Annotated in this window: 46 protein-coding genes and 3 rRNA genes (2 of these 49 cut by a window edge); 7 read left to right on the top strand and 42 right to left on the bottom strand. The window is 71.7% G+C overall.

The annotated features are described in order from the left end of the window. Window positions 1–208, top strand: the 3' portion of a protein-coding gene (locus KGD83_RS10405) for a GNAT family N-acetyltransferase (protein WP_212643584.1). The gene continues 728 nt to the left of window position 1, outside the view; only the last 208 of its 936 coding nucleotides appear in the window; its start codon lies beyond the left edge, outside the window; the stop codon is at window positions 206–208. On the opposite strand, the gene KGD83_RS10400 is transcribed toward KGD83_RS10405, so the two are convergent. After that, window positions 198–620 (bottom strand): NUDIX hydrolase, encoded by a 423-nt coding sequence (locus KGD83_RS10400; protein WP_212643583.1) that lies wholly within the window; start codon window positions 618–620, stop codon window positions 198–200. The two genes, KGD83_RS10405 and KGD83_RS10400, sit on opposite strands and share 11 nt — an antisense overlap. A gap of 65 nt (window positions 621–685) precedes the next feature. Continuing rightward, window positions 686–1369 (bottom strand): hypothetical protein, encoded by a 684-nt coding sequence (locus KGD83_RS10395; RefSeq protein ID WP_249352264.1) that lies wholly within the window; start codon window positions 1367–1369, stop codon window positions 686–688. 15 nt (window positions 1370–1384) lie between these two features. Between KGD83_RS10395 and KGD83_RS10390 the strand changes: the two genes are divergently transcribed. Then, on the top strand, window positions 1385–2275 hold the full coding sequence (locus KGD83_RS10390) for a hypothetical protein (protein ID WP_212644650.1): 891 nt from the start codon (window positions 1385–1387) through the stop codon (window positions 2273–2275). Between the two features lie 292 nt (window positions 2276–2567). Here KGD83_RS10390 and rrf read toward each other — a convergent pair. The 4 genes from rrf to tyrS all read right to left on the bottom strand — a co-directional run bounded on the left by rrf (window position 2568) and on the right by tyrS (window position 9803). After that, window positions 2568–2683, bottom strand: a 5S ribosomal RNA gene (gene rrf / locus KGD83_RS10385). A 94-nt stretch (window positions 2684–2777) separates the two neighbouring features. Continuing rightward, a 23S ribosomal RNA gene (locus KGD83_RS10380) occupies window positions 2778–5872 on the bottom strand. Between the two features lie 332 nt (window positions 5873–6204). Further along, window positions 6205–7737, bottom strand: a 16S ribosomal RNA gene (locus KGD83_RS10375). The 16S, 23S and 5S rRNA genes sit together here, the layout of an rRNA operon. Before the next feature lie 767 nt (window positions 7738–8504). Then, window positions 8505–9803, bottom strand: coding sequence for a tyrosine--tRNA ligase (tyrS, locus tag KGD83_RS10370; RefSeq protein WP_212643582.1), 1299 nt, complete (start codon window positions 9801–9803; stop codon window positions 8505–8507). Between the two features lie 289 nt (window positions 9804–10092). On the opposite strand from tyrS, the gene KGD83_RS10365 reads away from it, so the two are divergent. The 3 genes from KGD83_RS10365 to KGD83_RS10355 all read left to right on the top strand — a co-directional run bounded on the left by KGD83_RS10365 (window position 10093) and on the right by KGD83_RS10355 (window position 12325). Further along, on the top strand, window positions 10093–10653 hold the full coding sequence (locus KGD83_RS10365; RefSeq protein WP_212643581.1) for an alpha/beta fold hydrolase: 561 nt from the start codon (window positions 10093–10095) through the stop codon (window positions 10651–10653). Next, window positions 10646–11254 (top strand): TetR/AcrR family transcriptional regulator, encoded by a 609-nt coding sequence (locus KGD83_RS10360; protein WP_212643580.1) that lies wholly within the window; start codon window positions 10646–10648, stop codon window positions 11252–11254. The genes KGD83_RS10365 and KGD83_RS10360 overlap by 8 nt, the downstream gene beginning before the upstream one ends. A gap of 363 nt (window positions 11255–11617) precedes the next feature. Next, a complete protein-coding gene (locus KGD83_RS10355) occupies window positions 11618–12325 on the top strand; it encodes an HNH endonuclease family protein (RefSeq protein WP_212643579.1) in 708 nt (235 codons plus the stop codon). A 7-nt stretch (window positions 12326–12332) separates the two neighbouring features. Here the strand turns inward: KGD83_RS10355 and KGD83_RS10350 are convergent, their stop codons facing one another. From KGD83_RS10350 to ruvX, 30 genes are all read right to left on the bottom strand, one after another. Continuing rightward, window positions 12333–12740: a hypothetical protein gene (locus KGD83_RS10350; RefSeq protein WP_212644362.1), complete on the bottom strand. Its 408-nt coding sequence runs from the start codon at window positions 12738–12740 to the stop codon at window positions 12333–12335. A 243-nt stretch (window positions 12741–12983) separates the two neighbouring features. After that, on the bottom strand, window positions 12984–14195 hold the full coding sequence (gene lhgO / locus KGD83_RS10345; protein WP_212643578.1) for an L-2-hydroxyglutarate oxidase: 1212 nt from the start codon (window positions 14193–14195) through the stop codon (window positions 12984–12986). Between the two features lie 48 nt (window positions 14196–14243). After that, window positions 14244–14699 (bottom strand): DUF742 domain-containing protein, encoded by a 456-nt coding sequence (locus KGD83_RS10340; protein ID WP_212643577.1) that lies wholly within the window; start codon window positions 14697–14699, stop codon window positions 14244–14246. Beyond that, window positions 14689–17409, bottom strand: a complete 2721-nt coding sequence (locus tag KGD83_RS10335) for a sensor histidine kinase (protein ID WP_212643576.1) — start codon at window positions 17407–17409, stop codon at window positions 14689–14691. The genes KGD83_RS10340 and KGD83_RS10335 overlap by 11 nt, the downstream gene beginning before the upstream one ends. Window positions 17410–17731: 322 nt before the next feature. Further along, window positions 17732–18649, bottom strand: coding sequence for a sirohydrochlorin chelatase (locus KGD83_RS10330; protein WP_212643575.1), 918 nt, complete (start codon window positions 18647–18649; stop codon window positions 17732–17734). A gap of 156 nt (window positions 18650–18805) precedes the next feature. Next, window positions 18806–19402: a GTP-binding protein gene (locus KGD83_RS10325; protein ID WP_212643574.1), complete on the bottom strand. Its 597-nt coding sequence runs from the start codon at window positions 19400–19402 to the stop codon at window positions 18806–18808. Continuing rightward, complete coding sequence (locus KGD83_RS10320; RefSeq protein ID WP_212643573.1) at window positions 19383–19877, bottom strand: DUF742 domain-containing protein; 495 nt, start codon at window positions 19875–19877, stop codon at window positions 19383–19385. Before KGD83_RS10320 ends, KGD83_RS10325 begins: the two co-directional genes overlap by 20 nt. Further along, the gene (locus KGD83_RS10315) at window positions 19874–20308 is read right to left on the bottom strand and encodes a roadblock/LC7 domain-containing protein (protein WP_212643572.1); all 435 of its coding nucleotides are present in this window, start codon (window positions 20306–20308) and stop codon (window positions 19874–19876) included. The genes KGD83_RS10320 and KGD83_RS10315 overlap by 4 nt, the downstream gene beginning before the upstream one ends. A 1-nt stretch (window position 20309) precedes the next feature. After that, a complete protein-coding gene (locus tag KGD83_RS10310; protein WP_212643571.1) occupies window positions 20310–22799 on the bottom strand; it encodes a sensor histidine kinase in 2490 nt (829 codons plus the stop codon). Window positions 22800–23103: 304 nt separating this feature from the next. Next, a complete protein-coding gene (gene argH, locus KGD83_RS10305; RefSeq protein WP_212643570.1) occupies window positions 23104–24522 on the bottom strand; it encodes an argininosuccinate lyase in 1419 nt (472 codons plus the stop codon). A gap of 131 nt (window positions 24523–24653) precedes the next feature. Then, on the bottom strand, window positions 24654–25187 hold the full coding sequence (locus KGD83_RS10300; RefSeq protein ID WP_212643569.1) for an arginine repressor: 534 nt from the start codon (window positions 25185–25187) through the stop codon (window positions 24654–24656). Further along, complete coding sequence (argF, locus tag KGD83_RS10295) at window positions 25184–26131, bottom strand: ornithine carbamoyltransferase (protein ID WP_212643568.1); 948 nt, start codon at window positions 26129–26131, stop codon at window positions 25184–25186. Before argF ends, KGD83_RS10300 begins: the two co-directional genes overlap by 4 nt. Window positions 26132–26133: 2 nt before the next feature. Beyond that, the gene (locus KGD83_RS10290) at window positions 26134–27342 is read right to left on the bottom strand and encodes an acetylornithine transaminase (RefSeq protein WP_212643567.1); all 1209 of its coding nucleotides are present in this window, start codon (window positions 27340–27342) and stop codon (window positions 26134–26136) included. Beyond that, a complete protein-coding gene (argB, locus tag KGD83_RS10285) occupies window positions 27339–28340 on the bottom strand; it encodes an acetylglutamate kinase (RefSeq protein WP_212643566.1) in 1002 nt (333 codons plus the stop codon). Before argB ends, KGD83_RS10290 begins: the two co-directional genes overlap by 4 nt. Beyond that, complete coding sequence (locus KGD83_RS10280; RefSeq protein WP_212643565.1) at window positions 28337–29107, bottom strand: bifunctional ornithine acetyltransferase/N-acetylglutamate synthase; 771 nt, start codon at window positions 29105–29107, stop codon at window positions 28337–28339. The genes argB and KGD83_RS10280 overlap by 4 nt, the downstream gene beginning before the upstream one ends. Next, complete coding sequence (argC, locus tag KGD83_RS10275) at window positions 29104–30132, bottom strand: N-acetyl-gamma-glutamyl-phosphate reductase (protein ID WP_212643564.1); 1029 nt, start codon at window positions 30130–30132, stop codon at window positions 29104–29106. The genes KGD83_RS10280 and argC overlap by 4 nt, the downstream gene beginning before the upstream one ends. Before the next feature lie 393 nt (window positions 30133–30525). Further along, window positions 30526–30861 (bottom strand): hypothetical protein, encoded by a 336-nt coding sequence (locus KGD83_RS10270; protein WP_212643563.1) that lies wholly within the window; start codon window positions 30859–30861, stop codon window positions 30526–30528. Between the two features lie 181 nt (window positions 30862–31042). Beyond that, window positions 31043–32464 carry an NAD(P)/FAD-dependent oxidoreductase gene (locus tag KGD83_RS10265; RefSeq protein ID WP_212643562.1) on the bottom strand — a complete coding sequence of 474 codons (1422 nt, stop codon included), beginning with the start codon at window positions 32462–32464 and terminating at the stop codon, window positions 31043–31045. A 196-nt stretch (window positions 32465–32660) separates the two neighbouring features. Next, a complete protein-coding gene (locus tag KGD83_RS10260; protein ID WP_212643561.1) occupies window positions 32661–33158 on the bottom strand; it encodes a MarR family winged helix-turn-helix transcriptional regulator in 498 nt (165 codons plus the stop codon). 246 nt (window positions 33159–33404) lie between these two features. After that, the gene (locus tag KGD83_RS10255) at window positions 33405–34631 is read right to left on the bottom strand and encodes an aminotransferase family protein (RefSeq protein ID WP_212643560.1); all 1227 of its coding nucleotides are present in this window, start codon (window positions 34629–34631) and stop codon (window positions 33405–33407) included. Window positions 34632–35142: 511 nt separating this feature from the next. Next, window positions 35143–37629 (bottom strand): phenylalanine--tRNA ligase subunit beta, encoded by a 2487-nt coding sequence (gene pheT, locus KGD83_RS10250; RefSeq protein ID WP_212643559.1) that lies wholly within the window; start codon window positions 37627–37629, stop codon window positions 35143–35145. Beyond that, window positions 37629–38747, bottom strand: coding sequence for a phenylalanine--tRNA ligase subunit alpha (gene pheS, locus KGD83_RS10245; RefSeq protein ID WP_071622441.1), 1119 nt, complete (start codon window positions 38745–38747; stop codon window positions 37629–37631). The genes pheT and pheS overlap by 1 nt, the downstream gene beginning before the upstream one ends. Before the next feature lie 186 nt (window positions 38748–38933). Continuing rightward, on the bottom strand, window positions 38934–40157 hold the full coding sequence (locus KGD83_RS10240; protein WP_212643558.1) for a sensor histidine kinase: 1224 nt from the start codon (window positions 40155–40157) through the stop codon (window positions 38934–38936). A 536-nt stretch (window positions 40158–40693) separates the two neighbouring features. Beyond that, window positions 40694–41545 carry a TrmH family RNA methyltransferase gene (locus tag KGD83_RS10235; protein ID WP_212643557.1) on the bottom strand — a complete coding sequence of 284 codons (852 nt, stop codon included), beginning with the start codon at window positions 41543–41545 and terminating at the stop codon, window positions 40694–40696. Window positions 41546–41555: 10 nt separating this feature from the next. Then, window positions 41556–41927: a 50S ribosomal protein L20 gene (gene rplT / locus KGD83_RS10230; protein WP_212643556.1), complete on the bottom strand. Its 372-nt coding sequence runs from the start codon at window positions 41925–41927 to the stop codon at window positions 41556–41558. A gap of 162 nt (window positions 41928–42089) precedes the next feature. Next, window positions 42090–42284 carry a 50S ribosomal protein L35 gene (gene rpmI, locus KGD83_RS10225; RefSeq protein ID WP_013154086.1) on the bottom strand — a complete coding sequence of 65 codons (195 nt, stop codon included), beginning with the start codon at window positions 42282–42284 and terminating at the stop codon, window positions 42090–42092. Window positions 42285–42464: 180 nt separating this feature from the next. Further along, a complete protein-coding gene (infC, locus tag KGD83_RS10220; RefSeq protein WP_256448866.1) occupies window positions 42465–43031 on the bottom strand; it encodes a translation initiation factor IF-3 in 567 nt (188 codons plus the stop codon). A 417-nt stretch (window positions 43032–43448) separates the two neighbouring features. Continuing rightward, window positions 43449–44285 (bottom strand): shikimate dehydrogenase, encoded by an 837-nt coding sequence (locus tag KGD83_RS10215; protein ID WP_212643555.1) that lies wholly within the window; start codon window positions 44283–44285, stop codon window positions 43449–43451. A 12-nt stretch (window positions 44286–44297) separates the two neighbouring features. After that, the gene (gene mltG, locus KGD83_RS10210; protein ID WP_249352260.1) at window positions 44298–46088 is read right to left on the bottom strand and encodes an endolytic transglycosylase MltG; all 1791 of its coding nucleotides are present in this window, start codon (window positions 46086–46088) and stop codon (window positions 44298–44300) included. A 730-nt stretch (window positions 46089–46818) separates the two neighbouring features. After that, window positions 46819–47304 carry a Holliday junction resolvase RuvX gene (ruvX, locus tag KGD83_RS10205; protein WP_047869664.1) on the bottom strand — a complete coding sequence of 162 codons (486 nt, stop codon included), beginning with the start codon at window positions 47302–47304 and terminating at the stop codon, window positions 46819–46821. On the opposite strand from ruvX, the gene KGD83_RS10200 reads away from it, so the two are divergent. Continuing rightward, complete coding sequence (locus KGD83_RS10200; RefSeq protein WP_212643554.1) at window positions 47296–47445, top strand: hypothetical protein; 150 nt, start codon at window positions 47296–47298, stop codon at window positions 47443–47445. The two genes, ruvX and KGD83_RS10200, sit on opposite strands and share 9 nt — an antisense overlap. 449 nt (window positions 47446–47894) lie before the next feature. Here KGD83_RS10200 and alaS read toward each other — a convergent pair whose 3' ends face one another. The 3 genes from alaS to KGD83_RS10185 form a co-directional block, all read right to left on the bottom strand. Then, a complete protein-coding gene (alaS, locus tag KGD83_RS10195; protein WP_212643553.1) occupies window positions 47895–50561 on the bottom strand; it encodes an alanine--tRNA ligase in 2667 nt (888 codons plus the stop codon). Between the two features lie 262 nt (window positions 50562–50823). Beyond that, the gene (locus tag KGD83_RS10190) at window positions 50824–51102 is read right to left on the bottom strand and encodes a hypothetical protein (RefSeq protein WP_212643552.1); all 279 of its coding nucleotides are present in this window, start codon (window positions 51100–51102) and stop codon (window positions 50824–50826) included. Beyond that, window positions 51099–51491: a DUF948 domain-containing protein gene (locus KGD83_RS10185; RefSeq protein ID WP_013154102.1), complete on the bottom strand. Its 393-nt coding sequence runs from the start codon at window positions 51489–51491 to the stop codon at window positions 51099–51101. The genes KGD83_RS10190 and KGD83_RS10185 overlap by 4 nt, the downstream gene beginning before the upstream one ends. A 390-nt stretch (window positions 51492–51881) precedes the next feature. Between KGD83_RS10185 and KGD83_RS10180 the strand changes: the two genes are divergently transcribed. After that, the gene (locus tag KGD83_RS10180; RefSeq protein ID WP_212643551.1) at window positions 51882–53465 is read left to right on the top strand and encodes a serine/threonine protein kinase; all 1584 of its coding nucleotides are present in this window, start codon (window positions 51882–51884) and stop codon (window positions 53463–53465) included. Between the two features lie 106 nt (window positions 53466–53571). Here the strand turns inward: KGD83_RS10180 and KGD83_RS10175 are convergent, their stop codons facing one another. From KGD83_RS10175 to aspS, 3 genes are all read right to left on the bottom strand, one after another. Next, the gene (locus KGD83_RS10175) at window positions 53572–54915 is read right to left on the bottom strand and encodes a replication-associated recombination protein A (RefSeq protein WP_212643550.1); all 1344 of its coding nucleotides are present in this window, start codon (window positions 54913–54915) and stop codon (window positions 53572–53574) included. A gap of 30 nt (window positions 54916–54945) precedes the next feature. Next, entirely contained in the window at window positions 54946–56976 is a 2031-nt protein-coding gene (locus tag KGD83_RS10170; protein WP_212643549.1) for a SpoIIE family protein phosphatase, read from the bottom strand. A gap of 682 nt (window positions 56977–57658) precedes the next feature. Next, window positions 57659–57671, bottom strand: partial view of an aspartate--tRNA ligase gene (aspS, locus tag KGD83_RS10165; protein WP_212643548.1) — the 3' end only. The gene runs 1742 nt beyond the window's last position; the window shows 13 of its 1755 coding nt (coding positions 1743–1755); its start codon lies beyond the right edge, outside the window; its stop codon occupies window positions 57659–57661.

The raw sequence follows: 57671 nt of genomic DNA, 5'->3' as shown, positions 1-57671 counted from the left end.
CATGACCGGCACCCTGCGCGAGTTCCGGGGACGCGGTCTGGCCGGGTACGCGAAGGCCGCGGCACTGCACCGGGCGCGTGAACGGGGCATGCGCTACGCCTACACCGGCAACCACGAGGACAACGCGCCGATGCTGGCCGCGAACCGGCGGCTCGGCTACGCCCCGGTCGGTTCCGAGACCGTCTACGTCCGGCGGCTCAGGGGTTAGCGGACGGCCCCGCCGGCGCCCCTGGCAGCCCCAGCTCCCGGAGCAGGTGGGCGTAGAGCCCGTCCGCCCAGGAGAGTTCGTCGTCGGAGGGCAGGACGTCGAAGGCCCGCACCTCCACGGTCTCGAACTCCCCGGTCAGCGGGGCCAGCGCGGTCACCCGCGCGTGGGTGACCACCGTGACGTGACCGCCGGAGAGCACGTAGTGGCCGACGGGTCGGATGTCGCCGAGGGTGGCGCCGGCCTCCTCCAGGGCCTCACGGCGCGCGGTGTCCTGGATGGTCTCGCCCGGTTCGGCGTGCCCGCCGGGGAACTCCCAGGCACGGCGCCGGTTGCGCACCAGCAGGGGCCGGTCACCGGTGTAGGTCAGGCACACCACGGAGTCGTGGGCCTCGGGGAGGGCCCCCAGGCGCACGACCGCACCGCCGAGCGGAGCGTCCCCGCCCGGCGGTGCGGTACCGCCGGTTCCGTGGAAGGGGCTCAGCCCCGGTCCTCACGGCCGCGGTACCGTTCGCCGCGCTCGCGGTCGCGCGGGGACGCGTCCTCCTCCGGCTCCTCCAGGAGTTCCTGCTCCTCGGCGTCGGTCCAGACGATGCCGTCCTCGGCGTCGTAGTCGACCAGCTCCATACCCTCCAGGGCGGCCAGCCGCTCGTCGGCGTCGGTGACGCCGTCACTGTCCACGGCCGAGGCGCGCGAGAAGTACTCGCGGGCGTCGTCCTCGCGGCCCAGTTCCTGCAGGACGTCGGCGTAGGCGTAGAAGAGGCGGGCGACCCACGGACGGGCGCGCCGCTCCTTGAGCTCGGGCACCTGCAGTTCTGCCAGGGCGGCCTTGGCGTCGCCCATGTCCCGGCGGGCCCCGGAGGCCACGATGCGCAGCTCGATGCGGTCGGCTGCGTCCAGGTTCTTGGCGGCCGGGTCGTTGGTGATCTCCAGCGCCCGCTCGGGACGGCCCAGACCGCGCTCGCTGTCGGCCATGATCGCGAGGAAGTTGTCGCGTCCGCTCATCCGGCGTGCGGCGCGCAGGTCGGACAGGGCCTCCTGCCACTTGCCCACGGTGTAGGCCGCCACGCCGGAGGCCTCGCGGACGCCGGGGACTCGCGACGCCTTGCGGCGCGCGTAGGCCGCGTGGGCGTAGGCCCGCTCGGGGTCCTCGTCCAGGAGCATGCCGGCGGCGACGATGTGCTTGCCGACGAGTTCGGCCAGCGACTTGGGCAGCGAGTGCAGGTCACGCCTGGTCTCGGGGTCCAGCTGGGAGTAGCTGACCTCCTCCGGGAGCTGGGGCGCGATGTCGGCAGGGTCGCGGTCCTCGCGAGGCGGACGGCGGTCGTCGCGCCGGTCGTCCCGATCGCGGAACCCGCCACCCCTGTTGTCGTCACGACCACGGAACCCGCCGCCACGGCGGTCGTCCCTTCGCCCGCCGTCCCGGAAGCCGCCGCCTCGACGGTCGTCGCGGCGCTCTCCACCACGGAACCCACCGCGGTCGTCGCGGCGGTCATCACGGCCACGGAAGCCACCGCGGTCGCGGTCCCCGCCACGGAACCCGCCCCGATCGTCCCGCCGGTCGTCGCGGCGGTCGTCCCGGCCGCGGTAGCCGCCCCGATCGTCCCGCCGGTCGTCGCGGCGGTCCCCGGCACGGAATCCGCCGCGGTTGTCCCGGCGCTCTCCACCACGGAACCCACCGCGGTCATCCCGGCGGTCATCACGGCGGTCGCGGCGCTCGCCGCCGCCTTCGCTGCGGAAGCCGCCGCGGTCGTCGCGTCGTTCGTCACGGCCCCGGAAACCGCCGCCGCGACGCTCGTCGCGGCCCTGGTAACCCCCGCGGTCACGGTCGTCCCGGCGGTATCCTCCGCGCCGGTCGTCACGACCCCTGTCATCTCTGGAACCGCTGTAGCCGGACCGGGCGCGGGGTCCGTCACCGCGTCCCCGACCACCAGGTCCACCGGAGCGATAACCGCCGCGCTCGTTGGCTCCGGAGTCCTCGCGGTCTCCCGATCGGCTGTCCTCAGTCATCCAACCCGTCCGTCAACAATCAAAAGCGCTGCCACCTTGAGCAGTAGCAGCGCGTCATAGTACTCGTGCCTTCCAGCTTACGACATGGTGTCGCCGCTCATCACCAGAGCGCAGGTGCCCAAGGTCCTACTTTCCCAGCAGCGTCTGCGCACACCGGACCGGGTTGTCCACAGCGCGGAACAGGCCCTGGCACCGACACGCCCGCATCCGGTTGACTGGAAACAGGGGGGCCCACCCGGGCACCCACACCCCCGCACGCCCACCCCAACGTTCACAAACGCACAAACCCCCACACAAAAAAAAAGGGGCGGAGCCGCCCTAACAGGCAACCCCACCCCTCCTTCAAGAAAAACCGTGGCAGCGACCTACTCTCCCACCCCACCACAGGGCAGTACCATCAGCGCAAAGAGACTTAACGACCGGGTTCGGAAAGAGACCGGGTGTGACCCTCCAGCAATAACCACCACGGAAACCACACCACCACGAACAACTCAACCCCTCACAGGGGAGTCACCCACGGCGAAAATCCGTGAAAAGTGTGCGCGAACATCCAATTATCTGCAGCGGACAAGCCCTCGGCCTATTAGTACCGGTCAGCTCCACCCCTCACAGGGCTTCCACACCCGGCCTATCAACCCCATCGTCTATAGGGAGCCTTACCCCCTCAAGGAGGCAGGAGACCTCATCTCGAAGCAAGCTTCCCGCTTAGATGCTTTCAGCGGTTATCCCTCCCGAACGTAGCCAACCAGCCATGCCCTTGGCAGGACAACTGGCACACCAGAGGTTCGTCCGTCCCGGTCCTCTCGTACTAGGGACAGCCCTTCTCAAGTCTCCAACGCGCACAGCGGATAGGGACCGAACTGTCTCACGACGTTCTAAACCCAGCTCGCGTGCCGCTTTAATGGGCGAACAGCCCAACCCTTGGGACCAACTCCAGCCCCAGGATGCGACGAGCCGACATCGAGGTGCCAAACCATCCCGTCGATATGGACTCTTGGGGAAGATCAGCCTGTTATCCCCGGGGTACCTTTTAGCCGTTGAGCGACACCGCTTCCACACGCCGGTGCCGGATCACTAGTCCCAGCTTTCGCTCCTGCTCGACACGTCCGTCTCACAGTCAAGCTCCCTTGTGCACTTACACTCAACACCTGATTACCAACCAGGCTGAGGGAACCTTTGGGCGCCTCCGTTACTCTTTGGGAGGCAACCGCCCCAGTTAAACTACCCACCAGACACTGTCCCCGAACCGGATCACGGTCCAAAGTTAGATGCCCGAAACAGTCAGAGTGGTATTTCACCAACGCCTCCACCGCCACTAGCGTGACAGCTTCACCGGCTCCCACCTATCCTACACAAACCATCCCAAACACCAATGTCAAGCTATAGTGAAGGTCCCGGGGTCTTTCCGTCCTGCTGCGCGAAACGAGCATCTTTACTCGTAGTGCAATTTCACCGGGCCCATGGTTGAGACAGTGGGGAAGTCGTTACGCCATTCGTGCAGGTCGGAACTTACCCGACAAGGAATTTCGCTACCTTAGGATGGTTATAGTTACCACCGCCGTTTACTGGCGCTTAGATTCCCAGCTTCGCAGGGGCGAACCCCCACTAACCAGTCCTCTTAACGTTCCAGCACCGGGCAGGCGTCAGTCCGTATACAGCGTCTTACGACTTCGCACGGACCTGTGTTTTTAATAAACAGTCGCTTCCCCCCGCTATCTGCGACCCCACCCAGCTCAGGATGCAAGATCCGTCACCAGACAGGGCTCCCCTTCTCCCAAAGTTACGGGGACAATTTGCCGAGTTCCTTAACCATGGTTCACCCGAACGCCTCGGTATTCTCTACCTGACCACCTGCGTCGGTTTAGGGTACTGGCCACACACGAACTCGCTAGAGGCTTTTCTCGACAGCATGGGATCACTCACTTCACCAAAAACGGCTCGGCATCACGTCTCAGCTCACACGAGAGGCGGATTTGCCAACCCCTCAGCCTACACGCTTACCCCCGGACAACCACCGCCGGGTAGAGCTACCCTCCTGCGTCACCCCATCACTTACCTACTACAAGCTCGGTTCCCAGACCAGTAAGCCAAAGCTCCCCGAAGGGACCCAAGACCACCAGCGTGGTTAGCATCACCTGATTCAGTACTGGACGCTCGTGCACGGGTACGGGAATATCAACCCGTTATCCATCGACTACGCCTGTCGGCCTCGCCTTAGGTCCAGACTCACCCTGGGCGGATTAACCTGCCCCAGGAACCCTTAGTCAATCGGCGGCAACGTTTCTCACGTTGCTTTCGCTACTCATGCCTGCATTCTCACTCGCACGCCCTCCACCACACGATCACTCGGCAGCTTCACCGGACGCACGACGCTCCCCTACCAACCCAAGAACAAGTCTTGAGCTTCACAGCTTCGGCGGTGTGCTTTAGCCCCGCTACATTATCGGCGCAGAACCACTTGACCAGTGAGCTATTACGCACTCTTTAAAGGATGGCTGCTTCTAAGCCAACCTCCTGGTTGTCTCAGCAACTCCACAACCTTTCCCACTTAGCACACGCTTAGGGGCCTTAGCTGATGATCTGGGCTGTTTCCCTCTCGACTACGAAGCTTATCCCCCGCAGTCTCACTGCCACGCTTCACTTCACCGGCATTCGGAGTTTGTCTGACGTCAGTAACCTTGTCGGGCCCATCAGCCAAACAGTAGCTCTACCTCCAGCAAGAAACACGCGACGCTGCACCTAAATGCATTTCGGGGAGAACCAGCTATCACGGAGTTTGATTGGCCTTTCACCCCTACCCACACCTCATCCCCCAGGTTTTCAACCCTGGTGGGTTCGGGCCTCCACGAGGTCTTACCCCCGCTTCACCCTGGACATGGGTAGATCACTCCGCTTCGGGTCCACAGCATGCGACTCAACCGCCCTATTCAGACTCGGTTTCCCTACGGCTACCCCACCCGGGTTAACCTCGCCACACACCATGACTCGCAGGCTCATTCTTCAAAAGGCACGCCATCACCACACCCGAAGGTCCAGCTCTGACGGCTTGACAGCACACGGTTTCAGGTACTATTTCACGACCCCTCACCGGGGCACTTTTCACCTTTCCCTCACGGTACTAGTGCACTATCGGTCACCAGGACGTATTTTGGCTTAGCAGGTGGTCCTGCCAGATTCACACGGACTTTCACGGGCTCCGCGCTACTCGGGAACACATCAACGTCTAGCCGGTACCTTCATCTACGGGACTCTCACCCACTCCGGTACCGCTTCCCAACGGTTTCAACTACCACCGACATCAACGCTCCAGGCCGGCAGACCTGAACAGACATGTCCCACAACCCCGCAAACGCAACGACTGCCGTCTATCACACGCCTACGGTTTAGCCTCTTCCCCGTTCGCTCACCACTACTAGGAGAATCACTGTTGTTTACTCTTCCTACGGGTACTGAGATGTTTCACTTCCCCGCGTCACCACCAACCACCCTATACATTCAGATGGCGGCAACCCGACACAACTCGGGCTAGGTTTCCCCATTCGGACACCCACGGATCACAGCTCGGTTGACAGCTCCCCGTGGCCTATCGCGGCCTCCCACGTCCTTCATCGGCGCCTGGTGCCAAGGCATCCACCGTGTGCCACTATCACTTGGCCACTACAGATAATAAGATGCTCGCGCACACTATTCACAAATCAAAACACCAACCGCATACCCCGACACCACTCACACCACCAGGATCCTCGTCCTGACGACACCTGAGAGTTCTCAGAGGCGGTCCGCGGGAACCAACACCCGACCAGGACCACAAGGCCACCAGCCAGAGGTTGCTTCCTCAGACACCCAACAGCGCGCCCCCGGACGCTTCTAGTCGCCCGAGGTCAAGTTCGATTCGTCTTTGAGCCATCCTGGATGCTGCACGCAGCACCAGGTCCACTTTCGAGTCCGGCCAACATTAGGAAAGGCGTTGGCCTGTAAAGACTCCTTAGAAAGGAGGTGATCCAGCCGCACCTTCCGGTACGGCTACCTTGTTACGACTTCGTCCCAATCGCCAGCCCCACCTTCACTCACTCCCTCCCACAAGGGGTTAGGCCGCAAGTTTCGGGTGTTGCCGACTTTCATGACGTGACGGGCGGTGTGTACAAGGCCCGGGAACGTATTCACCGCGGCGTTGCTGATCCGCGATTACTAGCGACTCCACCTTCATGGGGTCGAGTTGCAGACCCCAATCCGAACTGAGACCGGCTTTTAGGGATTCGCTCCACCTTACGGTATCGCACGCCCATTGTACCGGCCATTGTAGCATGTTTGCAGCCCAAGACATAAGGGGCATGATGACTTGACGTCATCCCCACCTTCCTCCGAGTTGACCCCGGCAGTCTCCCATGAGTCCCCACCATTACGTGCTGGCAACATGGAACAAGGGTTGCGCTCGTTGCGGGACTTAACCCAACATCTCACGACACGAGCTGACGACAGCCATGCACCACCTGTCACCCGCCAACTAAATGACCTCACATCTCTGCGAGTCCACGGGTGATGTCAAACCTTGGTAAGGTTCTTCGCGTTGCGTCGAATTAAGCAACATGCTCCGCCGCTTGTGCGGGCCCCCGTCAATTCCTTTGAGTTTTAGCCTTGCGGCCGTACTCCCCAGGCGGGGCGCTTAATGCGTTAGCTACGGCGCGGAAACCGTGGAAAGTCCCCACACCTAGCGCCCAACGTTTACGGCATGGACTACCAGGGTATCTAATCCTGTTCGCTCCCCATGCTTTCGCTCCTCAGCGTCAGGTAAGGCCCAGAGACCCGCCTTCGCCACCGGTGTTCCTCCTGATATCTGCGCATTTCACCGCTACACCAGGAATTCCAGTCTCCCCTACCTACCTCTAGCATGCCCGTATCCACTGCAGAACCGGAGTTAAGCCCCGGTCTTTCACAGCAGACGCGACACGCCGCCTACGAGCTCTTTACGCCCAATAATTCCGGACAACGCTCGGACCCTACGTATTACCGCGGCTGCTGGCACGTAGTTAGCCGGTCCTTATTCCCCACCTACCGTCAACCCCCAGAGAACTGGGAGCCTGCGTTGGTGGTAAAAGAGGTTTACAACCCGAAGGCCGTCATCCCCCACGCGGCGTCGCTGCGTCAGGCTTTCGCCCATTGCGCAATATTCCCCACTGCTGCCTCCCGCAGGAGTCTGGGCCGTGTCTCAGTCCCAGTGTGGCCGGTCGCCCTCTCAGGCCGGCTACCCGTAATCGCCTTGGTAGGCCGTTACCCCACCAACAAGCTGATAGGCCGCGAGCCCATCCCTGACCGAAAAACTTTCCACCCTCCACCATGAGGTGGCGGGTCGTATCCGGTATTAGACGGCGTTTCCACCGCTTATCCCGGAGTCAGGGGCAGGTTGCTCACGTGTTACTCACCCGTTCGCCGCTCGTGTACCCCGAAGGGCCTTACCGCTCGACTTGCATGTGTTAAGCACGCCGCCAGCGTTCGTCCTGAGCCAGGATCAAACTCTCCATAAAGGTCACTCAACCCGGCCCGCGTTCCCCGGAGGGTCCGTTCGGGCGGGTAAACCTAGAAGTAATCCTGACCAACCGGGTCACCCCGGCTAATCAAAGGAACCTCCGCACACGAACCGGTGTGGTTCTGTGTGACGGGGCCAAAACAAACATGGCTTAAAGAAAATCAAACACGCGCTGTTGAGTTCTCAAGAAACAACCGCTCTTCGTGTACAAGCTGCTGTGAGCTTTTCCGCCGAAGGCGTTGTGCGTTTCCGCTTTGTTGTGTCTTTACTTTATCAGGTGTTCCGCGCCCCGCCAAATCGGCGGTTTGCGGTGTTTCTGATCGGGGTAAAGCCCGTTTCCTGTTCCGCTTCCGTGTTTCCTTGGAAGCGCCCCCCGAAGCCTAGCCGATGCAGAGCGGTGCTCGAACCGGTTCGCTTGAGGGGAGGAAGGGAGTTCGCGGCCGCAGTCCGGTTCCGAGCCGACCCGAGGGCCGCTCGCCGTCCCGCAGCGACTCGTCCGAGTATAGGGAGGGTCGGGACAGACGTCAAGCCGGAGCCCGGTACGCGCGTCAACCGCGCGCTCCGGGGCTCTGTCGCCCCTGACGGGCGGCTTGTTCGGGCCCCTGTGACGTGCGCGGTACTCACACCGGATCCGCGCTGTCACGTCGGCTTTTGTTCAGACAACGGGCATCCTGCCCGGAAGATTCCCGCTCGAAACCCGTCGGTCCCGTCGGGCTCCAGCCGCTCCGCGGGCCGGTGCCAGGCACCGGCCCGCGGAGCGGCACGTCAGCCGTTGAGGACCAGGCCGCCGATGTTGCGCTTGCCCTTGCGCAGCACGACGAAGCGTCCCTGGAGCACGTCCTCGGGACGGAGCACGGCCTCCACGTCGGTGACCTTGACGTTGTTCACGTAGGCCCCGCCCTCCTGGATGGCGCGGCGGGCTGCGGACTTGCTCGGCGTCAGGCCGCTCCGCGCGAACGCGTCGGTCACGAGCAGCCCGTCGACCGGACCATCGACCTCGGCCCGGGGCACCTCGGCCAGGGCGGCGTCGAGCGTGCGGGAGTCCAAGTCGGACAGGTCCGCGCGGCCGAACAGCGCCAGGCTGGCCTCCTTGACCTTGCGGCACTCCTCCTCGCCGTGCACGAGGACGGTGAGGTCCTCGGCCAGGACGCGCTGGGCGGCGCGGGCCTGCGGGCGCTCCTCGGTCTGGCGCTCCAGTTCCTCGATCTCGTCGCGGTCGCGGAAGCTGAAGGTCTTCAGGTAGCGGACCACGTCGCGGTCGTCGGCGTTGAACCAGAACTGGTAGAAGGCGTACGGCGAGGTCAGCTCGGGGTCGAGCCAGACGCTGCCGGACTCCGTCTTGCCGAACTTGGTGCCGTCCGCCTTGGTGAGCAGGTTCGTGGTCAGCCCGTGCGCCTGGCCGTGCGGCTCGTTTCCGTCCATCCTGCGGACCAGGTCCAGGCCCGCGGTGATGTTGCCCCACTGGTCGGAACCGCCGGTCTGCAGCGTGCAGCCGAAGCGGCGGTAGAGCTGGACGTAGTCGTAGGACTGCAGGAGCACGTAGCTGAACTCGGTGTAGCTCATGCCCTCGCCGTCGAGTCGGCTCCGCACCGTCTCCCTGGCGAGCATCTGGTTGACGCTGAAGTGCTTGCCGACGTCGCGCAGCAGTTCGATGGCGTTGATCTCCCCGAGCCAGTCGGCGTTGTCGGCCAGAACGGCGTCGGTCGGCTCCGGCTGCTCGCCTTCGGGGGTGAAGCGCAGGAACGCGGACAGCTGCCCGCCCAGGTTGTCGACCCAGCCCCGCACGGTCTCCAGCGAGTTGAGCTGGCGCTCGGCGTTGGGCTTGGGGTCGCCGATGAGACCGGTACCGCCGCCGACCAGCGCGATCGGGCGGTGCCCCGCCTGCTGGAAACGGGCCAGGGTCAGGATCTGGGTGAGGTGGCCCACGTGCAGGCTGCCCGCCGTCGGGTCGAATCCGCAATACAGGGTGATCGGACCATCGGCGAGCGCCTTGCGCAGTGCGTCAAGGTCGGTCGTCTGCGCGAGCAGGCCGCGCCACTGGAGTTCGTCGATGATGTCGGTCACTGTGTTGCTCTCTGTTGTGTAGGCGGACCCCTGGGGCCCGATCTGCCTTGAAGTGTAGGCCGGACGCGGCGGAACGCCATCCGGTTTTCCCGCCTCTCCACGCTATCGGCTGCGGTGGAGCCGCAGATCGCACGGCCCCACCCCGGGACATCCCCGTCCCGACACGGCCCCGCCCCGGCACGGAGACAGCCCCGTCCCACGAAGAATCCGGCCGGACCCCCTCTACCCGGTTGGCTAATGGCATTAGCTTTCTGGTTATCAAGGAGAGCCAAACGGCGGGGAGAGTACGATGCACCACCTCACACGCCCTCAGGGGCGGATCACCTACGACCTCTACGGAGCCGGGAACACCGGACCGCTCGTGGTCTGCGTGCCCGGCATGTTCGACCACCGCCACTCCTTCCGCTTCGTCGGCGCGGGCCTGGCCGAGGCCGGATACCGGGTCGCCGTCATGGACCTGCGCGGCCACGGCGACAGCGACACCACCTTCGACGACCACACCAGCCGGGCGGCGGCCACCGACGTCCTCGCCCTCGCCGAGGAGCTGGGCGGGGAAGACGTGGTCATCGTGGGCAACTCGCTGGGCGCGGGCGCCGCCGCCATCGCGGCCAAGGACCGGCCCGGCACCGTCTCCGACGCCGGGGGGATGCGGGCCCGGGCCGTGGTGGTCATGGGCGAACTGGACCCCGACTGGAAGGACCCGCGTGCTCAGGCCGAGCGGGTCGCCTCCGTGGTGGGGGGTTCGGTGCTGATGGTGCCCGAGTGCGGCCACTACGCCCACGCGCAGCGTCCCGACGTGGTCGTGCCCGCCGTGGAGGCACTGCTCCAGGAGGTGGTGACCGGTGCCTAGGGCGGGGCTGACCCCGGCGGCGGTGGCCGAGGAGGCGGCACGGCTCAGCGACGAGGAGGGGTTCGACTCCCTGTCCCTGGCCTCGGTCGCCAAGCGGCTCGGAGTGGCCACGCCCAGCCTGTACAAGCACGTGGACGGGCTGGCGGGACTGCGCCGGGAGGTGGCGCTGCTGGGGGCGAACGGGATCGGCGAGGAGGTGCAGTGCGCCGCCGTGGGCCGGTCCGGTCCGGAGGCGCTGCGCGCGACGGCCGACGCCTACCGCCGCTACGCGCACGCCCACCCGGGGCGCTACGTGGCCCTGCAACAGCTACCGGTACTGGCCGGGGCCAGGGCCGAGCTGGCCACCGACCCGGTACGGATCCTGGCCGCCGTCCTGCGCGGGTTCGGCATCGCCGAGGACCAGGCCGTGCACGCGATCCGGGCGCTGCGCAGTTCGCTGCACGGGTTCGTGGACCTGGAGACGCGCGGCGGCTTCGGCCTGCCCGAGGACGTGGACCAGTCCTACGCGCTGCTGGTGGAGGGGTTCGTCCGCGCCTTCCAGGAGTGGCCGGACACGGTGCTCGGCGCGGCTGTGGAGCACGGGGACGCGGAGAAGGGGTAGGCGGTGCTGGGCCCGGGGTCGTGGGAGACGCCTTTGGCGGCAGCCGTGGTGAAGGGCGCGCTGGTGGCGGCGGGCGCGGTCCCGTACGCCTGACGAACGCTCCGGGACCAGCCGGACCGCCTGCGGGCACGGCCGCACAGCGCGGGTGGGAAACTGCTGCCGCTGGGCTCCTTCGTGTTCGGCCTCCTCGCGTCCCGACGTTTCCCTCTCCCCTTTCGGTTACCCCTCTCCCCTCTCGGGGCGGTTCCTGGTGAGCAACACCTGGCTAGGAGCGGTGTTACGGCCCCGCCCGGTATGGGCCAAGCTGGTGGGGACGACCGCGCGCCGTCCGCGCGCGGTGCCCGACCCGTTGTGGAGCCCCTGATGCCCAAGAAGGCCGCGTCGAAGATCGGTGGTCTGGTGACCGCCGTGGTCGGCGTCCTCGCCGTCGCCGCGTTCGTGCTGTACCAGCTGGGAGTGATCGAACCGGACCCCGAGCGCACCGCCGACCCCCGGGACGACGGTTCGTCCGCGCCCGGGGACGGCGGCGCCTCCTCCTCAGTGGAGCAGGCCCGGCAGTGGATGGAGGAGTTGCGGGTGGAGGAGGAGAGCGACCCGCCGGGGTACGACAGGGCGCTCTTCCCCCACTGGGACAGCGGCGTACAGGACAACTGCACCACCCGTCAGGTGGTCCTGCTGCGCGACGGCGAGGACGTGCGGGTCGACGACGACTGCCAACCGGTGTCGGGTTCCTGGTACAGCCCCTATGACGGGGAGACCCTGACCGAGGCGGAGGACCTGGACATCGACCACATGGTGGCCCTGAAGGAGGGCTGGCGCTCGGGCGCCCACGCGTGGACGACCGAGGAGCGCGGGCGCTTCGCCAACGACCTGGACTCCTCCCAACTGTGGGCGGTGAGCGCTTCGACCAACCGGTCCAAGGGCGACGCCGACCCGGCGGACTGGCTGCCGCCGTTGGAGTCCTCGCACTGCGACTACGTGGTCTCGTGGATCGAGGTCAAGCACGTGTGGGACCTGACCGTGGACCCGGACGAGGAGGCGGCGCTGCGCGAGGTGCTCTCGGGCTGCTGAGGCCGGTTCAGGCTGGGTTGGCGACTCTGACGCCCCGTGCGGTGGTCAGGAGTTCCTTCTGGCCGACGAGGCCGAAGGCGTCGCGGACCTCCACCGCCACCCCCCTGAAGGGCGTCCAGAACGCCTCGGTCCCGCCGTGCAGCGCGGTGTGGCCGTTGTTGTCGAACTCGGTGAGCTCCCAGTCGGGTGAGCGCTCATGGTAATCGGCCAGGAAGCCGCGGACGGCGGACAGGTCGGTGAGCCTGTCGCCGCGCATGACCAGGACCTGGAGGACCACCCTGGCCCCTCCCCCCTCCAGGGTCGTCTCCCACACCCGGCTGGAGAAGGACACGCCGCCCCACTCGTAGTCGAAGTCGGAGACCGAGGTCTGGTCGTCGATCTGGTCGGGCAGGTACCCGATGGTGAATCCGTCCAACTCTCCCCCTCGTGGGCTGGCTGCGGCCGGGGCCGCGACGAGTGCGAGCGCGGCGGCGAGGACCGCCGCGACCCACCGGAGAACACGCATGGTCACCTCCGGCGGCGGTAGCGGGACCCTCCCGCGCCGCCGCCACTTCTTATGGTGGGACGCCGCGGAGGCCCGTACCAGAGTGTCCTCGAACCTGTGGACAACCCCCGTCGACATGCGCGGGGGCCGCGTCGGAGCCCCCTACCCCGGTGGTCAGGGGACGAACGTGTCGGTGAGGAACTCCGCGATCGCCAGGGACGACGTGGCCGCGGGCGAGGGCGCGTTGCGCACGCACACCACCCGTCCGTGGGTGTCCACGTGGAAGTCGTCGAGCAGGGAGCCGTTCCGGGCCAGTGCCTGGGCGCGCACCCCGGACGGGGCCGGGCGCAGGTCGGCGGCGGCCAGTTCGGGCAGCAGCCGCCGGGCCTGGGCGGCGAACGCGGCCCGCGAGGCGGACACGAGGGTCTCCCGGGCGCCCACGGTCCAGTGGCGGCGGGCCAGGCGCCAGAACCCGGGCCAGGACAGGGTCCGAGCGAGTTCCCGGGTGCGCACGTCGCGTGCCCGGTAGCCCTCCAGCGCGGTGGCGAGGATGGCGTTGGGCCCGGCCATGACCTCGCCGTGGACGTGACGGGTCAGGTGCACCCCGAGGAAGGGGTACCGCGGGTCGGGGACGGGGTAGAGCAGGCCGTTCACCAGGTGGCGGCGCTCGGGGGCGAGTTCGTGGTACTGGCCGCGGAAGGGCACCACGCGGGGGTCCTCCGCGGCGCCGGCCATGCGGGCGAGGCGGTCGCCGTGCAGGCCGCCGCAGACCACCAGGCGGTCGAAGCGGTGGACGAGCCGTTCGCCCCGGGGGTCGCCGGTGAGGACGCGGACGCCGTCGTGCTCCTGGCGCAGGTCCAGCACGGGTGTGTTGAGCAGGACCCGGCCGCCGGACCGGCGCACGTCGTCGGCGAACTGCTCGGCGACGGCGACGAAGTCGGTGACGGCTGTGGTCGGTGAGTGCAGTGCGGCGACGCCCGCAGCGTGGGGTTCGATCTCGCGCAGGCCCTCGGGGCCCAGCCGGGTGACGCCCGGGACGCCGTTCTCCCGCGCGCGGCGTTCGACGTCGTCCAGGCGTGCCTCGTCTCCGGCGTCGGCGGCCACGAGGACCTTGCCGACCTCGTGGTAGGGCAGCCCGTGCTCGGCGCAGTAGTCCTTGAGCAGGCCGACGCCGCGTCGGCACAGCGTGGCCTTGAGGGATCCGGGCCTGTAGTAGAGCCCGGCGTGGACGACACCGCTGTTGTGGCCCGTCTGGTGCGCGGCGACCCGGTCCTCCTTCTCCAGGACGGTGACGCGGGTGCCGGGACGGTGGAGGGTGAGGCGGCGGGCGAGGGCCAGGCCGACGATGCCCGCTCCGATGACGCCGATGTGTTCGGTGCTGCGCATGAGCGGCACGCTAGCAATCCGGGTCCGGTCGGGAGGAGGGCGGACCGGTCACAGCGCGCGCAGGCCGACGAGGACGGCGTGCAGCAGGTCCTCCCGGCCCAGCGGGCGCGAGGGGCCGCAGCGCTGGAGCGAGCCGTCGGCGACCATGTCGGAGACGATGGCCCGGACCTGGCCGACCGGCAGGCGCACCTCGGCGGCGAGTTCGACGACGGTACGCGCGCGCAGGGCGTGGCGGAGGAGGGCCTCGCGTTCGGGCCGCAGCAGTTCGTGGCGGCCCGGGACGCGGGCGGCGACGACCAGGTTGAGCAGGTCGGGCTCGTCCGGGCCGCCGCGGGGGACGCCGAAGGCGTGGGCGTCGGGATCTCCCGCGGCCACGGCGAAGGGGCGCAGGAAGCGCTCCCGGCCGGGTTCCTCCTCGGGGTCGGGGAGGTCCGGGGGCGGGTCGGAGTGGGTCCTGGGAGCGTGCGCGGCCGCTCTGCGGCCGGGGCTGCCGTCAGCTCTCACGGTTCCCCCTCGGCTGCGTGGGGGCGGGTGCGCGCGCCGCGCCGTCGGGCCACGGTTCGGGGACGGTTTCCTGTCCGAGCGGGTGTCCGTACGGGTCGGGGAGGGGGTGCTCCCCCGTCTCCCCCGGCGCAGCGGTGCCGCCGAGGGCGCCGGACGCGGGAACGGACCCCTGCGGTCCGGTGTGCGCCAGGACGACGCCGTGCGGGCCGGTCCGGTCCGGCTGCGGGGCGAAGGGCTGAGGGCCGGTCCGCCCGGAAGGCGGTACGGGGACCTGCGGACCGCTCTGTCCGGCGGGGGCGGCGGAAGGCTGCGGACCTGTCCGTCCTCCGCGTGCGGGGACCTGCGGTCCGGTCGGGTCCGGCCGCGGCACCGAGGGTTGCGGACCGCTCTGTCCGGGAGGCGGCACGGGGACCTGCGGTCCGGTCGGGTCCGGCCGCGGCACGAAGAGCTGTGGGCCGGTCTGTCCCGGAGGCGTGGCGGGAGCCTGCGGGCCGGTTCGGTACTGCGACGCCAGGGGCTGGGGGCCGCTCTGCGCCGAGGGCGGCACGGGAGCCTGCGGGCCCGTACGCCCGTGGACGGCGCCGTCCGCGCCGTGGCCTCGCGTGGTGAGGGCCGCCCGCGCGGGGGGAGCTCCCCACCCGGCCGGAACGCGAGCCTCCCGTCCGTCCGCCGCAGGGCGGCCCGTGGGCGTGCCCGCGACCGTCAGGAGGTTGTCGACCGGTTCCAGCAGGGAGGCGGGGATGAGCACGGTGGCCCGGGTGCCCCCGTAGGGCGAGGGCCGCAGCCAGACCCGGACACCGTGCCGACCGGCCAGGCGGGACACCACGAACAGGCCCAGCCGGGGGTCCTCGGGCAGGGCCATGACGTCGAACTCGGGGGGCTGGGTGAGCGTGCGCTCGGCCTCCGCGTAGCCGCGCTCGGACATGCCCAGGCCCCGGTCCTCGATCTCCACCACCAGCCCCTCCGCGGCCGGGGTGCAGCCGACGTCCACGGGCGTGCCCGCCGGGGAGAACTGCGTGGCGTTCTCGACGAGTTCGGCGAGCAGGTGCACCACGTCGGCGACCACCTGCCCGTGCATGAGCACACGGGGCGCCGAGGTCAGGCGGACGCGCTCGAAGTCCTCGGTCTCGGCGATGGCGGCGCGCAGCACGTCCACGAGCGGGCGGGGCTGGCGCCAGCGGCGGGCCGACTGCCCCCCGCCGAGGATGATGAGGTTGTCGGAGTAGCGGCGTGCGCGAGTGGCCAGGTGGTCCAGGCGGAAGAGGCGACGCAGCGCATCGGGGTCCTGTTCGTGGTACTCGATCTCGTCGAGCAGTCGGAGCTGGCGCTGGACCAGGGCCTGGTTGCGGAAGGCGATGCCCAGGAAGGCGCGGTTGGCCCCCCGGCGGATCTCGGCCTGGAGCACGGCCGACTCCACGGCGGTGAGCTGGGCGGCGTCGAAGGCCTCAGCGACCTGGCCGATCTCGTCGTCGCCCCACTCGTCCAGCGGAGGCAGCTCCTCCTGGACGTCGACCTTCTCGCCGCGCTGGGCGCGGTCGACGATGTCGGGCAGGTCCCCGTCGCGGTCCAGGATCTGTTCGCGCAGGTGGGTCAGGCGATCGGTGAGGCGGCGCGAGGAACGGCCGACCACGGCGATGGCCACCGCGCCGCCCGCCAGGGTGAGCGCGGCCGCCGCCACGCCCAGGAAGACGCGCAGCAGCGCGGCGCTCCAGGCAAGGTCGACGGTACGCCTGGCCTGGACCCCCGCCAGGTCCTGTAGCGCCAGGGCCGCTTCGGCGGAGGAGCCGTCCCACGCCTGCGCCCTGATGCCGACGTCGGCGTTCCAGCCCGAGCCCGTGGCCCCCTGGACCGATTCGCCCGGTTCAGCCGGTTCGGCCGGTTCGTTCGGTTCGGCGATCGGCTGCCGGGTGACCACCCGGCGGCTCAGCTCCTCCGCCCGGGACCAGGCGGGCAGGGAGACCATCTCCTCGTAGCGGGCGGCCACGCTCGAGTGCATGGCGGTGCTGGCCGGCTCCAGGGTGTCCCGGTAGGAGGCGGTGAGGTAGGTGAAGTGCGCCGTCTCCTCGTAGCTCATCTCGCCCCGGGCGATGGCTCCCGCGAGCAGTGCGTCGGCGGTGGAGTAGGCGGAGGAGGCGCTCATGAGCTCGCTGGTCAGGACGGCGTCGGTGAGGTTCTCCCCGCCGTCGGTGGTGTGCACGAGCGCGGTGGTGGCGCCGGTGGTGCCCGCCAGAACATCGCCGTAGCGCAGGATGGTCTCCTCCTGCCCGACGCGGTGCGCGTCCACGTCCGCGCGGACCTCGTCGAGGGCCCCGGCGCTGTCGACCAGGTCGGTCGCACTGCGTTCGACCTCGTCGTCGCGGGTCCCGCGCAGCCGCTCGGCGAACGCGACGGCCTCGGCCATGGCGGTGTCGGTGTGCTCGCGCTGCTCGTCGAGGGCTGCGCCGACCTGGTCGTCGCGGGCACCGGTGCTCTCGAAGCGGCCCAGGTTGACCAGGGAGAGGCGTCGTTCGGCCTTCACCTCCTCCGCCGCGGCGGAGAAGACCTGTGTTCCCTCGCGGGCCTGGACGACGGCTCCCATGAACTGGACGGCGCGGATGGTGCCGATGGCGGCCACGACGAGCCAGAGCGCGAGGAAGCACAGGCTCGGGATCAGCACGATGCGGGTGAGCTGTCTCCGGATCGTGGGCGCGTTGTCGCGGATTCTGCGCATGGCCCCCTCCGGCCTGTGCGGTTGCCGGGCGGCGAGAGGGCGCCCCGGCGGCTTTCGGTCAAGCCGAGGCTATCGAAGAATCCTTGCTTTATGCTGTCAAACGATCACTATCAGTTGCCTTTTCTTGGGGCGGTTCCCGACCGCGGATGTGTTAGCGGCCGCTCTCGCGGCGAGAACCCGCAGGTCCGGAGGCCGGGCGCACGCGACGGGGGCCGCCCGTTGCGCGGACGGCCCCCGGGAGGCACACCGCCGTGTGCCGGGGTACGGCGTGTCGCGCCCTCGGGGCGCTGTCGGAAAGGTCGCGTCCGTGGCGGCCGCGCCGTCAGGACTCCGGACGGTGCCGGGATCCCACCGGGGCGGGCAGTTCCTCGACCGTGGGCGGCTGCTCCACGCCCAGGGAGTTGAGGACCTCGGCGTAGCGCAGGGCGGCGATCTTGCCCAGCAGGCTGTCCGCGCCCAGGGGCGCGCCGAGCCTGGCGCCGAAGCGCGCGGCGAGCGCCTCCAGCTCCTCGCGGGGCAGTTCCGGCCCCAGGGCGCTGGGCGCGATCACCGGGCGCTTGCAGCCGCCCTGTCTGAGCTGGCCCACGACCTGCTCGACGGCGGCCTCGTTCTCCAGGTCCGCGGGGAGCACGGTCAGGCCCAGGCGCGCGGCGAGCAGCACGGCGCTCACCCCCGCGGCCCCGGCCGCGGCCTCGCCGCCCACGGCGCCGACGATGATGCCGTCCGCCATGGTGGTGTCACGGGCGACGACGCTGATCAGGCGCATGCGGTCCGCGCGCACGTATCCGGACTCGGCCAGCCGCAGGTGCAGAACCTCGGCGAGCATGGGGTGCGGCCCCAGGCCCTCGGTGACGCGCGCTTCGGCGCCCGTCCGGGCGACGGCCGCCTCGATCGCCGCGGACGTGTCCGCGTGCGGTGCGGTGACCAGCGGGACGACGACGGCGGACAAGGGGCTGCCCTGGTCGTCCTTGAGATCGGTGAGGGCCTCGGTGAGGCTCTGTTCGTCGCCCTCGGTGTGGCCGTAGCGGATGGTGACCTCGGGGCGGTAGGCGCGCACGAGGTCGGCCATCCGGGCACCGATCGACTCACCGTCGGCGCCCCTGGCCCGGTCGGCCGTGCCCGGGACCGCCATGATCAGGGCGGGGGTGCCGAACCAGTTGTCGAAGGACAGCGGGTTGCGGTGGCGGCCGGAGCGCCGCTTGGGCAGTTCGCGTGGGGGAAGTCGGTCAGAGTTTCGCATACCAGGATTCAGATGAGAGGCGGATGGGGCGCCCGGTGGGGTCGGTGGTCACTGCCGCGACATTGTAGCGTTCGGCACCTTGTTGCGCGGACGTGTCCTCCGAACGTATACCGGATCGAATCCGCGGGGATTGTCCGGGTCGGCGACCCGGACGTGTCACCCGCTCATGACGGGGCTCCGGCCCTGGATCACGTGGGTGACCAGCTCCACCAGCACCTCCTTGCAGGACTCGCGCTCGCGGGCGTCGGCCATGATGACCGGCACCTCGGCGGAGATGTCCAGCGCCTCGCGGACCTCCTCGCGTCGGTAGGAGGTGGAGCCCTCGAAGCGGTTCACCGCGACCACGAAGGGCAGTCCGCGGCGTTCGAAGAAGTCCACGGCGTGGAAACAGGTGTCCAGGCGGCGGGTGTCGGCCAGCACGACCGCGCCCAGCGCCCCCTGGGAGAGCTCGTTCCACATGAACCAGAACCTGTCCTGTCCGGGGGTGCCGAACATGTACAGGACGATGTCGGTGTTGATGGTGATGCGGCCGAAGTCCAGGGCGACCGTGGTGGTGGTCTTGTCCTCCACTCCACCGAGGTCGTCCACGCCGTAGCTGGCCTCGGTCATCACCTCCTCCGTGCTGAGCGGGGTGATCTCGCTGACGGAGCCGACCAGTGTGGTCTTGCCCGCGCCGAATCCCCCCGCGACGATGATCTTGACCGCCTGGGGGATCGCTTCCTGCGGCCTGGTGTCAGAGTCTGCGGATGCCATCGAGTACCGCCTGAAGTACTTTCTTCTCGGGGAGCTGGGTCATGGGCGCCCGGGTGCGCACGTCGCCGTCGGCGAGGAGGTCTCCCAGGAGCACCCTGACGACGGTCAGGGGGATGTCGAGCCGGGCGGAGATCTCGGCCACCGATATGGGTCTGCGGCACAGGCCCAGGATGGCCTGCTGTTCGGGCTCTCCCTCCCGGTCCCCGCGGTCGGCGGCGGCGACGACGATGGTGACCAGGTCCAGGCGCGGACCGGTCCGGGGCCGGGTGCGGCCCCCGGTCATGGTGTACGGGCGCACGAGCTGACCCGAGGGGGCGTCGCCGAGCGTGACGCCCGCCGCGGGCCCCTCCGACGTCGGGTGCCCCCTGCCCCTGTACCAGGCCAGTGCCTGGCTGCCGGACAGCGGCTGCACCGCTTCGTCCGGCGCCGGCGGCACGGCCGGCGGCGCTCCGCGCCGCTCTCCGGGCGTGCTCATGAACCGGCGCTCCCGGTGACGGTGAGGTGGTCCGGCCGACGCGGCGCGGCGGTGAGGAACTGGCCCACCCGCTTGACCCGCAGGTTCATCTCGTAGGCGACAAGGCCGACGTCGGCGTCCTCGCTGGCCAGCACCGCCAGGCACGCTCCGGCGCCCGCGGCGGTGACGAAGAGGTAGGAGTGCTCCATCTCCACCACGGTCTGGCGGACGTCGCCGCCGCCGAAGTGTCGGCCCGTCCCGCGCGCCAGGCTCTGGAACGCCGACGCCAGGGCCGACAGGTGCTCGGCGTCCTCGGAGGCCAGTCCCCGCGAGCCTCCGAGCAGCAGTCCGTCGGCCGACAGCACGATCGCGTTCTCGGCACCGACGACGCGGTCGACCAGGTCGTCCAGGAGCCAGTCCAGATTGTCAGCGGCCTTGCTCTTGCCCACCATGTCAGTCGCTTTCTCCCGTGTGATCGTCGGCGCTCGCACCGACCTGACCGTCACTGCTGTGTTCACGTTCGTCGGCGTCGGCCCCGATGTCCGCCGCCCGACCGCGCCGGGTTCCGGCGCTGAAGGCGTCCATCATCCGCCGCGCCTGTTCGGGGGTGCGCCGGGAGGAGTCCGGAGGGTCGGCTTCGTCCCACTCCGGCGTGCCCGCGGCTCTGAGCTGGGGTGCGAGGCTGGCCTGGCGCCTGCGCCGGGGCAGTCCGGGGCGGCCGGGTGCGGCCCCGACCCGACCGGTCCCGGTTTCGGTCCCGGGGGCGGCGTCCGCTGTCCCGGAGTCGGAGGCGGGCGCAGGTACCCGGCGCAGCAGGGGCGTGCCCCGGGCCGGGCGCGCGCCGTCGCCGTCGCGGGGGACCGGGCGCAGCAGGGGCCGGGTCCGGTGGGGGGCGTCCTGCGCGGTGAGCGTGTCGCCGTGCTGTCCCGACGGCTCGTTCAGTACCGAGTGGGCGCCCTGGCGGATGGCCGCGCGGGGCGGTTCCGGGGCGTTGGAGGAGGAGGCGACCAGGGTGCCGGGGATGAGCACCACGGCGCGGGTGCCTCCGTAGGGCGAGTGCCGCAGCTGCACCCGGATGTCGTGTTTGGCGGCGAGGCGGGCGACGACGAACAGGCCCAGGCGCGAGTCCCCGCCGGAGGTCATGACGTCGAACTCGGGCGCCTCGCTGAGGGTGCGGTTGGAGCTGGTGAGGACCTCCTCGGTCATGCCCAGGCCCCGGTCCTCGATCTCCACGGCCACTCCCTTGGGCACGGACTCGGTGGCGATGGTGACCTGGGTGTGCGGCGGCGAGTAGGCGGTGGCGTTCTCGACCAGCTCGGCGAGCATGTGGATGACGTCGGCCACCGCGGCGCCGGACAGCGACAGGTCGGGGACGGAGGTCAGGCGGACCCTGGTGTACTCCTCGGTCTCGGAGATGGCGCCGCGCAGGATGTCCACGAGCGGGACGGGGTGGCGCCAGCGGCGGCCGGGCTGGGCGCCGCCCAGGATGATGAGGTTCTCGGCGTGGCGGCGGCCCCGGGTGGCCAGGTGGTCGAGCTGGAAGAGGCTCTCCAGCAGGTCGGGGTCCTCCTCCTCGCGCTCGACGCGGTCCAGCAGCTGGAGCTGGCGCTGGAGGAGGGACTGGTGGCGGTGGGCGATGCCGAGGAAGACCCGGTTGACGCCCGCGCGTATGTCCGCCTGTTTGACGGCGGCGGCGACGGCGGTGCGCTGGGCGATGTTGAAGGCGTCGGCGACCTGTCCGACCTCGTCGTCGCCGTGGTCGAGCTGTTTCATCTCGGTGTCGAGGTCGACCTGCTCCCCCGACTCCAGGCGGCGCACGATGCGGGGCAGGTCGCTGCGCGCGCTGCCCAGGGTGTCGGCGCGCAGCTGGGCGAGCCGGTGGGTGAGGCGCCCGGCGGAGCGGGCGGCCACACCGTAGGCGAGGGTGCCCGCGAACAGGGAGGTGATGCTGCCGCCCAGGGCGAGGGTGAGCATCCACGAGCTGGCCTGCTCGGTGGCGGTGACGACGGAGACGGAGCGCGTGGCGGTGATGTCGGCCAGCTCGGCGTTGACCTGGTCGGCGGCCTCGCGCCAGCCCCCGAGCCCCTCGGGCGGCGCGGGATCGCGGGTCTGCTCGCCGGTGAGGGCGTCCACGACGATCGGGGCCTCGTACGTGGCGAGGGTGTCCGCGACGGCGAGGGCGTCCTGCCAGGAGCGGCTTCCGGCGAGGGCGGTCAGGGCGGGGGGTTCTCCGTCGTCGGCGGCGGGGCCGGGAGGGGCCATGTCGACGCGGTGGCGGGCGTCGGCGGTGAGCGCGGCGACCTGTGCCTGCTGGAAGCGGTCGAGGGAGTCCTCCGCGAGTACGGCCGCGATGAGTGCGTCGGCGTGGCTGAAGCTCTCCTGGGCCCACATCAGGTCGGTGACGGCGGCGGCCTCGGCGGGGGCGGGCCCGTTGTCGAGGGAGCGGGCGGTGTCGGCGTAGAGGCGGATGCCCTGCCCGATCGCGGTGGTGTAGACGGTGAGGGCGTCCTCGGCTGAGCCGGGTTCGGCGAGGTTCTGGGCGCGCAGCTCCGCGACCTCCGTCAGGGAGGTGAAGAAGTCCTCGGCGAGGGGTTCGGTGTCCGGGTCGTCCCGGTCTCCGATGGTGCCGCGCAGGTCGTGGACGGGGGCGAGCGCCTCGTCGGTGCGCGAGGCCGCGTCGGACAGGGCGTCGCGGCCGTCCTCGGCGGGGTCGGCGAGGTAGGCGGCGCTCAGGCGGCGCTCCTCCTGGAGGAGGGTGAGCGCCGCGGCGAGCCGGGTCCCGGCGCGGCCGTCGCCGACCGAGGAGCGCAGCGACACGGCCTGGACGAGTGTGGCCGTGCTGAGGACGACGAACAGCGCCAGGAAGGTGATGCTGGGGATCAGTACGATCCTGTTGATCTGAGCCCTGATGGCGCTGCGGCCGGTGCCTCCCGTGTTCCCCATTGCCTTCCTCCCACGGACTGGTCGCGGGCGCCTGTCGGACGTGGGTCGCACCGCACGACGCGCGGATGCGCCGAAAGTGCCGTGCGCCGAGGGGGCGTCACGGTTCGCACAGGGCAGACCACGCCTGGTGCCCGCAGAACCAGGACGCTACCGCACTCTCACTGCGGGTGCCGGGCGAATTCCAAAATGGGTGTGACGTGGGCGCGGGGACCGTGGACGCGGTCGCCGTGGGGGGACCCGCGAACGCGTACGGGCGCGCCGCCCCCGGCGGGGTCGGCGCGCCCGTGCGCGGCTGCGGCGGAGCTCAGGCGGTGAAGGCCTTGCGTTGCTCCTCGATGTCCGAGCGCAGCTTCTCCAACTGCTCGGCCACGCGCACGGGGGCGGTGCCGCCCTTGTCGGAGCGCGATGCCAGCGATCCGGACACGCTGAGGACCTCGCGCACCGCGGGGGTCAGGTGCTCGGACACGGCGGCGAGTTCGTCGTCGCCCAGGTCGGGCAGGTCGATGCCGCGCTCCTCGCACACGCGCACGCAGGCGCCCGCGATCTCGTGCGCCTCCCGGAAGGGCACGCGCTCGCGCACCAGCCACTCGGCGATGTCGGTGGCCAGGGAGAAGCCCTGCGGGGCGAGTTCGGCCATACGGTCGGTGTGGAAGGTGAGGGTGGCGACCATGCCGGTCATCGCGGGCAGCAGCAGGTGGAGGGTGTCCACCGCGTCGAAGACCGGCTCCTTGTCCTCCTGCAGGTCCCGGTTGTAGGCCAGCGGGAGCCCCTTGAGGGTGGTGAGCAGCCCGGTGAGGTCGCCGACGAGGCGCCCGGCCTTGCCGCGGGCGAGTTCGGCGACGTCGGGGTTCTTCTTCTGGGGCATGATCGAGGAGCCGGTGGAGAAGGCGTCGTCGAGCGTGACGAAGGAGAACTCCTTCGTCGCCCACAGGATGACCTCCTCCGAGAGCCGGGACAGGTCCACGCCGATCATGGCGGTGACGAAGGCGAACTCCGCGACGACGTCGCGGGAGGCGGTGCCGTCGATGGAGTTGTCCACCGAGTCGGGGAAGCCCAGTTCGGCGGCGACCGCGCGGGGGTCCAGCCCCAGGGAGGACCCGGCCAGCGCGCCGGAGCCGTAGGCGGACACCGCGGCGCGGCGGTCCCAGTCGCGCAGCCGCTCGACGTCGCGCACCAGGGGCCAGGCGTGCGCCATGAGCTGGTGGGCGAGCAGCACGGGCTGGGCGTGCTGGAGGTGGGTGCGGCCGGGCATGGCGGCGTCCGGGTGGGCCGCGGCCTGGTCGGCCAGGGCCCGCACCAGGTCCAGGAGCTGGTCGGCGATCTGCCGGGCCTCCTCGCGCAGGTACATGCGCACGAGGGTGGCGATCTGGTCGTTGCGGGAGCGCCCGGCGCGCAGCCGCCCGCCCAGTTCGGTGCCGACCCGCTCGATGAAGCCGCGCTCCAGGGCGGTGTGCACGTCCTCGTCCTCCAGGACGGGGGTGAACGCCCCGGAGGCCACGTCGGCCTCCAGCCGGTCCAGGCCCTCGATCATGCGGTCCAGCTCGTCGGCGGTGAGCAGGCCCGCCCGGTGCAGGGCGCGGGCGTGGGCGCGCGATCCGGCGATGTCGTGGCGGGCCAGGCGCCAGTCGAAGTGGGTGCTCAGCGACAGGCGCGCCAGGGCCTGGTCGGGGCCGCCCTCGAAACGGCCTCCCCACAGGCGCAGCGCCTCGGGCTGGTCGGCCATGGTGGTCTCTCCTTGACGTGTGGTGCGGCGGTGCGGGGCCGCTGCCCCGCACCGCTCGGGTGCTACGTGCGCGGGCGCCGGTGGCGGGGCCCGGCGGTCCCGGCGGGGGCCCGGGACGTCCTCGTACGAGGTTACGGTCTGCGGTCGGCCAGTCGCAGGAGGGCGGCGGCCAGGTCCTCGCCGCCCCGGGGGTCGCGGGAGATGACCAGGATGGTGTCGTCCCCCGCGATGGTGCCCAGGATGGCGTGGAAGTCGGTGTGGTCGATGGCCGAGGCCAGGTACTGGGCCGCGCCGGGCGGGGTGCGGACGATGACCATGTTGGCGGAGGCCTCGGCCGAGACCAGCAGGTCCTCGGCGAGCCGGGTCAGGCGCGCGCCGGAGACCTGTTCCAGGTCCAGGCTGTCGGGGCGGGTCCGCTGGAGGCGTTCGCCCCCCTCACCCGGCAGCACGTAGACCAGGTGGCCGTCCGCGGTGCGGAGCTTGACGGCGCCCAGTTCGTCCAGGTCCCGGGAGAGGGTGGCCTGGGTGACCTGGACGCCCGCCTCGGACAGGCGCCTGGCCAGCTCGCCCTGGGACCTGACGTCCTCCCGGGTGAGGACGTCGGTGATCCGGGCGTGTCTGGCCGCCTTGGTCATCGGCGCCGTGCCGCCGTTCTCCGCCGTCATGGGCGGAGGGGACCGGGGTTGTCGCTGGCCTCCAGCAGGAAGGCGAGCAGGGCCTTCTGGGCGTGGCGGCGGTTCTCGGCCTCGTCCCAGACCACGCTCTGCGGCCCGTCGATGACCTCGGCGGAGACCTCCTTGCCGCGGTAGGCGGGCAGGCAGTGCAGGACGATCGCCGCAGGGTGGGCGGTGGCGAGCAGGTCGGCGTCGATCGCGTAGGGGCGGAAGGGCGCCTCGCGGTCGGCTGCCTCGTCCTCCTGGCCCATGGACACCCAGGTGTCGGTGGCCAGGACGTCGGCTCCCCGGGCGGCCTCGCGGGCGTCGGCGGTGACCGTGACCGACCCGCCGGTGGTGGCGGCGATCTCGGCGGCGCGCGCGACCACCGCGGGGTCGGGCTGGTGTCCCTCGGGTGCGCCGACGCGCACGTGGAGTCCGGCGGTGGCGCCGCCGAGCAGGTAGGAGTGGGCCATGTTGTTGGCGCCGTCGCCCAGGTAGGCGAGGGTGAGTCCGGCCAGGTCGCCCTTGTGCTCGCGGACGGTCTGGAGGTCGGCCAGGATCTGGCAGGGGTGGAACTCGTCGGTGAGGGAGTTGACCACCGGGACGGAGATGTGGGCGGCCAGGGTCTCCAGGTCGCTCTGGGCGAAGGTGCGCCACACGACGGCGGCGACCTGGCGTTCCAGGACTCGGGCGGTGTCCTCCAGGGGTTCGCCGCGGCCCATCTGGGTGCTGGCGGTGTCCAGGACCAGGGCGCTGCCGCCCAGGTCGGCCACACCCACGGCGAAGGACAGCCGGGTCCGGGTGGAGGGCTTGTCGAAGATCAGGGCGACGGTGCGCGGGCCGGCGAGCGGCCGGTGGCCGAAGCGGTCCTTCTTCATGTCGTCGGCGAGGTCGAGGACCCGGGCCTGTTCGTCCGGGGTCAGGTCGTCGTCGCGCAGGAAGTGGCGGGTCACGGCTACTGCTGCTCCTTCGTGGCTGCGGCCTCGGCGGCGTCCAGGATGGTGGGCAGCGCCTCGATGAACAGGCCGATCTGTTCGGGTGTGATGACCAGGGGCGGGGCGATCCGGACCGCGTCGGGCGCCACGGCGTTGACGAGGAAGCCGCGGACGGCCGCCTGTTCCTGCACGTGGGCGGCGTGCGGCGCGGTGAGCTCCAGGGCCCGCCACAGTCCGCTGCCGCGCTGTCCGGCCAGCAGGGGGTGGTCGATGGAGTCGATCTGCTCGGCGAGCAGGTCGCCCATGACGGCGGTGTGGGCGAGCAGGTTCTCGCTCTCGATGGTGTCGAGGACGGCGAGGGCCGCCGCGCAGGCCACCGGGTTGCCGCCGAAGGTGGAGCCGTGGTCGCCCTTGGCGAAGGCGTCGGCGTAGCGGCCGAAGCCGACGCAGGCGCCGATGGGCAGGCCGCCTCCCAGGCCCTTGGCGAGGGTGAGCACGTCGGGGCGCACGTCCTCGGCCTGGTGGGCGAACCAGCGGCCGGTGCGGCCGATGCCGCTCTGGATCTCGTCGAGGACGAAGGCGGCGCCGGTGTCGTCGCAGATCCTCCGGACCCCGGCGAGGTAGCCCTCGGGGGCGGGGACGACCCCGGCCTCGCCCTGGGTGGGTTCGGTGAACACCGCGACGCAGTGCTCGTCGACGGCTTCGGCGAGGGCGTCCAGGTCTCCGTGGGGGACGAAGCGCACGTCCATGCCGAAGGGGCCGAAGGGCTCGCGGATGGCGTCCTTGCCGGTGAGGGCGAGGGCGCCGGAGGTGCGGCCGTGGAAGCCGTGGGACGCGGCGACGAAGTAGTGGCGTCCGGGCCCGGCGGCGCGCTTGACCAGTTTGAGCGCGGCCTCGTTGGCCTCGGTGCCGGAGTTGGCGAAGAAGACCTTGGCGTCGCCGCCCACCAGGGCGATCAGGCGCTCCGCGAGTTGGACCTCGCGTTCGTGGACGAACAGGTTGCTGGTGTGGGCGAGCGTGGCCGCCTGGTGGGCGACCGCCTTGACCAGGGCGGGGTGCCCGTGTCCGAGGCTGGAGACGGCGATCCCGGCGATGAGGTCGAGGTACTGGCGGCCGTCGGCGTCGTAGACCTCGCAGCCGCGCCCGAGGGTGAGGGCGACGGGCGGGACGCCGTAGTTGGGCATGAGCGAGGCCGAGAAGCGCTCGCGCAGGTGGGAACCGCTGGTCACTGTGCGCCTCCTGCGTTGGTGACGGTGGTGTGGTCGCCGCGCCAGGGGCGCGGGGTGTGGCCGTTGCCCGCGAGCAGGGCGGCCTCCAGTTCCTCGTCGGCGACCATGGTGCCCACGCCCTGGTCGGTGAAGACCTCCAGGAGCAGGGAGTGGGGCACGCGGCCGTCGATGATGTGGGCCTGGGGGACGCCGCCCTCCACGGCGTGCAGGCACGCCTCCATCTTGGGGAGCATCCCCGAGGACAGGGAGGGCAGCAGCGCGCGCAGCTCGTCGGCGTTCAGACGGCTGATGAGCTCGGTGTTGCTGGGGTAGTCGGCGAACAGGCCCTCGACGTCGGTGAGCACGATGAGCTTGCTGGCGCCCAGGGCCACCGCGAGGGCGGAGGCGGCGGTGTCGGCGTTGACGTTGTAGACGCCGCCGTCGTCGGCGCGGGCGACGCTTGAGACCACGGGGATGCGGCCGTCGTCCAGGAGCGCGGCGACGGCTCCGGGGTCGACCCCGGTGATCTCTCCGACGCGGCCGATGTCGACGGTCTCGCCGTCCACCTCGACGGTCTTGCGCACGGCGGACAGCAGGTTGGCGTCCTCGCCGGACATGCCGACGGCGAAGGGGCCGTGCTGGTTGACCAGGCCGACGATCTCGCGGTTGACCTGGCCGGTGAGGACCATGCGGACGATGTCCATGGCCTCGTCGGTGGTCACCCGCAGCCCGGCTGTGAAGGTGGACTCCACTCCGGCGCGTTCGAGCTGGGCGCTGATCTGGGGGCCGCCGCCGTGCACGACGACGGGCCGCAGGCCCGCGTAGCGCAAAAAGACGACGGACTCGGCGAAGCGGGCCCGCAGTTCCTCGCTGATCATGGCGTTGCCGCCGTACTTGACCACGACGGTGCGGCCGTGGAAGCGGGAGAGCCAGGGCAGCGCCTCGATGAGGTGGGCCGCCTTGTCCAGGGCGTGTGCCCTGGCCGGGTCGTCGGTGGTGTGGGGTGAGCGCGCGATCATGAGTTCTGGGCCCGGTCGTGGTCGGTGGCGGGGGTGTCGGCGCGCAGCTGGGTGGCCAGCTCGGCCAGCACCTCGGTGAGCAGTGCGGCGAGGTCGCCCTCGCGGGGGGACGTGCCGCTGGCTCCGCTGGCCATGAGCAGCACGGTGTCGTTGGCGGCGGTCAGGGGGGCGAGGGAGGCGGCGACGGCGTCGGCGAGCAGGCGCCGGCACTGGTCGGCGGTGACGTCGGCGTCGGTGGTGAGCACGCACAGCGCGGTGGACAGGGAGGCGTCCGGGCCCTTGGCCATGGCGCCGACGGTGTAGCCGTCGCCGCGCCGGAAGGCGATCTTGGCGACGGTGTCGGTGGTGCGGATCGCGTCGGCGGCGTCCAGTCCGCCGCCGCGCGAGGCCTGGGCCAGGGCGGCGGTGACGCCCCGGAGCAGAGCGTCGGCGCCGGTGCGCCTACCCGCGGGTCCGGCGGAGCAGAGCACGACCTCGGCGGCGGAGTCGTCGAGCAGGTCCGCGGTGTGCTCGGCCGCGGCGTGGACGTCCTGGAAGCCCGTGTCGCCCCCGCCGGAGTCGATGACGGCGGCGCGCACGCGTTCGCCGGAGACGACCTGCTGGGACCACAGGACGGGGGCGGCCCTGTCCTCGGCGGCGGTGAAGACGGCTCCGGCGGCGCGGGAGGGGCCGTCGTTGACGACCACGGCGACGTCCCGTGCGCCGCCGTCCCCGAGCCCGGCGGCGACCCCGGCCGCGCGGAAGCCCCGGGGCGCGGTGACGCTCACGGGGCGACCGCCGCGAGCGGGAGGCCGGTGCCCTCGGGCAGGCCGAGGGCGAGGTTGGTGCTCTGGACGGCGCCGCCCGCGGTGCCCTTGGTGAGGTTGTCCAGGGCGGCGACGGCGACCATGCGGCCCGCGTCGGGGTCGACGGTGACCTGCACGAGGGTGGTGTTGGCGGCCAGCGTCATGGCGGTGCTGGGCCAGGTGCCCTCGGGGAGCAGGTGGACGAAGGGCTCGTCGGCGTAGGCGGTCTGGTAGGCCGCGCGGATCCGCTCGGCGGTGACGCCCTCCTTCAGGGGGGCGGTGCAGGTGGCCAGGATGCCGCGGGGCAGCGGGGCCAGGACCGGGGTGAAGGAGAGCCTGACCGGTTCGCCGGTGACCGCGGTGAGGTTCTGGACGATCTCGGGGTTGTGCCGGTGGGTGCCGCCGACCCCGTAGGGGCTGAGGGCGCCCATGACCTCGCTGCCGACGAGGTTGGGCTTGGGGGCCTTGCCCGCGCCGGAGGTGCCGGTGACGGCGACGACGGTCAGGTCGGGTTCGACGAGCTGCTCGGCCAGCCCCGGGAAGAGGGCCAGCGTGGCGACGGTGACGTGGCAGCCGGGGACGGCGACGCGGCGGGCGCCGGTGAGTCGCTCGCGCTGTCCGGGGAGTTCGGGGAGACCATAGGGCCAGGTCCCGGCGTGCGGGGTGCCGTAGAAGCGTTCCCAGGCGGCGGCGTCGTTGAGGCGGAAGTCGGCGCCGCAGTCGACCACGAGGGTGTCGTCGCCGAGCTGCTGGGCGATGTCGGCGGACTGGCCGTGCGGGAGGGCCAGGTAGACGACGTCGTGTCCGCGCAGCTCCTCGACGGTGGTGGGCGCCAGGGTCCGGTCGGCCAGCGGCAGCAGGTGCGGCTGGTGCTGGATGAGGGGGGTCCCGGCGTTGCCTCCGGCGGTGACCGCGCCGATGGAGATCTCGGGGTGTCCCAGGAGCAGGCGCAGCAGCTCGCCTCCCGCGTAGCCGCTGGCTCCGGCGATGGCCGCTGTGTGTCCCATGGTGGTGCCCCCTGATCAGTTCGACTGAACTATCATGCACTCACATGCAAATGTATGCAACCAGATTCGCCGAGGCCCAGCCTGATGTGGGCGGGGTCTCGTCAGGGGGCCGCCCGACTACTCGGTGCGCTCGGGATGGCGCGGACTGGCGCGTTCGATCCACACCGTCCGGCGCTCCTCATCGACGAAGGACCAGATACGCCCAGCAGCCGTTGCTTCGACCTGCCAGCGCGCAACCGGTTCGCCTCTGAAGAGTTCCGTCGAGAGGGTGCCCCTCATCTGATGGCGGCGGTCCGGGTCGCGGGTCTCCTGAGGGTGACTGCGCATGATGGACCAGGCGTCATACGTGTTACCCGGCGCCTGGTTGCAGAGTTCGTCCCGGCCCTTGGCCGCCTACGCGTTCTGGAAGCGGATCTCGTATTCGCCCTTCTTTGGAGGGGGTGCGACCCGGTCTCCGCGCTTAGGACTCATCCCGCCCCCTGGAGGCGGAACCGGCCCGAAGTCGGCGTCGGGATCACGCTCACGCGTCAGTGCTTCCAGCGCCTCGGGGTGCGCGTAGACCTCAGCGGCGTGCTTCCACTGGGTCACCGGCGTCAGCACCGGGGCGTTGGTGTCCAACTCCTCGATGGCGTGCAGCAGTTCGGCGAGCTCGGCGAGAAACGTCTCGGCATCCTGCTCCGGCAGAAATCTCGTCCACGGGAACACCTCAGGGGCTACTGCGAGCGCCACGCGGCGTTTCTCCTCACCGCCCGAGATCAAGGCACGCAGAAGGCGCACGGGACTCGGCGAGCTTGGCCGTGGTCGCCTTGGGTCTGTTGACGAACTCGGAGAAGGGCACCTCAGGAATCATGGCCATGACATTGAATGCACTTTGAACGCCACACACTGTCAGGAGAATCCGCAGGCCTGGTCAGCGGCCGGAGATGCGGGTGGCGATCCCGGCCAGGCGCGAGGTGTGCGCCTTGTCCTCGGTCCGCGACTCGCGGCGGTCGGCGCTCCGGTACAGCCCGTGGATGACCTGCGTGCCCACCCAGCGCAGGGGCTCGGGCTCCCAGCCGCGGTCGCGGTGGCCCACCCACGGCAGGCGGGTCAGGTCGGTCTCGCGGCGCAGGACCAGGTCGCGCAGGGTGCGCCCGGCCAGGTTGCTGGCGGCCACGCCGCTGCCCGCGTAACCGCCCGCCCAGCCCAGGCCGGTCTCGGCGTCCAGGTGCACGGTGGGGCGCCAGTCGCGCGGCACCCCCAGCACACCGGACCAGGCGTGCTCGACCGGCACGTCGGCCACGTCGGGGAACATGCGGGTGAGCGCCCGCCACAGTTCGGCGATGGCCTGCGGCTGGGTGGCGCCCTCCTCCTCCTGGGCCGAGCCGAAGCGGTGCGGGACTCCGCGCCCGCCGATCGCGATGCGGTCGTCGGCCGTGCGCTGGGCGTAGACGTGGGAGTGGGCGGTGTCACCCAGCAGCTCCCGGCCCTCCCAGCCGATCTTCTCCCACAGTTCGGCGGGAACGGGCTCGGTGACGATCATCGAGGAGTTCACCGGCTGCCAGTCGCGGCGCTGGCCGCGCAGGGTGGAGGTGAAGCCCTCGGTGGCGCGCACGACGTGGTCGGCGTAGACGGTGCCGTGCGCGGTGACGACCGCCGGGCGGGCCGCGCCCCGGCGGGGGCGGATCTCCTCCACCTCGGTGCCCTCGAAGACGGCCACGCCCAGGTCCTCCACCACCCGGGCCAGCCCCGTGACCAGCTTGGCGGGCTGCACCCGGGCTGCGTGCGGGGAGTAGGCGCAGGCCACGGCTCCCGACACCGACAGCCGGGGCTCGCGCTCGCCGTCGAGCAGGTGGATGTCGTCGGGCCAGTAGCCCCACTCCTGGAGGTACTCGATGTCCTCGGCCAGGCGCTGGCGCTGAGCGGCGTTGGTGGCCACCAGGCGCATGCCCCCGCGGACGACGTCGGCGTCGACGCCCTCGGCCTCGGCGACCGAGACCACCTCGGTGACGGTGTCCATCATCGCCCGCTGCAGGGCGACCATCGCGGCCTTGCCGTGTGACTGCGCGTAACGCTCGCGGGAGCCCGCGAACTCCGCGGACAGCCACCCTCCGTTGCGGCCCGAGGCGCCGAAACCGGCGAACTCACGTTCGACCACCGCCACGCGCAGGTCCGGCTGCTCCTTCTTGAGGTAGTAGGCGGTCCACAGGCCCGTGTACCCGGCCCCGACCACGCAGACGTCGTAGTCGGCGGTGCCGGGCAGGGGCGCGCGGCGCTCGGGGAGCCCGGTCTCGCGGAACCAGAAGGAGACGCCCCCGTTGGCGAAGCGCGAGGACCGTGGAATCGCTCTCATCTGCGCGGCAGTGGTGAACAGTCCCATGATTCCCCCCGAAAAACTGTGCGCTCACGGTCCACCCCGCGGGACCCACGAACTTCCGCCAACCTACACGGGAACGGCGGCCGGTGGGATGTCCTCCCCGCCTCCGGGTCCGGTGGCGCACCGGCGAAGCGCGGATTCGACTACCGAGAGTTCCGACCCGAACGCGCCGTCAGCAGCAGGAGCTGTCACGGAGCGTACGCGCGATGGCGGCGAGCTGGCGCACCCCGTCCTCGCCGAGCGGGCCCAGGACGTGTTCGCGCAGCCGCTCGACGTGTCTGGTGCGCGCCTGGCCGATGAAGTCCAGGCCCCTGTCGGTCAGGACGGCGTAGACGACCCGGCGGTCCGAGGCGCAGTTCTCCCGTTCCAGATAGCCCTCGCGCTCCAGACGGTCCGCGAGCTTGGTGAAACCGCCCGTGCTCAGGCTGACCTCACGGGCCAGGCGGCTCATGGGCAGCCGGTGGCCGGGCGTGCGCTGGAGACGTATGAGGACCTCGAACCACGGCCCGGCCATGTCCTTGCCGTCCGGGGTGATGCCGCCCAGGAGCTTGGGCTGGACGACGTTCATGGCCTCGTGGACCAGCCCCCACGCGGTGATGAGGTCGTCGTCGCTCGTCGCGCCGCCCGCCCCGCCCGCTCTGTCCGCGGCCTCGATCGGCTCTGTGGTCATGTCCGCTCCCTCTCCCTCCCCGGGCGGACGCCGACGCGCATCCCACCCACAAGAAATATCTTCCCAGTAAATTTTACTCGACGCGGGACGTTTCGCCCAGTGGATTCGTCCCGAACACGTCACACCCGGCGCGCGGAATCACGCACCGGGTCGGGAAGGCGGCTGCGGGAGGCGGTCGGAGGAGGGCGGTCGCGGAAGGAGGTTTCCTCCACGGGGCCCCGCCGGGGACACGGCGGGGCCCCGTGGTCAGTGCCGGGCCGCGACCGCGTCCAGCGCGGCCGCCAGGGTGGACACCATGTGGTCGATCTGCTCCCAGGTGATGATGAGCGGCGGGGAGACGAGCAGCGCCGTGGGAATCGGCCGTACGATCACGCCGCGTGCCCGCGCCTCGGCGAACACCTCCTGGGTGGTGATCCCCCGGCCGCTCAGGGCCTCCTCGGTGAGCTCCACCGCTCCCATGACGCCCAGGCCCGAGCGGACCTCGGCCACCATCGGGTGGTCGGCCAGACCGCGCAGGGCGCCGTCCAACTGGCGCTCGATCTCCAGCGACACCGTGAACAGGTCCTCGCGCTCCAGGATGTCCAGGTTGGCCATCGCCGCCGCGCACGCCGTCGGGTGCCCGGCGTAGGTGGTCCCGTGCAGGAACGGGTTGCCCTCGCCGTTGTAGAAGGGGTCGGCCACGCGTCCGCTGACCACGACGCCGCCCAGCGGCAGGTACCCGCTGGAGACGCCCTTGGCGAAGACGATCATGTCCGGGTCGACACCGAAGCGCTCGATGCCGAACCAGTTCCCCATCCGGGCGAAACCGCAGATGACGCTGTCCACGACGAAGAGCACGCCGTACTTGTGGCAGATCCGCGACACCTCGGCGAAGTAGTCCTCCTCCGGCAGGAAGACCCCGCCCGCGCCGATCACCGGCTCGGCGAAGAAGGCGGCGACCCGCTCGGGGCCGACCCTGAGGATCTCCGCCTCCAGGGCCTCGGCCGAGTCGTGGGGCACCACGGAGGTGTCCTCGACCAGCCTGCCGTAGCCGCTGCGGAACCGGTCCATGCCCGAGATGCTCGTGCCGAACCCGTGCAGACCGTGGTAGCCGCCGGTCCGGCTGATCAGGTGGGTGCGCGCGGGCTGGCCGGTCACCGCCCAGTACCGCCGCGCCAGCTTGGCGGCCGTGTCGATGGACTCCCCTCCCCCGCAGGTCAGGATCACCCGCGGGTCGGCCACCGGGGCGTGCGAGGCCAGGCGCTCGCACAGTTCCACCGCGGGCCCGTTGGCGAAGTCCCCGTAGACCGTGTAGGCGTCCAGGGTGCTGATCTGGCGGTGGACCGCGTCCGCGATCTCGGTACGGCCGTGGCCGACGTTGCAGTACCAGAGGCTGGCCGTACCGTCCAGGTAGCGGTCGCCGGAGCTGTCCCAGAGCCATACGCCCTCGGCGCGGGCCACCATGAACTCCGGACCCCTGACCACCGTGTTCATATCGCAGAAGGTGTGCCAGAGGCGACTGGGCTCCCGCTGTTGCGTGGGAGCGAGTGCGGACGAGACAACCGTTTCGGTCATATGGCGACCTCCGAGCCGTGTCATGCGCGAGAGCGCAGTGGAAAACTCAGGTTGATCCAGCCTGCACACGGGCGCCCGTTGGTGGCAGGTGCTTGCAGGCTAAGCGTGCGACCCGCCTCACAGCAAGAGCCAAAACGAAGATCCATGCCCCGAAACACAAACTTCATGCCGGCTACCCTCGGGGGTCGGCACCAAAACCCCTGCTGGGCTGGAAGAACTCGCCGAAAAACAATCTGGAATCCGGGCTCGCCGACGGAGCTTTCACCGACACCTCTGGCGTGGCGTGACGGTGTGCGACCTGCGCGCCACACGCGGCGCGCGGTCCCGCGTACACACGGGGGCGGGGCCGGCCACTCCCGTACTCGGCAAGTGACCGGCCCCGCCCTGGCCCAAACACGCGCGTCTCGGCCGCGCGGAACGGTTCTCCGCGTCAGCCGCGCAGGACGGCCCCCGTGCGCTCGGTCGCCAGGGCGACGGCCGCGTCGCGCGCCGCCCCGGCCTCCTCCGCCGTCAGCGTCCGGTCGGCGGCCCGGAAGCGCAGGGCGAAGGCCACCGACTTGCTGCCCTCGCCGACCTGGTCGCCGGTGTAGACGTCGAACAGGCGCACGCTCTCCAGCAGTTCACCGGCGCCCTCGGCCAGCGCGTCGCTGACCCGCCCGACCGGCACCGAGGCGTCCACGACCAGGGCCACGTCCTGCGTGGCCACCGGGTACGTGGAGATCTCCGGCGCGGTGACCGGGGTGCGGGCCCGCTCGATCCGGTCGAGTTCGACCTCCACCGCGGCCGTGCGCTCGGGCAGCCCGAACGCCTGGACGGTGCGCGGGTGCAGCTCTCCGGCGTGGCCCACGAGCAGGCGCTCGCCGTCCACGCGCACGTACAGCGCGGCGCAGCGGCCCGGGTGCCACGGGGCGTGCTGATCGGCCTCGACCTCCAGCTCGACCCCGGCGACGCGGGCGACGTCGCGTGCGGTCTGGACCGCGTCGGCCCAGCCGGCCTCCCGACCCGGGCCCCACCATCCGGCGCGTTCGGCGTGGCCGGAGATCACCGCGCCCACCCGGCGCGGCTGGTCCGGCAGGGCGGCCTCGATCCGGGCCAGCTCCTCGGCGTCGGGCCCGCGGTCCACGGAGAGCATGGGCGCGCGGGGGGCGCCGGGCCTGGGCCGGTAGACCAGGCCCGTCTCGTACAGGGCCACGTCGGTGAACCCGCGGCCCGTGTTGCGGGCCAGCGCCTTGAACAGGCCCGGCAGCAGCGTGGTGCGCAGCAGCGGCTCGCCCTCGTTGAGCGGGTTGGCCAGGCGCAGGGCGACGCGGCGGTCGTCGTCGGCCGCCAACTGGAGGCCGTCGAGGTCGCGCTCGCCGACGAAGGGGTAGTTCAACACCTCGTGGAAGCCGGTCCCGGCCAGGGTGCGGCCGACCGCGCGGCGCAGGCGCTGGCTCGCGGTCAGACCCCGGCCCGAGGCGCGCGGGCGGATCGAGGGGATGTTCTCGTAGCCCTCGAAGCGGATGACCTCCTCGGCGAGGTCATTGGGGTCGGTGATGTCGGGTCGCCAGCTGGGCGGAACGACCTTCAGGAGGTCCCCGTCGGCCTCCACCTCGCAGCCGACGGCGCGCAGCCAGCGCTGCGTGGTGCCCTCGGGGTAGTCCACCCCGGCGACGGCGCCCGCGTGGGAGGCCCGCACCGTGACCGGCTCGCGCGCGGCGGTGCGGTCCAGGTGGGTGTAGGCGGTCTCGACGACGGCCCCGCCCAGCTCCGCGAGCAGCTCGACCGCGCGGGTGGCGGCGGCCAGCTGCACGGCCGAGTCCACGCCCCGCTCGAAGCGGCGGGAGGACTCCGAGGACAGCTGGTGGCGCCGCGAGGCGCGGGCGATGTGCATGGCGTCGAAGTGCGCGGCCTCGACCAGCACCTCGGTGCTGGTCAGGGAGATCTCCGTGGTCAGGCCGCCCATGACCCCGGCGATGTTGACCGGGCCGCTGTCGTCGGCGATGACGATGTCGTCGGTGTCCAGGGAGCGCTGGACGTGGTCCAGGGTCTCCAGCTTCTCCCCCGCCTCGGCGGCGCGCACCCGCAGGGCGCCCCGCAGCTGGGCGCGGTCCCAGGCGTGCAGCGGCTGGCCGAGTTCGAGCATCACGTAGTTGGTGACGTCGACGGCCAGGGAGATGGGACGCACGCCGCACTGGTGCAGGCGGCGCTTCATCCACAGCGGGCTGGGCGCGTCGGGGTCGAACCCGGTGGCGCCGCGCAGGACGTAGCGGTCGCACAGGGCCGGGTCGATCTCGGCGGGGTGGCCCTCGCCGCCGGACCCGGCGACGGCGATGTCGGCCGGGTCGTGGAAGTCGACGCCGTACAGCGCGGCGGCGTCGCGGGCCACGCCGCGCAGGGACAGCGCGTAGCCCCGGTCGGGCGTGACGGCGATGTCCAGGACGTCCTCGCGAAGGCCGAGCGGCCCGACGGCGTCCTCGCCCACCGCGCCGAAGCCCTCGGGCAGCACGATGATGCCGCTGTGGTCCTCCCACAGGCCCAGCTCGCTGGCAGAGCAGATCATGCCGGCCGACATCCGGCCGTAGGTCTTGCGGGCACCGATCCGGAAGCCGCCGGGCAGTTCGGCGCCGGGCAGGCAGACCACGACCAGGTCGCCCTCGGAGAAGTTGCGGGCGCCGCAGACGATCTCCTGCGGCTCGCCGGTGCCGTTGGCCCCGCCCACGTCCACCCGGCAGTAGCGGATGGGCTTCTTGAACCCGGTCAGCTCCTCGATCTCCAGCACGCGGCCGTACACGATGGGGCCGGTGACGTCGGCGCCGAGCTCGTCGACGGTCTCGACCTCCAGGCCCGCCAGCGTGAGGCGGCCGGCGAGTTCGCGGGCGGTGGTGCCGACCGGGAGGTCGACGTACTCCCGCAGCCAGCTCAGGGGGACGCGCATCAGTTCTCACTCCCGAACGCCGAGGTGAAGCGGATGTCGCCCTCGACCATGTCGTGCATGTCGCGCACCCCGTGCGCGAACATCAGTGTCCGTTCGATTCCCAGGCCGAAGGCCCAGCCCGTGTAGACCTCGGGGTCCACGCCCGCGGCGGTGAGCACGCGGGGGTTGACCACGCCGCAGCCGCCGATCTCGATCCAGCCCTCGCTGGAGCAGGTGCGGCAGGGCGCGTCCGGGTCGCCGACCGAGGCGCCCCGGCACACGAAGCACTCCATGTCGACCTCGGCGGAGGGCTCGGTGAAGGGGAAGTAGGAGGCGCGGAAGCGCGTGCGCAGTCCCTCGCCGAACACGCCCTCGACGTAGGCGTCGATGGCCCCGCGCAGGTGGGCCAGGGTGACGCCCCGGTCCACGACCAGGCCCTCCAGCTGGTGGAAGACGGGGCTGTGGGTGGCGTCGAGCTCGTCGGTGCGGAAGGTCTTGCCGGGCGCGACCACGTACACCGGCAGCTCCCGGGAGAGCAGGGCGCGGATCTGCACCGGCGAGGTGTGGGTGCGCATGACCAGGCCGGACTCGCCCCCGTCGGGGCCCTGCACGAAGAAGGTGTCCTGCATGGTGCGGGCGGGGTGGTCGGGCTTGAAGTTGAGGGCGTCGAAGTTGAACCACTCTGCCTCGACCTCGGGGCCTTCGGCGATCTCGAAGCCCATGCCGACGAAAATGTCGGCCACGCGCTCGGCGACGGTGGTCAGCGGGTGGCGGGAGCCGCGCGGCGCCCGGTCCCAGGGCAGGGTGACGTCGACGCGCTCCTCGATGAGCACGCGCTCGTCGCGCTCGGCCTCCAGGACGGCCTGGCGGGCCTTGAGGGCCTGGCCGACGTCGCGGCGGGCGCCGCCCACGCGCTTGCCCGCGTCGGCCTTGGCCGCGGGGGGAAGGGCGCCGATCTCCCGGTTGGCCAGGGCCAGCGGGGAGCGGTCCGAGGCGTGCGCGAGCCGGACCTCCTTGAGTTCGGCGAGGTCGGCGGCGGCCTCGACGGCGGCCAGCGCCTCCTCGCGCATGCGGGCGACCTCGTCGGGGTGCAGGGAGGTCACCTCGACGGGGTCGAAGGAATTGTTCGGTGCAGACATGGTTGGTTGCCTCGCCGCCGACGTCCCCGGCTTGGCGGACGGGCGGCAGTCACGGTCCGCGGCGGGGCGGACGAAGCCGACAGGAAGAGCACAGGCGGATTTCGGGCGTACCCGGCAGAGGACGTGTGTCGCGGAGCCCGGGGCACGCCGTTGCGCCCACCGGGGAGGCTGGAGGGTCTGAGTGCCTCAGACGAACTCGGGTGCCCCGGCGGGCATGGTAAATCGGAACTCCGCGCCGCCGCTGGGGGCGCGTCCGACGGTGATCGTGCCGCCGTGGGCCTCGACGAGGCCCTTGACGATGAACAGTCCGAGGCCGGTCCCGCCCCGGCGCTTGCTGCGCCAGAACTGGCGGAAGACGCGCGGAATGGTCTCGGGCGCTATGCCCTGGCCCTCGTCGCGCACCGACACCGCTGTTCCTCCCTCGCAGGGCTCGATCACCACACTGACAGTACCAGCGCCGTGCCGCACCCCGTTTTCCACGAGGTTGGACAGGATCTGCTCGATCTTGTCGGCGTCGAGCCACATGCGCGGCAGCTCCCCGCGGGTCTCGACCCGGAAGCGCTCCTCCGGCTCACCGGAGGCGACGCGGCCGGCCACGACCCGGCGCACGGCGTCGGGCAGGTCCACCACCTGGCGGCGCACCTCCAACCGGCCCGACTCTATGCGGGAGACGTCGAGCAGGTCGTGGATGAGGCGGGTGACCCGGTCGGCGTCGGCGTTGACCGTCTCCAGCATGAACAGCTTCTGCTTGTCGGTGAGCCGTTCCCACTTGGCGAGCAGGGTTGAGGTGAAGCCCTTGACACTGGTCAGGGGCGAGCGCAGCTCGTGGGCGACCTCGGAGACCAGGTCGGCGCGGGAGCGCTCGGCGTGCGCGGAGGCGTCCCGGAGGGTGACGACCAGGCGGACGAGTTCTCCCCCGGGGCGGGCGCGCACGTAGCGCGCGGCGACGAGCACCTCGCGGTCGTCGGGCAGCAGGAGGGCGCGCTCGGCCTGGCGGACGCGGTCGCGCGCGCCGCCGTAGGGGTCGCTGGCCTGCCACCAGTCGTTGCCGTCGATGCCCACGAAGGGCAGGACGGAGCGGTAGTCGCGGCCCAGGGCGGACTCGGCGGGGATGCCCAGGACGTGGGCGGCCTGGGTGTTGAAGAGCACGACGCGTCCACGGGAGTCGGCCACCACGACGCCGTCGGGCAGGTCGTCGGCGTGCAGCGGGGTGCCGCCCGGTCCGGCGGGCGAGCCGCCGTCGACCTCCCACAGGGTCACGGGTACGCGGTCGCCCGTACGGGGTCCGGGAGCGTTCTCGGCGGGGGCCTCCGCGACCGGTCCGGCTCCGTGCCCGGGGTCGTCCGGGGAGTGAGCGGTCCCGCTGCCCGAGTCCTCCGCCGGGTGGTCCACCTGCCGGCCGCTGCCCACGCCTCTCCCCGCTCCCCTTGAAGGTCCACGACCACAGGCTCCTGGGCCGAGGACCGCTGACCGGTCGTGTCCGCAACACCCGTGGACACCACCGCAGGTTGTCTACCCTGCACTTCCACCTGGTACGCCTCGCGGCCCGGGAACGGGCGCCCGACGACAGACGAGCGTACAAGCCCTCTTCGGACGCCCCGCCTCCCGGGAACGGGGATCACGGGCCCCGGCGCGCGGCGCGTGCTCACACCATGTCGTCAAGCCTGCCGGGTGGGGCAGGAAGGACACGGCGTCGCACCCGCGACACGGGTAGGCCGACCGGGTCCTACGCGCGACGCGCATGGACCCTCCGCGATCCCCAGGCCCCGACCCTATAGGCACGCGGTGCCGGTGCACGTGCACTTCGGACGAACGCGGTACCCGGAATCCGCACGGGCGCCGACGGCGGGACCCGCGCGCGGGAGCGGCGTGAACGCAGCCGATCCATCACGCAAGGTGACCACTGGTGCCGTGAGCTGCGCGGATCCGAACCCGTCCGCTCCGGCTCAGGAACGCCGCTGCTGCCGCGCGGTGGTGTAGAGGCAGACCGCGGCGGCCGTGGCCAGATTCAGGCTTTCGGCCCCGCCGTAGATCGGGACGCTGACCGCGCCGTCGGTAAGGGCGACGGTCTCCTCGGGCAGTCCCCAGGCCTCGTTGCCGAACACCCAGCCGACCGGGCCGTCCAGGTCGCCGCTGTCGGCGACGGCGTGCAGGTCGCGCCGACCGCTGCCGTCCGCGGCCCACACCCGCGCGCCCACGCCGCGCAGGAAGTCGACGGCGCGCGCCACGGGGACGCCCACGACCACGGGCAGGTGGAACAGGCTTCCGGCGGAGGCCCGCACGCACTTGCCGTTGTAGGGGTCGACGGAGGCGTCGGTGAAGATGACGACGTCGGCACCGGCCGCGTCGGCGGTGCGCAGCACCGTGCCGGCGTTGCCCGGGTCGCGGACGTGGGAGAGCACGGCCGCGAGGCGGACGTCGCCGACCCGCTCCAGCGGGACGTCGACGAACTCGCAGACGGCGATGACCCCCTGCGGGGTGACCGTCTGGGCCAGCTCCGACATCACGTCCAGGCTGACCCTGTGGGTGGGCACGTCCACCGCGCGGGCGGCGTCCACCAGGTCGATGTGGCGCTGCATGGCCTCCGCGGTGGCGTAGACCTCGACCACGCCGGGGGCGGCCCCTCCGTGGGGGGACCGCCCCTGGGCGCCGTCGACCGCGGCGGCCAGGGCCTCGCGCACAGCCTGCGGGCCCTCGGCGAGGAAGCGCCGCTCGCGTTGGCGGAAGGTGCGCTTGGCGAGCCGCCGAACCCCCTTGATCCTGGGTGAGCGGATGCTCGTGAACTCGTGGCTCGCCATCACCGCTCGCCTAGGCCGCGGCCTCGGCGGGGAGGGCCTTCTTGGCCGTCTCCACCAGGCTGGCGAAGGCGGCCTCGTCGTTGACCGCCAGCTCGGCGAGCATACGGCGGTCGACCTCGATGCCGGCCAGCTTCAGACCCTGCATGAAGCGGTTGTAGGTCAGACCCTGGGCGCGGGCGGCGGCGTTGATGCGCTGGATCCACAGGCGACGGAACTGCCCCTTGCGGTCCTTGCGGTCCCGGTAGGAGTAGGTCATCGAGTGGAGCATCTGCTCCTTGGCCTTGCGGTACAGGCGCGAGCGCTGCCCGCGGTAGCCGCTGGCCCGGTCGAGGACGACCTTGCGCTTCTTCTTGGCGTTGAGAGCCCGCTTCACGCGTGCCACTGGAACTCCCTAGTTGTCTCTTCCGGCGCGCGCGGCGCGCCGACCGGCCCGGCTGCGTCGAACCCGGCGGCCGTGTTGCTTCGGTGGTTCCCTCCCGGGGACCGTCACCGCACCGGCCGTGGTCGGCGGGCGGGCGCTTCCGCGGAGGTGAGGGGCCCGGGACTACTTGCCGAGCAGCTTGCGCATGTTCTTGGCGTCCGCGGGGGAGAGCACGGCCTCGTTGCCCAGCTTGCGCTTGCGCTTGGAGGTCTTGTGCTCAAGGATGTGGTTCTTGTTGGCACGGCGGCGCATGATCTTGCCGGAGCCGGTGACCTTGAAGCGGTCCTTGGCCCCACTGTGGGTCTTGTTCTTCGGCATGTCGCCGTCGTCTCCTACTCCGTCGGAGTGCCACCCGCCCCCAGGGGGCGGAGGACACGGTTCTTCCGCTGCTGTGTCGGGGACACCGCGCGCCGGTGCACCGCACCCGGGCCGTGCGCGCGCAACCCTTCCCACCACCCGGTCCCTGTCGGCGACCGGGCGGTGGGGGAATTCCCGTCGCTAGGCGTCCGTGCTCTGCTCGCGGCGGGACTTGTCCCCCGCCGCCGCACGGGCCTCGGCCTTGTGCTCGGACCGCCGCTTGTGCGGGCCGATCACCATGACCATGTTGCGACCGTCCTGCTTGGGCTGCGACTCCACGGTGCCAAGGTCCTGGACGTCCTCGGCCAGGCGCGCCAGGAGTCGGCGGCCCAGCTCGGGCCGGGACTGCTCACGGCCGCGGAACATGATCGTCACCTTGACCTTGTCCCCGCTCTTGAGGAACCGCACCACGTGACCCTTCTTGGTCTCGTAGTCGTGCGGGTCGATCTTCGGGCGGAGCTTGATCTCCTTGATGATCGTGTTCGACTGGTTCTTGCGCGACTCGCGGGCCTTGACCGCGGACTCGTACTTGAACTTGCCGTAGTCCATCAGCTTGGCGACCGGCGGACGCGCGGTCGGTGCGACCTCGACGAGGTCGAGGTCGGCCTCCTGGGCCAGACGCAGGGCGTCCTGCACGGAGACGATGCCGACCTGCTCGCCGTTGGGTCCGACGAGACGGACCTCGGGAACCCGGATGCGGTCATTGATGCGGGGCTCGGCGCTGATGAGACCCCTCCCTAGCTATGTCGGATTACCTGGGACCGGTCGCCCGCCTGGTGGTGGACGGCCGTGTGGACCGGGCCGCCCTCGTCCGTCGGGCCGCCGGTCGCGTCGGGGTCCGCATACAGCGAAAACCCCGCCAGCGTTTGCAAGCGGGGTGATCCGACCGGTTATTCCCAGCGAGGTCGCGCGCGCGGCCGGGCACCCCGGACACGGGTGCTCGGTCGACAGAACGCGGCGCGATCGATCGCCGGGCCGGAACCCGCTCGGGCGGTACCCGGCAGGTGGGAGGATCATCTCCGCTTGCGGCTCCGGTGTGGGACACACCGGACCAAGTCGATACCTCATCGTACCAGTGCCCGAGGCCGGTTCGTCCCACCCTGGCGGACGACCCCCCGACCGCGCTCAGGCGGAGACGGAGCGGCGGGCCAGCTCGGCCTCACCGGCCGCGCGCATGGCCTCCACGGGCACGTCGCCCGCACCGGTCATCAGGCGGACCTGCTCGACGGCCTGGTGCAGGAGCATGGGGAAGCCGCCGACCACGCGGCCGCCGCGCGCGGCTACGGCCGCCGCGGCGCGGGTGGGCCAGGGCGAGTAGACGACGTCGAACAGGTCGGCGCGCGAGGCGGCGAGCAGGTCGGCGTGGAGGTCGGCCGCGCCCGAGGGCAGGGAGGACACGACCAGGTCCACGTCCAGGTGCTCGTCCACCTCGGCGAGCGGGGCCACCTCCAGCGGGTGGCCCGTGCGGCGGGCCGCGGCGACCACCTGACCGGCCCTGGCCGGATCGCGGGCCAGCACGGTGACCGGCGCGGTCAGGCCGAGCAGGCGCAGCGCGACGAGGGCGGAGGCCGCCGTGGCCCCGGCGCCCAGGACGACCGCGCTGCGGGGGGCGTCGGCCCCGGCCTCGGCCAGCGCCGCGGTGATCCCGGCGACGTCGGTGTTGTGGGCGTGCCACTCCCGCCCGCGGCGGACCAGGGTGTTGGCGCCTCCCGCCTGGAGGGCCAGGTCGGAGACCGTGTCGGCCAGTTCCAGGGCGCGGCGCTTGAGCGGCATGGTCAGGGACAGCCCGGCCCACTCCCCGCCGAGTCCGGCGAGGAAGGGCGCGAGCTCCTCCTCACCGCACTCGTGCAGGCCGTAGGACCACTCGTCCAGGCCCATCGCCGCGTAGGCGGCGGTGTGCAGCACCGGTGAGAGCGAGTGGGCCACCGGCGAGCCCAGGACGGCGGCGCGCACCGGTCCCATGTCAGCGTCTCCCTACCATTCGGCCTGGTTCTCGGCCACCATCTGGTTGTGCTCCTCCAGAGTGGTGGAGAAGCCGGTATGGCCGTTCTCGGGGTCGACGAGCGCGAAGTAGAGGTAGTCCTCGTCGGCCGGTGCCAGGGCCGCCTCGATGGCGTCCAACCCGGGGGCCACGAACGGCCCGGCGGGCAGTCCGGTCATGCCGTATGTGCTGTAGCCGCGCGGGTCGGCCTCGCAGGAGGCGCGCTGCTCGTTGTCGAGGAAGGTGCCCTCCTCGCCCAGCACGTAGAAGCACGTGCTGTCCATCTGGAGCTGCATGCCCTCCTCCAGGCGGTTGTGCACGACCGCTGAGATGAGGGGCATGTCCTCCTTGGTGCCGGTCTCGGCCTGGACGATGGCCGCGATCGCCATGACCTCGTTGGCGTCGTAGCCCAGCGCCTCGGCCCTGCCCTCCAGGTCGATCTCCTCGGCGACCTGGTTGTGCTGGGTGACCATCGTCTTGAGCACCGAGAGCGCGTCGGAGCCCGGGTCGAACCGGTAGGTGGACGGGAACAGGTAGCCCTCGGGCCCCTCGGTGGCGTAGTCGGGCAGGCCGAGTTCGTCCGTCTGGGCGTAGGCCGCGTCCAGATCCTCCACGCTCAGGTCGGTGGCCTCGGAGATCCTCTCGAAGATGCCGTCGGTGCGCAGTCCCTCGGGGATGGTGACGCGCCCGCCGACACGGCTGGCCGGGTCGAGCAGGGCGGCCACGGCGGCCTCTCCGCTCATGCCCTGGGCCAGGGAGTAGGTGCCGGGGGCCAGCCCGGAGCCGAGCTCCTCCTCGGGGACGGCGTCCAGCGCGTTGAGGAACGCGCGGGAGCTGGCCACGACCCCGGCGTCGGCGAGGTTCTCGCCCACGACCGAGCCCGCGTCGCCCTGCTCGATGACGAACACGGTCTCGCCGCTGCCCTGGCCGTCGAAGTCGGCGGGCAGGACGTAGGTGCGGATGACGGCGTAGCCGCCGCCCGCCACGACCAGGAGCAGGACCAGGGCGAGCACGATCGTCAGGGCCCGGCTCCTGCGGCGGCGCTTCCTGCCGCCCTTGCCCGCGTTGGCGCGAGCCCTCTTGAGCTCTTTGGCCTTCTTGCGGCTGCTGCGACCGCCCCCGTAGGCCTCGGCGATGTCGGCGAGGTTGGGCTCCTCGTACTCGTCCTCCTCCTCGGGCTCCTCCTCAGGCTCCTCTCGGCGGCCGCGCCTGCGGCGGCCTCCGCGCCGACCGCCGTCGTCGGCCGCGGACGCGCGGCGGGAGCGGCGGGGACGGGGTTCGGGTTCCTCCTCGGGGGCCTCCTCGGCGAAGGACTCGGCGGGCTCCTCCTCGGGCTCCTCGTCCTCCTGCGGGGCCTCCTCCTCCACGGGGGCGCCGCGCCTGCGGCGTCCTCCGCGGCGGCGGCCCCCCCGGTCCTCCTCCGCCTGCCTGCGGCGGGAGCGGCGCGAACGCGGCCCGGGGTCCTCCTGCGGCTCCTCGTCGAAGTCCTGGGCCTCGAACGCGCCGGAGTCGGGCTCCGGGGACGCGGCGAAGGCGTCGGTGCCGGGGAAGGCGCCGCTGTCGGCGGGGGCGTCGGAGCGCTCGTCCCACGCGTCGCGGTCGGCGCGCGCGCGGCGGCTGCGACGGCCGCGGGGCTCCTCGTCGACCGCGGCGAACGCGCCGGTGTCGGCGGAGCCGCTGACGCCGGGGAAGGTCCCGGAGTCGAAGGCGCCGCTGTCCTCGGGGGCGTCGTCCAGGAAGCCGCCGGTGGGCTCGTCGTCGCGTCGGCCGCGCCTGCGGCGCACGCGACGGCCGCGGGGCTCCTCCTCGGGGGCGGAGCCGCGGCGGGGGCCTCGTCGGCCGGGGCGCCGCGCCTGCGGCGCCCGCCGCCGCGGCGGGGCTCCTCGGGCTGGGGTTCGGGCTCGGGTTCGGGTTCGGGTTCGGGTCCGGGGCGGGCGCGGCGACCGCGGCGGGGCGGCTCGTCCTCCCCGGAGGGCGCGGCCGCGGGGCCATGGGCGGGCCGGGCGGGTGCGGCGGCCTCGCCCAGGTTGGCCAGGGCGGCCAGGGCGTCCTGGGTCGGATCGCCCGCCGGACCGGTCTCACGTGAGCGCGCGGGACCCTGGGAGCGGGGCGGCGCGGGTTCCTGGGGCCGGGGCGCCTCCTGGGCCCGACGGCGGGGGGCGCTGGAGCGGGCGGCTCGTCCGCCGCGCAGGGCGTCGGCCGCGCCGCCGCGCCGGGCGGGACCCGAGGGGCCTGCAGGGCCTTCCGCGGGCGGCTCGGCGCGGTGGCGGCGCCCGGAGGGCTGTCCTTCGGGGCCCAGCGGGTCGTACCCGCCGCCGCGGGACGCGTTCCGGGGCGGGCGGAACCCACCCGTGCCGGACTCCTCGTTCCAGTCCGCCGGTTCGGGGCGCGCCCTGCGGCCGCGCGAGGGCGGCTGCGCGGGCGGGGGGCCGCTGAGCGGGTCGTGGTCGTAACCGCGCTCACGGTCGGCTCGCCCACGATAGGGAGTGTCGGGGTAGTCATCCCTGTCGTTCATCATTCTCCCTGGCTGGAGCGGACGATCTCGCCCGGGGGATGGCCTGTTGACCGTTCCTGGTCCAAGGCGCTCTGGAGGAGCACGGTGGCGGCGGCCTGGTCGATGACCGACCTGCGGGCCCGCCCGCCCCTGGCTCCCTTGGCGGCGAAGGAGGCGCCGGAGAGCAGCTGGCTCTGAGCGGTCACCGTGGTGAGGCGTTCGTCGACCAGACGGACGGGGACGGGGTGCAGGAGAGCGGCGAGCGTGCGCGCGAACTCCCTCGCGGAGCGGGCCGCCGGGCCCTCCTCCCCCGAGAGCGAGGCGGGGTAGCCCACCACGACCTCCCGTGCCTGCCTTTCCAGGACCAGCAGGGCGATGCGCTGCGTGTCGCCCTTTCCCCTCCGGACGGTCTCGACCGGGCTGGCGAGCATGCCGCTGGGGTCGCTCGCGGCGACTCCGATGCGTGCGTTGCCGGGGTCGACGGCCAGGCGCACACCGTGCCTCACGAGGACCTCTTCCCGGAACCGGAAGCGGTGCTCGGGCGGGCCGTGCCGTTGCGGACACGGCACCGCGGCTGGGAAATCCTCAACACGGTGGTCCTGTTCGTCAGCTGGATCGCGGGAATCTCCGCACTGACAGCCGTGTGATCGGCTGTGACGCGCCACAGTATGCCCGATTCGATGACAGCGCGCAGCCTCAACGGTGTTGGGCGCCGTGCGGGGCCGCGGGCCGCGTCGGCCGCCTCGTACGGGGCGGTTCCGGCGGGGTCCGGGTCGGACGCGCTCCGTCAGAGTGTAAAACACCCGGGAGCCGCCGCTGCGCGGGCGAACGCCGAGGCGGCGCCCGGAAACCGGCCCCGGGTCGGTCCCCCCGCAGGTGGCGGCGGGTCCGGGCCCCGTGGGGACCAGCGTGCCCGGGCGCCGTGGAATCCTCCACATAGTCACGCTTGGTTATGCTACATATTCATTTCGTGTCCATGCGGGGTTCGGCTGGCGCGCCTGGGAAACAGCCGACTCCGGTGGTCCTCGTCACGCCCGCGCACACGCGGCGGGCGTGCGCGGCACAGGTACCGCGCACGCCCTCCGGAACCGTCGGTCTACCCCCTGGCGACGCGCTCCTCGACGGCGCGCAGGGCCTCGTCCACCTTGCTGGCGTCGCTTCCGCCGCCCTGGGCGATGTCGGGCTTGCCGCCGCCACCGCCGCCGAGCGCGCGGGCCGCGATGCCCACCAGCTCGCCCGCCTTGATCCCGGCCTTCTGCGCGGCCTTGTTGGTCGCGATCACCACGACCGGGCGGTCCTTGGGCACGGCGGTCATCGCCACGACCGCGGGCTCGTCCTCGCCGAGGCGGTCGCGCACGTCCAGCACCAGCTTGCGCAGGTCGTCACCGCTGGCGCCCTCCGGCGCCGGGGCGGCCACGACCAGCGCGGCGCCGTGGCGGCGGGCGCCCTCGGCGATCGAACCGGCCGCCTGGAGCACCTGGGCGGCGCGCAGCTTCTCGATCTCCCGCTCGGCGGCGCGCAGCCGGGAGACCATGGAGTCGATGCGCTCGGGCAGTTCCTCGCGCGGGGTCTTGAGCTGCTCGGACAGCTGCCCGACCAGCGTCGACTCCTTGGACAGGCGCCGGAAGGCGTCCACGCCCACCGCCGCCTCCACGCGGCGCACGCCCGAGCCGATGGAGGACTCGCCGAGCAGCTTGACGATGCCCAGCCGCGCGGTGGAGGGCACGTGGGTTCCGCCGCACAGCTCGACGGAGTAGTCGCTCATCTCCACGACGCGTACGCGGTCGCCGTACTTCTCGCCGAACATGGCCATGGCGCCCATCTTCAGCGCCTCGTCCAGGCTCTTCTCCTCGGTCTGGACCGGGATGTCGCCCGCCAGGACGGTGTTGACCTCCTCCTCGACCTCGGCCAGGCGCTCGCCGCCCAGCGCGCTGTCGGCGGTGAAGTCGAAGCGCAGCTGGCCGGGGCGGTTCTCCGAACCGGCCTGGCCGGCGGACGGGCCCAGCGCGTTGCGCAGCGCCGAGTGGATGAGGTGGGTCGCCGAGTGCGAGCGCTCGATGGCGTGGCGGCGGCCGGTGTCGATGCCCGCGTGCACGGTGTCGTCCAGGACGACCTCCCCGGAGCGGACGGTGCCGCGGTGCACGAACAGGCCGGGCAGCGGCTTCTGCACGTCCTCCACGTCCACCACGCCGCGGCCGTCCACGGTCAGCGTGCCGGTGTCGGCGAGCTGGCCGCCGCTCTCGGCGTAGAACGGGGTGCTGTCCAGGACGATCTCGACCTTGTCCCCCGCGCGGGCCGCGGGCGCCGAGACGCCGTCCACGACGATGCCCTTGACGCGCGACTCGCTCTCGGACTCGGTGTAGCCGAGGAAGTCGGTCTCCCCCGCGCCCTCCAGCATCCGCGCGTACAGGGAGATGTCGGCGTTGCCGAGCTTCTTGGACCTGGCGTCGGCCTTGGCGGTGTCCTTCTGGCGCTGCATGAGCTCGCGGAAGGAGGACTCGTCCACGGACAGCCCCTGCTCGGCCGCCATCTCCAGGGTGAGGTCGATGGGGAAGCCGTAGGTGTCGTGGAGCTGGAAGGCGTCCGACCCGGAGAAGACGGTGCCGCCCCCGGCGCGCGTGCGCTCGGCGGCGCGGCCGAACAGCGCGGTGCCCGCGCGCAGGGTCTCGGCGAAGTTGCGCTCCTCGGTGTCGATCACACCGTGGATGACGTCGGCCCGGTCCAGCAGGTCGGGGTAGATGTCCTTCATCGCGTCGATGCTGACCTCGGTCAGCTCGTGCAGGAAGGCGGTGTCGGTGCCCGACAGCAGGCGCAGGTTGCGGATGGAGCGGCGCAGGATGCGGCGCAGGACGTACCCGGCCTTCTCGTTGCCGGGCCGCACGCCGTCGCCGACGAGCATGACGGCGCTGCGCACGTGGTCGGCGACCACGCGGAGCATGACGTCCTGCTCCTGGCCGTCCCCGTAGCGGGTGCCGGTGAGCTCGGCGGCGCGGTGCAGGACGCGGCCGATGATGTCGGTCTCGTAGATGTTGTCGACGCCCTGCAGGACCGCCGCGAGGCGCTCCAGGCCCAGGCCGGTGTCGATGTTCTTCTTGGGCAGCTCCCCGAGGATGGGGTACTCCTTGCCGCTGCCCTCACCCCGTTCGTACTGCATGAAGACGAGGTTCCAGATCTCGATGTAGCGGTCCTCGTCGGCCTCGGGGCCGCCGTCGACGCCGTACTCGGGACCGCGGTCGTAGAAGATCTCGGAGCAGGGGCCGCAGGGACCGGGCACGCCCATGTCCCAGTAGTTCTCCTCCTTGCCCATGCGCTGGATGCGCTCGGGCCGCACGCCCACCTTGTCGCGCCAGATCGCCTCGGCCTCGTCGTCGTCGAGGTAGACGGTGACCCACAGCTTCTCGGGGTCGATGCCGAAGCCGCCCTCGTCCACGGGCGTGGTGACCAGCTCCCAGGCCAGCGGGATCGCCCGCTCCTTGAAGTAGTCGCCGAAGGAGAAGTTGCCCAGCATCTGGAAGAACGTGGCGTGCCGGGAGGTCTTGCCGACCTCCTCGATGTCCTTGGTGCGGATGCACTTCTGCACGCTGGTGGCGGTGTCGTGGGGGGGCGTGCGCTGACCCAGGAAGTAGGGCTTGAAGGGAACCATGCCTGCGGGCACCAGCAGCAGCGTGGGGTCCTCGGCGATGAGGCTTGCCGAGGGCACGACGGTGTGTCCGTTCTTCTCGAAGAAACTGAGGAAGCGGCGCGCGATCTCTGCCGTCTCCATTGATGCCCTCCTGCTGCTCGGCTCCGCCGCCCTGGGCGACGTGGCTGTCCCTGCCGGGACCGTGGTCACGCGTGGTCGGTAGGCGCCCATCGTAGAGGGAACCGCGCTACCGGCGCGCGTGGTTTGCGGGTGGCCGCCGGGGCCGTCCCGATCAGGACAACGGCGGCGGTCAGGTTGTTCCCAGGCTATCGCCGCCGACCACCGCCGGGCCCCGTCGCCCACAGGCGCTCGCGGCGCAGCGGCGGCCGCGCGGGGGCGGGCTCTAGCCGGACCCGGGCAGCCCGCGTTCGTCGGCCCCTGGCAGGGACCGGCCCCCCTTTCGCGGGGCGTACCGGCGCAGGAGTTCCTCCTCCTGCTCGCGCACGGCGTCGGCGAGGTCCTCGTTGAGTTCGCGCAGGGCGCCACGGTACTCGCTGACCTGGCCCTCCACCCGCTCGGCGATACCGCCCGGGGTCAGGGAGCGCCGGGCGCGGTGGACGCGGTGGACCGCGTAGCCGCCGATGGCGGCTCCCGCGGCGAGGTAGAACAGTCTGCCGATCACCGGTTCGCCTTCCTCCTGCGGGTGCGCACGACCGCCAGGGCCCTGCGCTGACCGAGGACGCGGCGCACCCCGTAGGACAGCGAGGCCGCCTTCACCAGCGGGCCGGTGAGCACCGAGCGGGTCAGCGCGGTCATCGTGGAGACGTCCTCGGAACTGGCCTGCACGTTGGCGGTGATCTCCTCGACCCGTTCCAGCGAGGTGTTGGTGCGCTCCACCGTGGACGCGACGTCGTCCAGCAGGGGCGGGGTGCGGTCCCCCAGTTCCGACACGACCTTGGTCGCCTCGTTGATGAGCTTGATGAGCTTGACGAGCGCCACGCACATGAACGTGGCCAGCACCGCCCAGACCACCGCGGCGACGAGCGCGGCGACCTCTCCTCCGGTAAGCATGCGGGCTCCGTGGACAGATAGAGGGTGACTTCGAGGGTGTGCGGCGGCCCCTCGGGCACGCGCCGGGACCGGGGGCCGGGGGACGCCGGCGACCGCGCCGGGCCGGGCCGGGCACCGCGGACGGGCGTTCCCCGGCTCGGCGGATACTCCCCTTATGGTCCGCGCGGGACGGGCCGGTTTCGGCCGACCCTATCGCGTCCCGCCTCCGGGCGGGCGAGGGCGCCACGGCGCGTCCGAACCCTCCGCGGGACGGCCGCTCCGGGCCACGGGGATCGACGCTGCGCCCGTCCTGGGGGACAATCGGTCGCAAGCCCGGTCCTTCCGAAAAGCTGACTACGATGTGCGGACACTCAGCCGCCCCTCGGCCCCAGAAGCATCGACAGGACGCTCATGAGCCCTCGTTCTCCCCGAGAGATCTCCGTACTGGTACCGCCGGACCTGGCCCCCCTCTATCCGGACGACCCATCGCGGATCGGTCCCTACCTCGTCCTCGGACGGCTGGGACAGGGGGGCAGCGGCACCGTCTACGCGGCCGTGGACACCGCCTCCGCTAGCGCGGGCGACCGCCTGGTGGCAGTGAAGGTCCTCACATCCGCCGAACTGGAGTCCGCTGACGCCTACCCCGCGCTGGAGCGGCGGCTGCGGGCCCTGTCCAACGTCGACTCCGCGCGCGTGGTCGTCCCGACGGCCTTCGACAGCGACGCCAACCCCCCGTGGCTGTCCATGCCCTACATGGCGGGCGAACGGCTGTCCCACTTCGTCACCAAGCGCGGCGGGCTGGGCACCGGCAAGCTCATCGCGCTGGCCACCGGCCTGGCCGAGGGGCTGTCCGCGCTGCACGCGCGCGGCGTGGCGCACGGATCGCTGCGCCCCAGCGAGATCCTGCTGGAGTCGCACGGCCCGCACATCATGGAGTGCGCGGTCGTGGCCTCCCCCGAGCGCATGCGCGGGGCGGGGGCGACCTGGCTGAGCCCCGAGCGCTTCGGCGGCGGGGCGGCCACGCCCGCCGCCGACGTGTTCGCCTGGGGCGCCGTGGTCGCCTTCGCCGGGACCGGGCGCCTGCCCTTCGGCCCCGGGGAGCCCGAGGAGATCGCCGAGCGCGCCGCGCGGGGCTCCTTCGACCTGACCGGTCTGGCCAAGGGGCTGCAGCCGGTGGTCGGGCGCTCCCTGGACCCCGACCCGGACGGCCGCCCCAGCCTGCGCGAGGTGATCGGCGCGGTCATCGCGGTGTGGCAGGCGCAGAACGCCGCGGAGGGCGGCGGGGCCTCCCCCGTCGGAGGCGCGTCCGCCGCACCGGACCGCGACGAGCTGGCGCGCATCCTGGAGCGCGAGTGGCACGCCGTGGAGCCCCCCGCGCGGGTGCCCGAGGTGATCCGGCTGGAGGGGCGCATGTCCAACCGGCGCCCCGCACGGGCCGTGTTCCTGGCCGCGAGCGCGGTGCTCGCGCTGGCGCTGGTCGGCGGCGGCGTGTGGGGCGTCTCGCGGCTGCTCGCCCCCGAGCAGGGGGACGCCCTGGTCGCGGGCGCCGCCGGTGAGGGGTCCGCGTCGCCGAGCCCCGTCGCCGAGGAGGACCCGCTGACCCTGGTGGTGCGGTTCGACCCCGCCGAGCAGGAGTCCCCCGAGACGGGGCCGTGGGTCTACACCCCCGTCGACCGCGAGGACGAGCCGGTCCGCGGCCGGGGCGTCCCCAGCCACGCGGCCTGGGCCGAGCAGTGGGACGCGGCCGGGGAGCCTGGCGAGGCCGTCGTCGCCCCCGACGCCGAGGTGCTCTGCGCCAAGTTCTGCGCCGCGCCCGAGCACCTGTTCATCGACGAGGAGGGCCGCGGCACCTGGGAGCTGACCGGGAGCGACTTCGTCGACTACCTGTCGTGGGGCCCGGTGGTCATCGTGGAGGTGACCTTCGCCGAACCCGCCGGGGAGGGGGGCGAGGGGCCCCGCGAGATCGTGCGGGTGACGGAGCTGTTCACCGACTGACCTCAGCGGAGCGGGCGCCCGTCCCCTGGTTCCCCTTCCGGGGGCGTGCGGCGGCCGGGCGCCGTCCGCGGCACGCGCGCCGGTACCGCGGGCCGCTCCCCGGCGTTCAGCCGCGCTGGCCGCCGCCCCGCAGGACCTCCTTGATGCGCTGGAGGACCTCGCCGAAGCGCCGTTCGGCGCCGTGCTGGGTGGGCCGGTAGTACTCGCGGTCGGCGAGCTCGTCGGGGGCGTGCCGCTGGGGGGCGACGCCGCCGGGGAAGTCGTGGGCGTAGCGGTAGCCCTTGCCGTGGCCGAGTTCGGCGGCGCCCCGGTAGTGGCCGTCGCGCAGGTGGGCTGGGACGGGGCCGGCCAGGCCCGCGCGCACGTCGGCCGCGGCGGCGTCGATGGCCGAGACGACCGCGTTGGACTTGGGGGCCAGGCTGATGTGGATGACGGCCTGGGCGAGGTTGATGCGGGCCTCGGGCATGCCGATGAGCTCCACGGCCTGGGCGGCGGCCACGGCGGTCTGCAGGGCGGTGGGGTCGGCCATGCCGACGTCCTCGCTGGCGTGCACGACCACGCGGCGGGCGATGAAGCGGGGGTCCTCACCCGCCTCGATCATGCGGGCGAGGTAGTGCAGGGCGGCGTCGGGGTCGGAGCCGCGCATGCTCTTGATGAAGGCGCTGACGACGTCGTAGTGCTGGTCGCCGGAGCGGTCGTAGCGCACGGCGTGCCGGTCCACGGCGCGTTCGACGTGTTCGGCCGTGATGGTGACCGGTTCCGCGCCGGGAGCGCCCGCGACGAGCGCGGCGGCCTCCAGGTAGGTCAGGGAGCGGCGGCCGTCGCCGCCCGCGAGGCGCACGAGGTGGTCCGCGCCCTCGTCGGAGAGCGTGTAGCGCCGGTCGAGCCCGCGCTCGTCGGCCAGCGCCCGGTCCACCAGGGCTCGCACGTCGGCGTCCTCCAGCGACTCCAGGGACAGCAGGAGCGAACGCGACAGCAGGGGGCTGACCACGGAGAAGAAGGGGTTCTCGGTGGTGGCGCCGATGAAGCTGACCCAGCGGTTCTCCACGGCGGGCAGCAGCGCGTCCTGCTGGGTCTTGTTGAAGCGGTGGACCTCGTCCACGAAGAGCAGGGTGCGGGTGCCGTGCATGCCCATGCGGCGCCGGGCGTCGTCGATGACGGCTCGCACGTCCTTGACCCCCGCGTTGACGGCGGACAGCTCCACGAAGCGGCGCTTGGTGACGCGGCTGACCACGGTGGCCAGGGTGGTCTTGCCGGTGCCGGGCGGGCCCCAAAGGAACACGGACATGGGCGCGTCGTCCTCGACCAGGCGGCGCAGCGGGCTGCCCTCCCCGAGCAGGTGGCGCTGGCCCACGACCTCGTCGAGGGTGCGGGGGCGCATGCGCACGGCGAGCGGTTCCTGGCCCCTGGCGGCCTCCGCGCCGGCGTCGTCGAAGAGCGTGTCGGACACCTGTCCAGGGTAGGCCGCCGAGGGCACCGGTCAGGTCGTCGTCGCCACGGCGGCGCGGTCCCGCGCGGGCTCGGCGGAGGGGATCATGCGGGTGATGAGCAGGGCGATGTCGTCGCCGCGCCCGGCCGGGGCCATCTCGGCGATGACGTGTGCGGCGGCCTCGGGGTTCTCGTGGTGCTCGGAGAGCGCCGCGCCGACCCTGGCCAGCCCCTGCCCCATGGGCACCTCGGAACTCTCCACGAGTCCGTCGGAGCACAGCAGCAGGGCGGTGCCGGGCGGGAGCATGCGCGTGGTGACGGTGTACTCGGGGTCGGGGAGCACGCCCAGCGGCGGGCCGGTCTCGGGCTCCCAGAGCTCGTAGCCGTCGCGGGTGGCCAGGACCACCGGCGGCTGTCCGGCCCAGGCCGCCTGCATGACGCCGCTCTCGCGGTCCACGACGAGGTAGCCGCAGGTGGCGAAGACGATCTCGCCGGTCTCGCTGAGCAGGCGGTTGGTCTCGCCCAGGACGACGCCGGGGTCGGACTGGTTGGTGGCGTAGGCGCGGAAGGCCACGCGGATCTGGCCCATGGCGGCCGCCGCCTCGACGCCGTGCCCCTGGACGTCGCCGACCAGGAGGCCGACCTTGTTCTCGGGGAGTTCGATGACGTCGTAGAAGTCGCCGCAGATGCGCCAGTCGGCGCGGGAGGGCAGGTACTTGGTGGCGATGTCCATGTCGGGGAAGCTGGCCACCTGGCGGGGCAGCATGCGGCGCTGGACCGCGTCGGCCAGTTCCAGTTCGGCCTGTTGCGCCTTGATGCGCTGGAGGGCCTGCCCGGCGAGTCCGGCGAAGGTGAGCATGAGGGCCCGCTCGTCGCGGCTGGCGTGGTGGGGGCGGTCCCAGACCATCTGCCACACGCCCAGGGCGACCTTGCCGTCGCCGAAGATGGGCACGGTGGCCCAGGCCTGGCCGCGCACCTGGCGCATGAGTTCGACGGCGGCCGGGAAGCGGCTGATGATCTCGGCGCGGCTCTCGAAGAACCGGGGCTGGCGGTCCTGGATGACCGCGCCCATGGGGAAGTCGGTGTCGTCGGCGCGGCGGCCGTCTATGCGGTCGATGTTGCTGGTGGCGCTCTTGGCGTGGGCGCTGGGCGAGCTGCGCAGCAGTCCGTTCTCGACGTAGAGGGCGACGGCCTGGACTCCGCCGAAGATGGGCAGGAACTCCTCGCTGAGCAGGTCCATGACCTTGTCGACGGTGGTGGCCGAGACGAGTTTGGAGGACAGCTCGGTGACCAGGCGGCCGTGCTCGGCCTCGGTGCGGCGGCGGTCGGCGAGGCGGCGCACGAGCTGGACGTGCTCGGTGACGTCGTCGACGATGCCCACGAGGCGGTCGGGGTCGCCGGGCACGTAGCGGGCGCGCACGTGCAGGGAGCGCTCGTCGCCGAGGCGGTCGAAGACGCGGAAGCGCTGCTCGTAGTCGCGTCCGGCGAAGGAGGCGGAGATGGCGTCGCGCACGCGGGCGATGTCGTCGGGGTGGACGCGCTCCAGGATGCGTTCGAGTTCTCGGTCGTTCCCGGCCAGCAGCGCGCCGAGCGGGGTGGGGCCGAACATCTCGCGCAGGCGTCCGCTGACCGGGTCCAGGCTCCACAGCACGGAGTCGGAGTTGTCGGTGCGCAGCTCGCCGATCACGCGCAGGTCGGCCTCCTCGGTGGAGAGCACGTGCAGCAGGACGACCGCGCGGGCGCCCTCCGGCCCGTCCCCGGGCAGGGGGCGCAGCTCGGCCTCCACCAGGTGGGCGGCCTTGTCGGCGATGTTCAGGCGCAGGCGGGACCGTCGGCCCCAGCGCCCGGCGAGGGCCTCGTCGTGGGCGCGGGCGCCGCGCTGGGCGTCGTCACCGTCGAGGAGGTCGAACCAGGCCCCTCCGGCGAGATCGGAGGCGTCGCGGCCGAAGAGTTCGGTGAAGGCCAGGTTGGCGTGCACGATCGCGCCGTCGGCCAGGGCGAGCGCCATGGGCTCGGGGGCGTGGGAGAACGCCTCCGCGAGAGCGCTCTCGGAACCATCGCCTGAAGCGCGTTTTCCGTTCACGTATGACTCATCCTCATGTCGTCTCGGACGTCACACCCGCGCGCGCAGGCGCGGTCACCCTTGAAACGTTCCGACCGGCTCATTCTAGTGTCCGGGGCTGGGCCGGATCTGGTGCCGGAACGGGGGCAGGGCCGACGCACGCGTCGTCCGGCGTCCGTGTGACCTGGCTGGACGCGGACCCGCGTACTCCATCGGCGCGACGGGAGGGCCGCCGATTCCGCACCCGGGGTCGCACCCGAGCGACCACAGGATGGAAATCGTTACGCCCGTGTGACTCAACAGCGCAGAATGCACTCCGCCACCACTTCCGCCCGTGATCGGGGGTGTCCCCGTGAGGTCCGTGTCCACTCCACAACACGTTCTCATCGCGGCTCGGAAGGGGTGATTCGCCCTCAACGGTAGGGGATGACGGCTGTCCGCGCATCCGTACCGGGGTACCGAGTCCGCGTCCGGCCACGCGGGCACCCCTCCATGACGCCCGATAACCGACCGTTTTCGCCGAGTGACCGAATGAGACAGGTTCAAAATGTGATGAATTCGGGCATCCGGCGGGGGCCGCGAAATTCTTCGGTCCCGGGGCGGCCGGAAGGCGGGTCCGCGGTCCGCGGCACCTCCCCCGGTACACGAGTCGGGGGCGGCGCGCGCCGTGCGCGCACCGCCCCCGACGGGACCGGCGGCCCTCCTACTTGCGCTTC

The sequence above is a fragment of the Nocardiopsis akebiae genome (genome assembly GCF_018316795.1).
In the GTDB taxonomy this organism is placed as follows: domain Bacteria; phylum Actinomycetota; class Actinomycetes; order Streptosporangiales; family Streptosporangiaceae; genus Nocardiopsis; species Nocardiopsis dassonvillei.
Note: the sequence above shows the minus strand (reverse complement) of the source record. Positions and strands in the feature narration are given on the sequence as shown.

What these genes read in the sequence shown, in the direction of transcription:
- KGD83_RS10395 (WP_249352264.1), bottom strand. Translation starts at nt 1,369, where the DNA reads ATGCTCCTGGACGAGGACCCCGAGCGGGCCTACGCCCACGCGGCCTAC.
- KGD83_RS10365 (WP_212643581.1), top strand. Translation starts at nt 10,093, where the DNA reads ATGCACCACCTCACACGCCCTCAGGGGCGGATCACCTACGACCTCTAC.
- KGD83_RS10355 (WP_212643579.1), top strand. Translation starts at nt 11,618, where the DNA reads ATGCCCAAGAAGGCCGCGTCGAAGATCGGTGGTCTGGTGACCGCCGTG.
- lhgO (WP_212643578.1), bottom strand. Translation starts at nt 14,195, where the DNA reads ATGCGCAGCACCGAACACATCGGCGTCATCGGAGCGGGCATCGTCGGC.
- KGD83_RS10335 (WP_212643576.1), bottom strand. Translation starts at nt 17,409, where the DNA reads ATGCGCAGAATCCGCGACAACGCGCCCACGATCCGGAGACAGCTCACC.
- KGD83_RS10330 (WP_212643575.1), bottom strand. Translation starts at nt 18,649, where the DNA reads ATGCGAAACTCTGACCGACTTCCCCCACGCGAACTGCCCAAGCGGCGC.
- KGD83_RS10325 (WP_212643574.1), bottom strand. Translation starts at nt 19,402, where the DNA reads ATGGCATCCGCAGACTCTGACACCAGGCCGCAGGAAGCGATCCCCCAG.
- KGD83_RS10320 (WP_212643573.1), bottom strand. Translation starts at nt 19,877, where the DNA reads ATGAGCACGCCCGGAGAGCGGCGCGGAGCGCCGCCGGCCGTGCCGCCG.
- KGD83_RS10315 (WP_212643572.1), bottom strand. Translation starts at nt 20,308, where the DNA reads ATGGTGGGCAAGAGCAAGGCCGCTGACAATCTGGACTGGCTCCTGGAC.
- KGD83_RS10310 (WP_212643571.1), bottom strand. Translation starts at nt 22,799, where the DNA reads ATGGGGAACACGGGAGGCACCGGCCGCAGCGCCATCAGGGCTCAGATC.
- argH (WP_212643570.1), bottom strand. Translation starts at nt 24,522, where the DNA reads ATGGCCGACCAGCCCGAGGCGCTGCGCCTGTGGGGAGGCCGTTTCGAG.
- KGD83_RS10300 (WP_212643569.1), bottom strand. Translation starts at nt 25,187, where the DNA reads ATGACGGCGGAGAACGGCGGCACGGCGCCGATGACCAAGGCGGCCAGA.
- argB (WP_212643566.1), bottom strand. Translation starts at nt 28,340, where the DNA reads ATGATCGCGCGCTCACCCCACACCACCGACGACCCGGCCAGGGCACAC.
- argC (WP_212643564.1), bottom strand. Translation starts at nt 30,132, where the DNA reads ATGGGACACACAGCGGCCATCGCCGGAGCCAGCGGCTACGCGGGAGGC.
- KGD83_RS10265 (WP_212643562.1), bottom strand. Translation starts at nt 32,464, where the DNA reads ATGAGAGCGATTCCACGGTCCTCGCGCTTCGCCAACGGGGGCGTCTCC.
- KGD83_RS10260 (WP_212643561.1), bottom strand. Translation starts at nt 33,158, where the DNA reads ATGACCACAGAGCCGATCGAGGCCGCGGACAGAGCGGGCGGGGCGGGC.
- KGD83_RS10255 (WP_212643560.1), bottom strand. Translation starts at nt 34,631, where the DNA reads ATGAACACGGTGGTCAGGGGTCCGGAGTTCATGGTGGCCCGCGCCGAG.
- pheT (WP_212643559.1), bottom strand. Translation starts at nt 37,629, where the DNA reads ATGCGCGTCCCCCTGAGCTGGCTGCGGGAGTACGTCGACCTCCCGGTC.
- pheS (WP_071622441.1), bottom strand. Translation starts at nt 38,747, where the DNA reads ATGTCTGCACCGAACAATTCCTTCGACCCCGTCGAGGTGACCTCCCTG.
- KGD83_RS10235 (WP_212643557.1), bottom strand. Translation starts at nt 41,545, where the DNA reads ATGGCGAGCCACGAGTTCACGAGCATCCGCTCACCCAGGATCAAGGGG.
- rpmI (WP_013154086.1), bottom strand. Translation starts at nt 42,284, where the DNA reads ATGCCGAAGAACAAGACCCACAGTGGGGCCAAGGACCGCTTCAAGGTC.
- KGD83_RS10215 (WP_212643555.1), bottom strand. Translation starts at nt 44,285, where the DNA reads ATGGGACCGGTGCGCGCCGCCGTCCTGGGCTCGCCGGTGGCCCACTCG.
- alaS (WP_212643553.1), bottom strand. Translation starts at nt 50,561, where the DNA reads ATGGAGACGGCAGAGATCGCGCGCCGCTTCCTCAGTTTCTTCGAGAAG.
- KGD83_RS10185 (WP_013154102.1), bottom strand. Translation starts at nt 51,491, where the DNA reads ATGCTTACCGGAGGAGAGGTCGCCGCGCTCGTCGCCGCGGTGGTCTGG.
- KGD83_RS10180 (WP_212643551.1), top strand. Translation starts at nt 51,882, where the DNA reads ATGAGCCCTCGTTCTCCCCGAGAGATCTCCGTACTGGTACCGCCGGAC.